Genomic DNA, 57,671 nt, shown 5'->3' on the forward strand with positions numbered 1-57,671 from the left:
GCAAATTACCGCAGGCGTCAATCGCGCATCCTCGAAACCGGAAGTTGACCGCCGCGACCGCGGCTCGGGGTTCGCCGACGCGGACGGTCCAAGCGACATGCGGAGCGGCGAACCACCGGTCGCCGGTACTTGACCTGCGACACCTACGTCTGCGTCAATTGATCGGCGCCCCGCAGCCCGGGGAACGGATCGTCGAGCGGTCAGCGAACAGCACAGTCGCTGTTGTGAGGAGATGGTATGGCGTCATGCGGCGCGACCGGCGAATCGGCGAACCGTTCGATTCGGCGAATCCTCCGCAGCCGATGACCGCCCGGACAGCCGAACCCGTCGCCGTCATCGGCATGGCCTGCCGGCTCCCCGGCGGAATCGATTCTCCGGAGCGGATGTGGGCAGCGTTGCTGCGAGGGGCGAATCTCGTCACGGAGGCCCCGGCCGACCGATGGGAGCACGACGCGCCGCGGTGGGGTGCGTTCCTTGACGACGTCGCCGGATTCGACGCGAAGTTCTTCGGTATCGATGATGACGAGGCCGCGGCGCTCGACCCGCATCACCGCCTGCTGCTCGAGTCGGCGTGGGAGGCCGTCGAACACGCCGGACTCGATCCGTCCGCGCTGACCGACTCGCTTGCCGGGGTGTTCGTCGGACTGACCGGCACCGTCTCCGGTTCGGCATCGGACCGCATCGCCGGGAGCATGGGATTGCGCGGACCGGCCTTGACCGTGGACACCGCGTGCTCGTCGGGGCTGACGGCCGTACACCTGGGCTGCCGGAGTCTGAGCGACGGCGAGAGCGACCTCGTGCTGGTCGGTGGGGCGTCGCTCGTGCTCGACCCGCGGACGTTCGTCGCCGAGCAGGGCGATCTCTCGCCGACGGGGCGGTGCTCCGCCTTCGACGCCGCCGCCGACGGCTGTACGCCGGGCGAGGCCGTCGCGGTGGTGGTGCTCAAGCGGCTCACCGACGCGCAGCGCGACGGCGACCGGATCCTCGGCGTCATCCGGGGCACCGCCGTCGGCCACGACAGCCGCGACGGGCAGGCCCACGCGACGCTGTACCGCGCCGCGCTCGACGCCGCAGGGGTCGATGCGGGCACGGTCGCGATGATCGAGGCGCACGGACCCGGAACCCCGGCGGCCGACGCCGCCGAGTACGCCGGACTGTGCGAGGTATACGGCGTCGACAGCTCCTGCGCGGTGGGCTCGGTGACGACGAACCTCGGGCACACCCGGTCGGCGTCCGGATTGCTCGGGTTGATCAAGACGGTCCTGGCGCTGCAGCACGGCGTCATCCCGGAGCACCTGCACTTCAGCCGCCTGCCCGACGCCGCGGCACGGATCGGCACGAACCTGTTCGTACCGCAGGAACTCGTCGGCTGGCCCGCGCAGGGCCGCCATCCCCGCCGGGCCGCGGTCTCATCGCACGGCGCGTCGGGAACCAATGTGCACGCCGTCCTCGAGCAGGCACCGGAGCCGGCCGCGGAGCCGGCGGCGACGACCGCAGGCCCCCTGCTGTTTCCGCTCTCGTCGACATCGCCGGAGGCGTTGCGCCGCAGTGCCGTTCGACTGGCCGAGTGGATACAGGACCGTGACGAGGTGGCATTGCCGGACGTCGCGTACACCCTGGCGCGCCGGCGGGCGCACCGGCCGGTCCGCACCGCGGTCCTCGCGGAGAGCGGGCCCGGCCTCGCCGAGGCGTTGCGGGAGCTCGCCGCGGGCGATACCGCCCATCCGGCGGCGGTCGGAGACGACGACCGCGGACCGGTGTGGGTGTTCTCCGGCCAGGCGACGCCGTGGGCCGGGATGGGCGCCGATCTCCTCGCCGCCGAACCGGCTTTCGCGGCGGCCGTCGAAGAGATCGAACCCCTCGTCCGCCACGAATCCGGGTTCTCGGTGACCGAGGCGATGTCCGGACCCGAAGCACCGACCGGTGTCGACCGCATCGAGCCGACGCTGTTCGCGATGCAGGTGGCCGCCGCCACCGCGTTGGCGGCCCGCGGGGCCCGTCCGGGCGCGGTGATCGGACGGTCGACCGGCGAGATCGCCGCCGCGGTGGTCGCGGGTGCGCTGTCCCTGGCGGACGGCGTGCGCGTAGTCTGCCGCAGTTCCCGGCTGATGGCCACTGTCGCGGACGGCGGGGCGATGGCCGAGGTGGATCTTCCTGCCAAACAGGTGCTTTCGGAGCTGACGCAGAACGCGGTCAAGGATGCGGCGATTGCGGTAGTGGCCGCACCGCAGACCACCGTGATCGCGGGCGCCGCAACGCGGGTGCACGACTTCGCCGCCACCTGGCGCCAACGGGACGTAGGGGTGCGGGAGATCGCCGTGGACGTGGCCGCCAACTCGCCCCAGCTCGACCCAATCCTGACCGAACTCGCGGCTGCGCTGGCCGACGTCGAACCGCTGCGACCCACGGTCCCCTACTACTCGGCGACCGGGTTCGACCCCCGCGAGGAACCGGTGTGCGACGGCAGGTACTGGGTGCAGGGACTGCGCCGCACCGTGCGGTTCTCCGCCGCGGTGCGGGCCGCGCTCGAAGACGGATACCGGATCTTCGCCGAACTGGGCCCGCATCCCGTGCTCGCCGAGCCGGTCGAACGGACCGCCCGCAGCCTGGATTTGCCCCTGGTCACGCTCGCGGCGCTGCAGCCCGGTGCGGACATGCCCTGCGGGCTGGCGGGTTTCGTCGCCGAGCTGCACACCGCCGGCGCCGCCGTCGACTTCTCCGTGCCGTATCCCACCGGCCGGCTCATCGACACCCCGCTGCCGTCGTGGACCCACCGCCGGTTCTCGCTCGCCGATCAGGCACCGGAAGCCACCACACCCGGCGGACGGACGGTGTCGGTGCATCCGCTGCTGGGCCCGCACGTGCAACTCCAGCAGCAACCCGAGCGGTACGTGTGGCGGGCCGAGGTGGGCACCGCCGCCCATCCGTGGTTGGCCGAGCTCGGCACGACCGCGCTGCCCGCCGCCGTGTACTGCGAGATGGCCATGGCCGCAGCAGGTGTGGTTCTCGGCGAGCGCACCGAGGTCCGCGACCTGCACTTCGGTCCGGGGTTGCCGTTCGACGGAGGCATCTCGCTCGGCGCCGCGGCCTCGCTGTCACCCCCGGCCGCAGCGGAGTTCGTCGTCGAGTCGAACGACGACGGCATGTGCCGGCGGCAGGTGACCGCAACCCTGGGTGTCGCCGCCGACGACGACGAACCCTCCCCGTACGACCTGCCCGCGCTGACGGCCGCATATGCGGAGTACGCGGACGGCGCAATGCTGCCCATTCTGGGTACCGTCCGCATCAGCGGCGACGCGGCCGGTTCGGTGCTTGCAGAGCTCGCCCTGCCGGACGAATTGCGCTCGCAGCAGAGCGCTTTCGGTGTTCATCCCATGCTGTTGGACGCCTGCCTGCGCGCGGTGGCGGCCAGTCCACGTCTCGACGCGCTCGACGGTCGGGCGCTGGGGGCCCCGGTCCGGATGCACCGACTGCGCGTCCACCGGTCGGTGCGAGGGGCCCGCTACTGCCACGTCCGGGTGACCCGCGCCGACGCGACCGGCGTCGACGCCGATCTCGACCTCCTCGACGAGCACGGCGCCGTCCTGCTCAGCGCGCAGGGGTGTGCGTTCGGCACCGAGACCGTCGACGACACCGACCGGGTTCTCGACGACCGGTTGCTTGCCGTCGACTGGCACCCCCGTCGCTCCCCGGAGCCGTCCCGCGACGAGGCCGGTTCGTGGCTGGTGCTCACAGCGGCCACCTCCGCGGGCACCTCGGCAGGCGAAGTGACCACGGCTCTGCGCGATCACGGCGCGCACTGCACCGCGATGTCGTGGTTTCCCCACGGCGATCACGTCGCGGCCGCTGCCGCTCTCGGCGCGCACCTCAGCGAGCGCCAGTACGCCGGCGTGGCGATCGTGACCGGACCCGGACCCGGCACCACACCGTCCGGCCCGCTGTCGGGCCTCGCATGCACCCGGCACCTGCTGCGCATCGCCCGGGAGATCACCGGGGTGCCTGGCCGGCTCCCCCACCTCGTGGTGGTGACCCGCGCCGCCCAGACCGTGCTGCGCACCGACGTGGCCGATCTGGACCAGGGCGGTGTCCGCGGCCTGCTGCGGGTCCTGGGCGCCGAGCTTCCCCACCTGCGCGTAACCCACATCGACGTCGACGAACGCACCGGTCCCGCCGTCCTGGCGGGGCAGCTCCTCAGCGACTCCGACGAGGACGAGACCGCGTGGCGGGACGGCGTCTGGCACACCGCGCGGTTGCGGCCCGCGCCGCTGCGCCCCGAGGACCGGCAGACCATCGTCGCCGACCACGAACACGATGGGTTCCGTTTGCAGATCCGCAACCCGGGTGACCTGGAGACGTTGGAGCCCGTCTCCTGCGCACGCGCGGAGCCGGGACCCGGTCAGATCGAAATCGCCGTCCACGCGTCCAGCCTCAACTTCGCCGACGTCCTGGTCGCCATGGGGCGGTATCCGTCCGACGGTGAGACCCCCGGTCTCGGAACAGATTTCGCCGGAGTGGTCACGCGTGTCGGGCCGGATGTCACCGACCACCGGGTGGGCGACCGCGTAGGTGGATTCTCCCCCGCCGGCTGCTGGGGGACGTTCCTCACCTGCGACACCCGGCTGGCCATCCCCCTTCCGCGCACACTGACCGACCAGGAAGCCGTCGCGGCGGCCACCGCGACCGTCACCGCGTGGTACGGGTTGTACGAACAGGCCAGGATCTCGTCGTCCGACCGGGTGCTCATCCACTCCGCGACCGGCGGTGTCGGCCAGGCGGCGATCGCGATCGCCCGCGCCGCGGGAGCGCAGATCTACGCCACCGCCGGGTCGGCGGAACGCCGGGAACTGTTGCGCAACATGGGTATCGAGCACGTCTACGATTCCCGCAGCACCGCCTTCGCCGACGAGATCCGCCACGACACCGCGGGCTACGGTGTCGACATCGTCCTCAATTCCCTCACCGGAGCGGCGCAACGCGCCGGACTCGAACTGCTCGCCGCCGGTGGCCGGTTCGTGGAGATCGGCAAACGCGACGTCTACGGCAACACCCAGCTCGGGCTGTACCCGTTCCGCCGGAACCTCACCTTCCACTACGTCGACCTGGCGCTCCTGGCGTCCAGCCACCCCCGCCGGGTGGCCGAACTGCTCCGCACGGTGTTCGGTCTCGTCGCCGACGGCGCCCTTCCGGCCCCGCGGCACACGACCTACCGGCTGGCCGACGCCGCCGACGCGATCCGCACGATGGCCGCCGCGCAGCACACCGGAAAACTCGTGCTCGAGGTACCGCGGCCCGCGCACAGCACCGTGGTGACACCGCCCGAGCAGGTGCGCGTCTTCCGTCCGGACGGCGCCTATGTCGTCACCGACGGGCTGAGCGACCTCGGACTGTTCCTCGCCGAGAAGATGGCCGACGGCGGCTGCGGGCGCATCGTGCTCACCTCCCCGGCCCAGCCCACACTCAAGGCCCTCGAGACGATCGAGCTGATCCGGGTGATGGGCGCCGACGTCGTCGTGCATTGCGGCGACATCGCCGACCCCGACACGGCGCAACGACTGGTGGCCACTGCGACGACCACCGGCCTGCCGGTGCGCGGCGTCGTGCACGCCGCGGCGGGCGGATCGGATGCGGCGCTGGCCGACGTCACCGACGACCTACTCGAAAAGCACTGGGCCGCCAAGGTGCACGGGGCCTGGAACCTGCACACCGCGACCGTCGATCAGCCGCTCGACTGGTTCTGTTCGTTCTCGTCGGCCGCCGCGCTGGTCGGGGCACCGGGTTGCGGCGCCTCCGCGACGGCGAACAGCTGGCTGGACTCCTTCAGCCGGTGGCGGCGGGCGCAGGGCCTGCCCGCCACGGCGATCGCCTGGGGCGCCTGGAGCCGGATCGGCAACGCCCCGGCCGCCGGGGCGGATGCCGGCGCGGAGACCGCCGCCATCGCCCCCGACGAGGGCGCCCGCGCGTTCGAGGCACTGCTGCGCCACGACCGCGCGCACACCGGCTACGCACCGATCGCCGGATCGACGTGGCTGACGACGTTCGCCCACCGCAGCCCGTTCGCGGAGGCCTTCCGCCGCTCCGAGGAGAACCATGCCGACACCGGCCGGCTGCGCCTCGTCCTCGAGGCGCTGCCGGCCGATGAACGGCCCGGCCGGTTGCGGCGGCTGATCTCCGACCAGATCAGCCTGGTGCTGCGGCGCAGCATCGACGCCGACCGGCCGCTGTCCGAGTACGGCGTGGATTCGCTGGGCGCATTGGAGTTGCGGACCCGTATCGAATCCGAGACGGGTATCCGGCTGGCGACCAGCGATCTGGCCGACCGGTCGGTGCGCGACCTCGCTGATCTGCTGTGCCTCAAACTCTCGTCCGACTCCACTGCCGGCTCAGGAGGATCGTGAAAGCCGTTCTGCGAGTATTCGTCTCCGGGCTCATCCAGGTGTGCTCGATCGCCGCGCTGATCTTTCTGCCCGCGGGGACGTTCTCCTACTGGCAGGCGTGGCTGTTCCTGGCCGTGTTCGCGCTGACGGCCTGGGTCCCCAGCGTCTATCTACAGATCACCAATCCCGCTGCGCTGCAACGGCGGATGCGGGGCGGTCCGACGGCCGAAGCGCGCCGGGCGCAGAAGATCGTGATGGCCGGGCTGTACCTCTCGCTGGCTGCGATGTGCGTGGTCGGCGGATTGGACCACCGGTTCGGCTGGTCGTCGGTGCCTGCGGCCGTCTGCGTACTCGGCGCCGCGCTGGTGGGCGCCGGCCTGACGGTCGTCGTGATGGTCACCACGCAGAACACCTACGCCTCGACGACCGTCCAGGTCGAGGCGGGCCAGAACGTGGTATCCACCGGGCTGTACGGGCTGGTGCGCCATCCGATGTACACCGGCAACGCGATCATGATGGTCGGCATCCCGCTGGCCCTCGGCTCCTACTGGGCGCTGCTCTTCGTCGCCACCGGTGTGATGGTGCTGGCCTCCCGGATCCGGGACGAGGAGACACTGCTCCGGGAGGAGCTCACCGGATACCGCGACTACACCACCCGGGTCCGCTACCGTCTGGTGCCCTGCGTCTGGTGAGTCTCAGCGGGCCGCCTCCACGGTCCGGCTCAGCTGCGCCACAGTCGGCGCATCGAACAGCGCGGTGACCGCAAGCTCGACGCCCAGCGCGGTACGAATGCCGGCGATCACCCGCATCGCCGACAGCGAGTCCCCGCCCAGGTCGAAGAACGAGTCGTCGACGCCGACGCGCTCTGCACCCAGCACGCCGGCGACGATGTCGACGAGTGCGGTCTCCACTTCGTCGGTCGGGGCGCGATAGCCGGCGACCGCTGCGGGAGTGGGCTCTCCGTCGCGGGATGCCCCGGGTGTGGGCAGCGGCTGCGTGGGATCGGTGATCATCGCCACCACCACCCGCTGGAACTGCTCGATCAGATCGCCGACGGCTGCATCGTCGAACACGTCGGTCCGGTACTGGAGGCGCAGATCGAGTTCGGCACCCGGAACCGCCTGGAGTGCAAGCGGATAGTGGTACAGATCGCGGTTGGCCAGCCCGGCGACCGCGAGCCCGTCGTCACCGGAGAGCTTGGCGGCGTCGGTCGGATAGTTCTCGTAGACGAACACGGTGTCGAACAGCTGCTGTCGATCCGCGATCCGGTGAATCTCGTAGAGCGGCATGTGTTCGTGTTCGAGGGTGCGGTTGCGGCCGTTGTGCAACTGGTCGAGCAGGTCGGCGGTGGTGGTCGTCGGGGTGACGGTGGCCCGGACCGGGACCGTGTTGATGAACAGGCCCACCATGGAGTCCGCGCCAACCACCTCGTCGGGTCGGCCCGACACCACGGCGCCGAAAGCGACGTCGCGCTGACCGGTCAGCCGGCATAGGACCTGCGCCCACGCTGCCTGCAGCACCGTGCTGACGGTGGTCTGGTGCGCGCGGGCCAGTTCGCCCAACGCCCGGGTGGTGGGTTCCGGAAGTTTGTGGGCGGCAACCGAACGCGGGCCCGGTGGCAGCAGCCGCGACGACGGACCGACGAGGGTGGGTTCGCCGAAGCCGGCGAGCACCTCGGTCCAGGCGGCGCGGGCGGCGGTGAGATCGCGACCGGTGAGCCAGCTGACGAACCGCCGGTACGGCACCGCAGCGGGTAACCACTGGCCGTAGTAGCTGGCGAAGATCTCGCCCAGCAGGATCGGCATCGACCAGCCGTCCAGCACGATGTGGTGATTGGTCAGCACGAACCGGTGCTCGTCGGGCGCGGTCCGGATCAGTGCGGCCCGGAACGGCGGCTGGCCGGCCAGATCGCAGACCGCTGCCCGCTCGTCGGCGCACAATCGCGCGACACCGGCCTCGACGTGCTGGCCGTGATCAGTGAGATCGGCGTAGCGCCATGGGATTTCGGGATCGCTCGGGATGATCTGGACCGGTTCGCCGAAGTCTGCACAGAACCGGGCCACGAGGTTCGGATGCCGCTGGACGGCCAGGTTCACGGCGTCGTGCAACCGGTGCCGGTCCAGTCGGCCGCAGAGGGTGACGTCCAATTGCACCGCGTAGACGTCGTCGCCGGCGCCGTGCGCGACGTCGGCGTGGAACAGCAGGCCGCGCTGCAGCGGGGTCAGCGGCAGGATGTCGGCGACCCGGTGCGTGACGCAGAGCTCGTCGATCTGCTCCTGACGCAGCGTGGCGGGCGCGATGTCGGATGGGGTCAATCCGCCGCCGCCGCCGCGGACGTGTTCGCAGATGCCGGCAAGGGCGTCGAACCACAGCTCGCTCAGCCGGTTGACCTGCGCGTGGTCCAGCGATGACAGCGCCCACGACCAGCCGGCGCGCAGTCGCGGGCCGGCGTCGGTGTCCACGGTTCCGGCGTTGAGTTCCACCGTGTGCATCAACGGCATGGGGATGGCCGCGGCCGCGCCGGTCACCGACCAGCCGTCCTGCCGGATCTCCCACATGTCACCGGACACGTCGCCGCTGCCGGCACCGAGCCGGCCCAGATAGTTGAACCCGATCGGGGGGTCGGTCCCGGCCAGGTCGACATCGTCGTTGAGATAGCGCAGCAGACCGTAGGTCACGCCGTCCGGCAGGTGCCGCAGCTGCTCCTTGGCATCTTTGACGGCCGCGCCCAGCGCCGCGTCGCCCGTCAGCACCCGATTCCAGGTGAGGCCGCCCCCGAGGTGAAGGGCCACAGGGTATTTGGTGGTGAACCAGCCCACGGTGCGCGACAGGTCGACGGATACCCGCTCGCTGCCCAGCCCCTCCTCGCCGCCCAGTTCCTCCTCGCGGCCGTGGCCTTCGGCGTCGATGACGATCGGAGCGGCGCCGGGGTCGCCGAGCACCCCGCAGAACTCCGCCAACGCCAGACCGAACGCGATCAGCAGGATGTCGTTGATCCCGGCGTGGAAGGCCGCAGGAACCTCGCCGAGCAGCTGCCGGGTGGTCTCGGTGTCCAGCTCCACCGACAGACTTCCCGCATTGGCGTAGGTGTCCACTGCGGGGTCGATGGCGGGCAGCGGCGCTGGCACGGCCGTGATCTCCTGCCACGCGAGGGCTTCGGCGACCACCCGCGGATGGTGGGCGTGTTCGGCCAGCAGGTCCGCCCATCGGGCGAACGACGTGCCCGGGGCGGGGAGTTCCACCGGCTGTCCGGTGCGGTGCAGCGTCCACGCGAGGTTGATGTCCTCGACCAGGATTCGCCACGACACCCCGTCGACCACCAGGTGGTGGGCGATGACCACCAGCTGTCCCGTCGCGGGCATCCACAGCGCGCTCATCATCCGGCCGTCCGCCGGGTTCAGCCGTGCTCGCGCCTGGATGACCACCTCGTCGGTCAGCGCATCGACGGTACGCAGGCACAGGTGCGCATCTACCGCGCCGGGTTCGGGGACCACCAGCGCCCAGTCGTCGTCGACGCGCAACCGCAACATCGCGTGCCGGTCGAGTACGGCCTGCAGCACCACCACGACGTCGGCTTCGGTCGCTCCGACCGGGGCCTGCACCACCACGGTCTGGTTGAACTCGTTCACCGGACCCTGCACCTGCCGCAGCCAGTGGATGATCGGGGTGGCCGACAGTGGGCCCACGCCCTCGTCGACTGTCTCGTCGGCGGCCGTCGTCATCCGGGCCACCCGGGCCAGGCGGGCCACGGTCTGCTCGACGAACACGTCGCGGGGGCGGCACAGCACCCCGGCCGCCCGCGCTCGGGCCACCACCTGCATGGACAGGATGCTGTCACCGCCGAGTTCGAAGAACGACTCGTCCACCCCGACCCGTCCGAGCCCCAGCACCTGGGCGTAGATCTCGGCCAGGATCGTCTCGACCGCGTCGGCGGGCGCCCGGTAGGAGTCGACGTCCTGATACTCGGGCGCGGGCAGCGCCCGCTTGTCGAGTTTGCCGTTGACCGTCAGCGGCATCGCGTCCACCACCACCACGGCGGCGGGAATCATGTACTCGGGCAACCGATCCGTCAGCGCAGTACGCAGCTGCGCGGCCTCCACAGCGCCGGTGACGTATCCGACCAGCCGTTTGTCGCCAGGGCGGTCCTCGCGGGCGATCACCTCGGCCTGGGTGACACCGTCCAGCGCGGCCAGCGCGGCCTGCACCTCGCCCAGCTCGATGCGGTAGCCGCGGATCTTGACCTGCTCGTCGGCGCGGCCGAGGTACCGCAGCTCCCCGTCGGCGCCCCAGCACATCAGGTCGCCAGTGCGATACATCCGGTCGCCCGGTGCCCCGAACGGACAGGCCACGAACCGGGTCGCCGACAGCCCGGCCCGGTTGACGTAGCCGTAGGCCAGGCCGGCGCCGGCGACGTAGAGCTCACCGACGACGCCCGGCGCCACGGGCTGCAGCGCGGTGTCGAGGACGAAGAAGCCGAGGTGCCCCAACGGCACCCCGATCGGGCTGACCGCGCTGCCGGCGTCGGACGGGAAGATCTCCCGGAACGACGCGTGCACGGTGGTCTCGGTGATGCCGTACATGTTGATCAGCCGGGGCGAATCCGGGTGCGCATCGAACCACGGCACCAGGCGCTGCGGTTCCAGCGCCTCCCCACCGAATACGACCGCCTCGAGTGCGAGCCGCCTGCCGACGTCGGGCTGCAGCGTGTCCGCGGCCTGCAACGCGTAGAACGCCGACGGGGTCTGGCTGAGCACCGTGACCTGTTCGTCGGCCAGCAGCGCGTGCAGCTCCTCCGGCGCCCGCACCACCGCGTCGGGCACCACCACGAGTCGGCCGCCGTAGAGCAGCGGACCCCAAATCTCCCACACCGAATAGTCGAAGGCCAGCGAATGGCACTGTGTCCACACCTGTTCTGCCAGGCCCATTTCCGCGTCGAGGGTGTCGAGCAGCCGGGTCACGTTCCGGTGCGGGACCGCCACCCCCTTCGGTGTTCCGGTGGTGCCCGAGGTGTAGATGACGTAGGCAACCTGATCGGGGTCCGGCGCGGGCAGCGCCGTTTCCAGTGCGCGTGCGGCGGCGGGATCGTCGATGTCGATGACCGGGATGCGGTGGCCGTCGAGCCGGTGCGCCAGCGCGGCCGTGGTGATCACGGCCACCGGTGCGGCGTCGCCGAGCACGAAGTCCAGCCGGGCCGCGGGCACCACCGGGTCGACGGGCACGTAGGCGGCGCCGGCTTTGACGACCGCCAGGATGGCGACGACGGCTTCGGCGGTGCGCGGCAGCAGCAGCGCGACCCGGTCGCCGGTGCGCACCCCGCGGTCGGCCAGCAGATGCGCGAAGCGGTTCGACGCGTCGTCGAGTTCCCGGTACGTCCACGAGCGCGGTCCGCACGAGATCGCGGTCGCGTCGGGGGCGCGCACGGCCTGCGCGGCGAACATCGCAGGAATCGACGACTGAGCGTCGGCCGGCGCGGCGAGTGCCCAGCGGTTGCCCCACCGGTCCAGGCGATCATGCTCGGCGTCGTCGAGCACGTCGATCGACGAGAGGTGGAGCGCCGGCTCACGGCGAGAGCTGATCGCCGCCAGTACCCGTCGCAGCCGGTCGACCAGCGCCAGGATGGTCGCCGCGTCGAACACGTCGGTGCGGAACTCGACGAAACCGCCGATGCCGGCGGGATCACCGCCGGCCGTGGTTCTTTCGGCCAGCGAGAACGACAGATCCACCCGGGCCGACGACGTGTTCACCGGGAGCCGGCTGACCTCCAGATCGCCCAGCGCCAGGCCGGCGGCCGACGGGTCCCCGGTGTCAGCGGGCAGGTTCTGCCAGGCCAGCATCACCTGGACCAGCGGGTGGTGGGTCAGCGACCGGGTCGGGTTGAGCCGGTCGACCACCACCTCGAACGGGACGTCCTGGTTCTCGTATGCGGCCAGGCTGCGCCGGCGCACCTGGTCGAGCACCTCGTCGACGCTCGGATCGCCGCTGAGGTCCAGCCGCAGCACCAGGGTGTTGACGAAGAACCCGACCAGTTCGTCGAGCCCGGGGTCCCTGCGGCCGGCGATCGGGAAACCCACCGCCACATCGGAACTGGCGCTGAGCTTGCCCAGCAGCACCGCCAGCGCGGTCTGCACCACCATGAAGCTGGTGGCGCCGTGCTCGCGCGCCACCCGGGCGACGTCGCGATGCAGGTCGTCCGGCCACTCCACCGCCACCGTCGCGCCCCGTTGATCGGCGACCTGCGGATAGGGCCGGTCGGTGGGCAGCACGAGTCGTTCTGGCAACCCGGCCAGCGCGTCCTGCCAGTAGTCCAGCTGGGCGGCGATGCGGCTGGTCCCGTCGGCCAGCTCGCCGAATTGCGCACGCTGCCAGAGCGTGTAGTCCACGTATTGAACCGGAAGAGCGGCCCAGGACGGGGCGTGACCTGCGCGCCGGGCCGTGTAGGCCACCCCGAGATCGGCGACCAGCGGGCCGATCGACCAGCCGTCCGCGGCGATGTGGTGCACGACGGCCACCCACACGTGGTCGTCGTCGCTGACGCGGTAGAGCCGGGACCGCAGCGGGATCTCGGAGGCGAGATCGAACGTCTGCAGCGCGGTCTGCTCCACCGCCTGCTCGAGCTGCGTGGCCGGCCAACCGGCGGCATCGACGACCTGCCACCCGAAGTCGGCGTGCGCAGGATCGACCACGATCTGCCGGGGCACCCCGTCGGGCGCGTCGAACACCGTGCGCAGGCTTTCGTGCCGGCCCACGACGTCGGTCAGGGCGGCGGCCAGCACGTCGCCGTCGAGGGGGCCCCGCAGCCGCAGCGCCACCGCGAGGTTGTACACCGGCGACGGGCCTTGCAGTTGATCGATGAACCACAGCCGGTTCTGCGCGAACGACAGCGGGATCACCGTGGGCCGTTCCTGGGCGGTCAGGGGTTGCAGGCCCGCGCCGTCGGTGTGGATGCGAGGCGCCAACTGGGCGATCGTGGGCGCCTCGAACACCGTCCGCACAGTGAGGTCGGCGCCCATTCCGGCGTTGACGGCGGCAATGAGCCGCATCGCCGACAGCGAGTCGCCGCCGAGGTCGAAGAAGGAGTCGTCCACGCCGACCCGCGGCACGCCCAGCACCTGGGCGAAGATGCCGGCAAGGATCTCCTCTGCGGGAGTGGTTGGGGCGCGGTAGTTCTCGGTGTCGGCGTAGTCGGGGGCGGGCAGCGCGCGCCGGTCGAGCTTGCCGCTCACGGTCAGCGGCAGTTCGTCGAGCACGAGTACCGCCGCGGGCACCATGTAGGCGGGCAGGCGTTCGGCGAGCGCGGCGCGGACGGTCCCCGGGCGCAGGGCCGGCGAACCGGTCACGTAGCCGACGAGCCGGGGGTCGCCGGGGCGGTCCTCACGGGCGATCACCACGGCGTGGTCGACTCCGTCGACGGCGGCCAGCGCGGCCTGCACCTCGCCGGGTTCGATGCGGTATCCGCGAATCTTGACCTGTTCGTCGGCGCGCCCGACGTACTGCAGTTGGCCGTCGGACCGCCACCGCACCAGATCCCCGGTGCGGTACATGCGCGCCCCGGCGATACCGAACGGGCAGGCCACGAACCGGGAGGCGGTCAGGGCGCTGCGGCCGATGTAGCCCATGCCCACCCCGCGGCCGGCGACGTACAGTTCGCCGACCACGCCTTCGGCCACCCGGTTGAGCCGCTCGTCGAGGACGAAGAGCGCGACGGTCGGCGGTGGCGCACCGATCGGCACTTCTTCTGATCCTGGGATTCCCGTCTGCAGCGGTGCGCTCATCGACGCGTACACCGTGATCTCGGTGGGACCGTAGGCGTTGATCACGGTCCGGCCCGGGGCCCACTGCGCCACCACGTCGGGTGGGCAGGCCTCGCCGCCGAGCAGCAGTGCCACCGAATCCAGGCCATGCGGGCGCAGCGCGGCGACCGCAGAGGGGGTCTGGGTCAGGACGTTGACGCCCTCGGCAATCAGCATGGCGTGGAAGTCCTCGGGCGAGCGGACTACCTCGTCGGGGACGACCACCAGCCGACCGCCGCCGAGCAGCGCGGCCCAGATCTCCCACACCGAGAAGTCGAACGCGTACGAGTGGCACTGCGTCCAGACCTGGTGTGCGGGCAGTCCGGCGGGGGCCGAGTCGGCCAGGTGCGCGAGGTTGCGGTGGGTGAGGGCGACACCCTTGGGTGTCCCGGTCGTGCCCGAGGTGTAGATGAGGTAGGCGACATCGTCGACCGCCGGGTCGGCACTCGGGCCCGGCGGGGGCCCGTCCGGCTGGGACCGGATCGCGGGATCGTCGGCGTCGATCACGGTCACCGGGTGCTGCCCCACGCGCGACCGCAGGTTGCCGGTGGTCACGACGGCTACCGGAGCGGCGTCGGCGAGTATGAACGCGATCCGGGTGTCCGGCAGCGCCGGATCGATCGCCAGGTACGCGGCGCCGGCCTTGAGCACCGCCAGCATGGTGACCACGGCCGAGGCGGAGCGTTCCTGCAGTAGTGCGACCCGGCTGCCGCGGGTGACGCCGCGCGCGATCAGCCAGTGCGCCAACCGATTCGCTGCGTCGTCGAGTTCCCGGTAGGTCAGGCCCCGGCCGCCGTCGCTGACGGCGACCGCGTCGGGATCGGCCGCCACCCGGCGCGCCAACAGCTGTGGGATGGTGGCGAGTTCGGATACCGGTGCGGTCAGCACCGCGCGGTTGCCGATCTCGTCGAGACGGTCGAGTTCGGCGGCGCCGAGCACGCTGACCGCCGACAGTCGCTGCGCCGGGTCGGCGGTCATCGCCACGACCACGCGCTGCAGTCTGTCGATCATCGCCTCGATGCTCGCCGGATCGAACACATCGGTGCGGAACTCCACCGCCCCGCCGATGCCGGCGGGTTCACCGGTGCGGGTCCAGCGTTCGTTGAGGGAGAACGCGAGATCCACCCGGGCGGTGTCGGTGTCGAGCCGGATCTGCTTGATCTGCAGATCGCCCAGCGCCAGCACGATCTCGTCGCTGGCCTCCGCGGGCAGGTTGCGCCAGTCCAGCATCACCTGGACCAGTGGGTGGTGGGTGAGCGAGCGGGTGGGGCTGAGGGTGTCCACGACCACCTCGAACGGCACGTCCTGATGTTCGTAGGCGGCCAGCGCCCGGCGGCGCACCTGGGCCAGCAGTTCGGCGACAGTCGGGTCGCCGGTGAGATCCACCCGCAGCACGAGGGTGTTGACGAAGAAGCCCACCAGCTCGTCGAGCGCCGGATCGCGTCGACCGCCGATCGGGAAGCCGACCGCCACTTCAGGATTCGCGCTGAGCTTGGACAGCAGCACCGCCAGCGCCGCCTGCATCAACATGAAGCTCGTGGCGTTGTGGTCGCGCGCCACCTCCGCGATGCGCTGCTGCACCTCGGCCGACCAGTGGAAGTTGGTGCTGGCGCCGCGCTGATCGGCCACCGGCGGATACGGCCGGTCGGTCGGCAGCTGCAGCCGTTCGGGCATACCGGCCAGTGCCTCCCGCCAGTACGCCAGCTGCCGGGCGATCAGACTGCCGTCGTCGTCGAGATCACCGAATTGCGCCCGCTGCCACAGCGTGTAGTCGACGTACTGCACGGGCAGGGGGGACCACATCGGCGCCAAACCGGCCAGGCGACAGAGATAGGCGACCCCCAGGTCGTGGACGAGTGGTCCGACTGACAGGCCGTCGGCGGCGATGTGGTGGGCGACGGCGACCACCACGTGATCGTCGTCGCTGATCCGGAACAGGCGCGCCTGCATGGGAATCTCAGCCGCCAGGTCAAACGCGTGGCGCGCGACGGCACCGACGGCCTCGTCGAGCTCGGCCTCCGACCATCCGGTGGCGTCGACGATCTCCCAACCGAAGTCGGCGTCCTCGGACGGCACCACCAGCTGCTGCGGGATCCCCCCGGGTGCGGCGAACCGGGTTCGCAGGCTCTCGTGGCGGCCGACCACGTCGGTCAGCGCCGCCCCGAGCACCTCAGCGTCGAGCCGACCCTGCAGCCGCAGCGCCACCGGCATGTTGTACGTCGGGGACGGCCCCTGCAACTGGTCGAGGAACCACAACCGGTTCTGGGAGAACGACAGCGGCACGACCGCGGGTCGCTGCTCGGCCGCGGTGAGCGGTGCCAGCCCGCCGGTGTCGCCGCCGATGCGCGGAGCCAGCTGCGCGACGGTCGGCGCCTCGAACAGGGTCCGCACCGAGAGGTTGGCGTTCAGCCCGGAGTTCACCGCGGCGATCAGGCGCATGGCCGACAGCGAGTCTCCGCCCCGGTCGAAGAACGAGTCGTCCATCCCGACACGCTCGAGGCCCAACACCTGCGCGTAGATGCCGGCGAGGATCTCCTCGACCGCGGTCACCGGCGCGCGGTAGTCGTCGCTGCTCTGGTAGTCCGGTGCCGGCAGCGCCCGCCGGTCGAGCTTGCCGTTGACGGTCAGCGGCAGCGTGTCGATCACCATGATCGCCGTCGGCACCATGTACTCGGGCAGGCGTTCTGCCACCGCGGCGCGCACGGCGGCTGGATCGAGGGTGGCGCCGCCGGTGACGTAACCGACCAACCGTTTGTCGCCGGGGCGGTCCTCGCGGGCGATCACCACCGCCTGTTCGACACCGCTCACGTCCGCCAGTACCGCAGCGACCTCGCCCATCTCGATGCGGTAGCCGCGGATCTTGACCTGTTCGTCGGCCCGTCCGACATACCGCAGCTGCCCGTCGGCACCCCACCACACCAGATCGCCGGTGCGGTACATCCGCGCCCCCGGCGCTCCGAACGGGCACGCCACGAACCGCGTCGCCGACAGCCCGGGCCGTCGCCAATAGCCCAGGCCCGCTTGCGGTCCCGCGACATACAGTTCGCCGACGACGCCGGCGGGCACCGGCCGCAACCACTGGTCGAGTACGAAGAACGCCAGTTCGGCCAGGGGTCCGCCGACCGGGCTGACGGCGGTGTCGCTGCTGGCGGCGATGTCGTCGTCGAGGATCTCCCGGAACGACGCGTGCACCGTCGTCTCCGTCGTGCCGTACAGGTTGAGCAGCCGGGGCAGCTCCGGGTGGTGGTCCCGCCAGGTGCGGAGCCGGTGCGGTTCGAGTGCCTCTCCGGCGAAGATCACCGCGCGCAGTGCGAGCCGGCGTGCGAGATCGGGTGCCACGGCGTCGGCGGTCTGCAAGGCGTAGAACCCGGATGGCGTCTGGCTGAGCACGGTGACCTGTTCGGCGGCCAGCAGAGCGTGGAACTCCTCCGGTGCGCGCGCCACGGACTCCGGCACCACGACCAGCCGACCGCCGTGCAGGAGCGCGCCCCACATCTCGCAGACAGAGACGTCGAAGGCCAGAGAATGCCACAGCGACCACACCTGGCCGGTCAGGTCGAGGTGGTCCTGCAACGCTGCCATCAGCCGGGTGACGTTGTCGTGGGTGATGGCCACCCCCTTGGGCACACCGGTGGTGCCCGAGGTGTAGATCAGGTACGCCACGTCCTCGGCGGATGGTGGCGATTGTGGTGGTGGCGTGGCCGACTGATCGGCACCGACGTGGATCTCCTGCGCGTCGATGATCCGCAGATCCCGGTCGGCCAGCCGGCCGGCCAACTCCGCGGTGGTGATCGCCGCGGTGGGGGCAGCGTCGTCGAGGACGAGCTGCATCCGGGCCTGCGGCGCCGCCGGATCTATCGGCACATAGGCGGCGCCCGTCTTGAGCACCGCAAGGATCGACACGATCGCCTCCGCCGAACGGGGCAGCAGCAGGGCGACGCGGTGTCCCGGCCCGATCCCGTTGTCGGCCAGCAGGTGTGCGAAGCGGTTGGACACCTCGTCCAGTTCGCGGTAGGTCCACGACCGCTCACCCCAGGTGAGGGCGGGCGCCTCCGGAACCCGGGCGGCTTGCACGGCGAACAACGCGGGGATCGACTGCGCGGTGGGCAACTCCCGGGTCAGCGCTGCGCGATTGCTCCACCGGTCCAGCAGTGCGAGTTCGTCGTCGTCGAGGATGTCGACGCAGGACAGCGGCCGTGCGGGGTCCGCGGCCATCGCCGAGAGCACCCGTTTCATCCGGTCCACGAGCGCTTCGATATCCGCCCAGTCGAAGACCTCGGTGTCGTACTCGACGCGCAGGGTCAGCCGGTCCCCGGGCAACGCCTGGATGGCCACCGGATAGTGGTTGTACTCCCGGTGGGCGAACGCGGTCACCGCCAGACCGTCGTCGCTGGGCAGCGATGCGGCGTCGACCGGATAGTTCTCGTAGACGAAAAACGTGTCGAAGAGGTGGTCCTGGCCGGTGGCCCGGTGAATCTCGTTGAGCGCCAGGTGTTGATGGTCGAGAGTGCGGGTGTAGGACGTCTGCATCTGGTCGAGCAGATCGGCGGTCGTGGTGGCAGCGGTCATCCGCGCGCGCACCGGGACGGTGTTGATCAGCAGGCCGACCATGGCGTCGGCGCCGAACACCTCGTCGGGCCGCCCCGACACGGTGGTGCCGAACGCGACGTCGTCATGACCGGTCAGCGACACCAGCACCCGGGCCCAGGCGCCCTGCAGGACGGTGCTGACGGTGGTGTGGCAGGACCGGGCGAGATCGTCGAGGGCCCGGGTGGACTGTTCGGACAGCGCAAAGGACGCCACCTCCCGGCGCCCCTCGCTACCGCGGGTCGCCGGTCCGAGCAGACACGGCGTGTCGAACCCGGCGAGCACGTCGGCCCATACGGTGCGGGCGGCGTCGAGGTCGCGACCGGCCAGCCAGTTGAGGTACCGGCGGTAAGGCACCGGCGGTGGCAGCCGGTGCCCGTAGTAGGCGGCGAAGAGCTCCCCCAGCAGGATCGGCAGGGACCAGCCGTCGAGGACGATGTGGTGGTTGGTCAGCACGAACCGGTGCTCGTCGTCGCCGGTCCGGATCAGCGTGGCGCGCAGCGGTGGGTGGTCGGCCAACTCGCAGACCGCGGCGCGTTCCTCTCGGCAGACGCCGTCGATCCGCTCCTCGACATCGGCATCCTCGGCGGTGAGATCGACATAGCGCCAGGGGATCCGGGGATCGGCGGGCACGATCTGCACCGGGTCGGCGAACTTCTGGGAGAACCGGGCCACCAGATGGGGATGCCGGGTCGCCACGGTCTGCACGGCCTCGCACAACCGGTCGCGGTCGACGGGTCCGGTAAGCGTGATGTAGAGCTGCACGGCGTAGACGTCGTCGTCGTCGTCGGCGGTGCCTGCGAGGAACAGCAGCCCCCGCTGCAACGGCGTCAGGGGCAGAACGTCAGCTATCTGCATACTGGCGCGCAAGCTCGTCGATCTGCTGCTGACTGAGACCGACCGCGATGTCGGAGGGGGTCAGCCCTCCGCCGCCGTCTCGCACATGCGCGCAGATTCCGGTCAGCGCGTCGAACCACAACCGGCTCAACCGCCTGATCTGTGCCTCGTTCAGCACCGAGGCCGCCCAGGTCCAGCCCGCACGCAGCCGCGGACCCGAGTCGGTGTCCATCGTCGCGGCGTTGAGTTCCACGGTGTGCGGCAAGGGCATCGGGATCTCCGCCGCGGCGGTGGTGGCCGCCCAACCGTCGGCCCGGATCTGCCAGGACTCCCCCGGCGCGTCGGCCGCCGTCGCACCCTGGCGGCCCAGGTAGTTGAACGCGATCGGCGGGTCGTCCCCGTCGAGGTCCACGTCGTCGTTGAGATAGCGCAGCACGCCGTAGTCCAGCCCGTCAGGCAGGGTGCGGAGCTGTTCCTTGACGGCCTTGACCGCCGCGCCCAGTCGCGCGTCACCCGCGACGACCTGGGACCACGTCAGGCCGCCGACCTCCAGGCACACCGGGTACTTCGCGGTGAACCATCCGACGGTGCGGGACAGGTCGACGTCCTCGCCGGTGACCTCGTCCTGGCCGGTGCCGAGTTCTTCGCGGCGGCCGTGACCTTCGACGTCGACCGACAGCGCGGTCGGGGTGACACCCAGCGCGCCCAGGAACTCCGCGTACGCGAATCCGAAGGCGATGAGCAGGATCTCGTCGATTCCGGCGTGGAAGGCCGCGGGTACCTCACCCAGGAGAAGCGCGGTGGTCTCGGTGTCGAGTTCCGACGACCAGGTGCCAGCGGTGGCGTAGGTGTCCAGGTGGGGCTGAGGTGCGGGCAGTTCGGCCGGGGTGTCGGCGATCTGTCGCCATTGCGCAGCGCGGTCGACGACTTCGGGGCGGTGCGCGTACTCGGTCAGCAGGGTGGCCCAGCGGGCGAACGAGGTGCCCGGCGCCGGCAGCGCCACCTGCTGTCCGCTGCGGTGCTGCTGTGCGGCGATGGTGAGGTCTTCGACCAGGATTCGCCAGGACACGCCGTCGACGGCGAGGTGGTGCGCGACGACCGCCAACCGCCCGGTCGTGGGCACCCACAGCGCGCTCACCATGATCCCGGCGGCGGGGTCGAGCCGGGACCGTGCGGCGGCGATCGTGTCGTCGGTGAGTTCCTCGACGGTGTGCACGCAGGACGCGGCGTCGACCGATCCGGGTTCGGGCACGGTCAGCGACCAGCCGCCGGTGTCGTCGTCGCGGACCTGAACGCGCAGCATGGCGTGCCGATCGAGCAGCGCCTGCAGCAACGCCAGGACCTCGTGTTCGGTTGTCCCCGTAGGGGCTTGGAGCACCACGGTCTGGTTGAACCGATTCACCGGGCCCGGCACCTGTTGCAGCCAGCCGACGATCGGGGTGACGGCCACCGGGCCGACACCGTCGTCGAGTGCGGTCCGACTGTCGGCGACCCGGGCCACGCGCGCCAGCCGGGCCACGGTCTGTTCGGCGAAGACGTCGCGGGGGCGGCACACCACACCGGCCGCACGCGCCCGGGCGACCACCTGCATCGACAGGATGCTGTCTCCACCGAGTTCGAAGAACGATTCGTCGACCCCGACCTGCGGCAGGCCCAGCACCTGGGCGTAGATGCCGGCCAGGATCTCCTCGACCGCGTCGGCGGGTGCCTGATAGCGCTCGACATCGCGGTACTCGGGTGCGGGCAGCGCCCGGGTGTCGAGTTTGCCGTTGACGGTCAGCGGCATCGCGTCGACCACCACGATCGCCGCGGGCACCATGTAGGCGGGCAGACGATCGGACAGCGCGGCACGCAGCTGGGCAGCATCCACAGCTCCGGTGACGTACCCGACCAGCCGCTTGTCGCCGGGGCGGTCCTCGCGGGCGACCACCTCGGCCTGCTCGACGCCGTCCAGGGCCGCCAGCGCGGCCTGCACTTCACCCAATTCGATGCGGTAGCCGCGGATCTTGACCTGCTCATCGGCGCGGCCCAGATACCGCAGTTCACCGTCGGCGGTCCAACACATCAGATCGCCGGTGCGGTACATGCGCTCACCCGGCGCTCCGAACGGACAGGCCACGAACCGCGTCGCCGACAGGCCGGTCCGGCCGACGTAGCCGTCGGCAACCCCGGCGCCCGCGACGTACAGCTCCCCGACCACGCCGGGCGGCACCGGTTTCAGCCACCCGTCGAGGATGAAGAACCCGAGGTGGTTCAGCGGCACGCCGATCGGGCTGGCCACGCCGTCGACGTCGGCGGCGACGATCTCGCGGAACGACGCGTGCACGGTCGTCTCGGTGATGCCGTACATGTTGAGCAGTCGTGGTGACTCCGGATGGGCCTGTAGCCACGAGGCGAGGCGGTGGGGTTCCAACGCCTCCCCGCCGAACACCACCGCGGTGAGCGAAAGTTTTTGGCCGAGTTCGGGAGCGAGCGCGTCCGCTGCCTGCAGCGCGTAGAACGCCGACGGGGTCTGACTCAGGACGCCGACCCGTTCGGCAACGAGCAGCGCGTGCAGCTCCTCCGGTGCGCGCACCACCGCGTCGGGCACCACGACCAGGCGGCCGCCGTAGAGCAGTGCCCCCCAGATCTCCCACACCGAGAAGTCGAACGCGAGCGAATGGCACTGGGACCAGACCTGTCCGGTCAGCGCCATCTGGGCGTCGAGCGTCTCCAGCAGGCGGACGACGTTGCGGTGCGGGATCGCCACGCCCTTGGGCGTGCCGGTGGTGCCCGAGGTGTAGATGACGTACGCGATGTCGTCGGCGTTCGCCGCCGGCAGCGCCGCGCCGGTCGGGCCGGCAGGATCGGCGTCCGCGATGTCTGCGATGTCGAGGACCAGCAGTCCGCGCCCGGTCAACTCGCCGGCCAACTCGGCGGTGGTGATCGCCGCGACCGGGGCGGCGTCGGCGAGCACGAAGTCCCGCCGCGAGGCGGGGACCGACGGATCGATCGGGACGTATGTCGCGCCGGTTTTCACGACCGCCACCATCGCCACCACGGCCTCGGCCGACCGAGGCATCAGCAACGCCACCCGCCGGCCCGGTCCGACACCGTGGCCGGCCAGGATTCTCGCCACCCGGCCTGCGGCCTCGTCGAGTTCGCCGTAGGTGAGGGTGTGGCCGTCGCAGGTCAGCGCCGACGCCTCCGGTGTGCGCGCGGCCTGTGCGGCGAACAGGTCGGCGATCGACTCGGTGGCGGCCGCCCGGGTCAGCGCCACGTCGTTGCCCCAGCGACGCAGCCGCGCGTGCTCGGCCTCGTCGAGGACGTCGATGGTCGACAGGCGGCGGCCGGGATCGGCGGCCATCGCGATCAGCACCCGCTCCAGCCGCCGCGCGAGATCCGCGACGTCGGAGTCGGCGAACAGCCGACCGGCGCCCAGCGTGCTGAGGAAGAGTTCGTCGCCGGTGCCGGAGAAGATCATTCCGAAGCCGCCGACGAAGCCGGAGTTCGTCATCGACGCCGTGGCTGCGACCCCGCCGAAGTCCAGCGAGAACGCGTGCGGCAAGAAGTCGAGAACCACCCGGCCGGCCCGCTGGTCCGCACCGCCGGCCTTGCGCTCCAGCGAGTGCACGGGAAACCGCTGATGCTGCAACGCTTCCCGGATCCGTTGATCCGTGTGCTCACAGAACGCAGCGACCGTGGATCGCGCCGAGACCGTCAACGCCAGCGGGGTGACCCCGGCGACCATCCCCGGCAGCGTCTTGGACTCCGGGCGCACGCGCCTGCTGACCGGGAAGTCGAGGACCACCTCGGACTCGGCGGCGGATCGTCCCGGCATCAGCAGTGCGCACGCCGCGGTGACGACCGAGGCGCGCGGCATGTTCCAGATGTGTGCAAGCTCGTCGATCCGGCGGATGATCGCCGGGTCCAGCTGCACCGGCGTCGACAGCTCGTTCGGACTGTGCTCATCGGCCGCCTGCGACGAATGCCTCGCGGCTTCGGCCACCGGAAGATTGCGCGACCAGTACTCCTCGTCGTCGCGATACTCCGTGGACGCCTCGTAGTCCGCCTCGCAGTCGACCAGATCCTGCAGCGAGCCGAAAAAAGCGACGGGAATGGGCTCGCCCGCCACGATCGCCGAATAGACCGCGGCGATCCGGTTGCCGATCAGTCCCAGACCAGCGCCGTCGGTGACGATGTGATGGAAGCAGCCGAACAGCAGATACGCGTCGAACCCCGTCTGGAACAACGCGAACCGGAACAGCGGTCCGGTGAACGGCATCGGCGTGCGCTGGATGGCCAGCGCCATCTCCTGTGCGGTGCGCACCGGGTCGGCGGCGGCACTCAGGTCGTGGAACTCGAGGTCGACGTCGGGGTGTTCGACGGCCCGCTGCACGACCCGGCCGTCCACCTCGGCGATCGCGACCCGGACCGGTTCGGCCTCGTCGATCACGCGGCGCAGCGCCCACTCCAGGGCGTCGAGTTCGATCGGGCCGTCGATCGTGACCAGAAGGCCGAACTGCCACTCCGCACCGAAATGGCCCATCTCCTGCTCGAGCCAGATATCCAGCTGCGCGCGCGTCAGCGGAAATGTGCGCTCATCAAGCTCCATCGAACTCTCCGACCCGACTGTTCTAGTTATCCGAAGCCCCGCCCGCCGGCAGCCGCTCACGCAGAGTCTTCGGCCGGATGTCGGTCCAGTGCTGTTCGACGTACTCCAGGCATTCCGCACGGGGCGCCTCGCCGTGGACGGCTCGCCACCCGGCGGGCACCTCCGCGAAGGTCGGCCACAGGCTGTGCTGTCCCTCGTCGTTGACCAGGACGAAGAAGCTGCCCGAGTCGTCGTCGAACGGATTGGTGCTCACAGGTCTCCCGAATCTAATTGACGTTGGGGTAACAGTTTGCCAAGTTTCCGCCTGCGTGTAATCACTTTCACCGTCTGTGATCGTTGTCACCTCAACGACCGAAGCGTCTGCGCTGGTCAGCTCACCCGTTGGGCTCGGACGAATTTCTCCAGCAGGTCGGCCGCCGAGGCCGAGCTCACGGCGGGTTCGGTGATCCGGGGCGCCAGCGCGCGGGCCCGCGCGACGCACTGCGGGTCGAGGATGCTGCGCAGGTCCGACACCAGGGACGCCTCGGTGGCGGTCGAGAAGCGCCGCGCCGTACCTACCCCCAGCCTCTTGACGGCGGCGCCGTAGATCGCGTGCACCATGTCCCAGTAGAGGATCAGCTGGGGCACGCCGGCGCGCATGCCGATCGGTGTGGTGCTCGAGCCGCCGTGGTGCACGAGCGCCCGGCACAGCGGGAATACGGCCGGATAGTTCAGCGCGCCGACCACCTTGACGTGCTCGCCGTGCGGCACTTTGCTGAAATCGGTTCCTGCGGCGCCGATGAGAGCCCGTTGCCCCAGCTGCGCGCAGGCGTTGCCGATCATCGCGATGGTGTCGGCCGGGGACTCGACGGGGATGCTGCCGAAGCCGAAGTAGATCGGGGGCGTGCCCGCTTCGATCCAGCGCGTCACCTCCGCGTCGGTCTCGGTCGCCAAGCCCAGGGTCAGCGTGCCGACGAACGGTCTGTTGAACTCGCGCGTACCGTCGCCCCCGGCCCATTCGTCGGCAAGACCGGGGAAGCATGCCTCGTCGTAGGCCTGCACCTCGAGGGAGCCGCGTTCGGTGATCCGCCGCGGCGCCGAACCCGTCGACTGCGGCAGACCGAGGTTCCGGCGCTGCTCGTCCTCGACCTTCTTGGTCACCCGCCACGACAGCCACCAGAAGGCTCGCACCAGCGCGTGGCCCACCGGCGCAGGAAGCGACGTGAGGATCTGGCCGTTGGGCCGCAGCGGGAAGTAGTGCAGGGTGGCCAGCGGAATGTCGTAGTGCTCAGCGACGTTGGCGGCGGCGTCCTCGAAGTTGATGCCGGTGAAGATGAGGTCGGCCCCGTCGGCCAGCGACATCAACGTCGCGCTCATCTCCTGCCACCCCTGGAGCAGCGGACCGGCGATCTGCACCCGCGACCGGATCATCTGCCGCAGGCGCCACGGGCTGCGAAAGAAGCACGTCCAGAAATCGCGGTGGGCATCGAGGATGCTCGCCGAATCGGGGCCGAAGCCCACGGAGGGGATTCCGGCTTTCTCGGTGAACCCCACCAGATCGGGCGGGACCGCGATGCACACGTCGTGTCCGCGCCGGGCGAGTTCGCGGGCGACGGCGGCCGAGGGTTCGATGTCGCCGCGACTCCCCCATGTGGCCAACACGATTTTCATCGGGACGCGCCGCCTATCGGGGAGACGATCCGGCGTTCGCCCCCAGGAATTCGTCGAGATACCGGGGGGACTTGAGGTTCAGCAGTCGCTTCCGGTCGGCTTTGAGATCGGCGTAGGTGAGTGCCTCGATCTGCGCCGGGGTGTAGGACAGCGTGGTCTCCGGCGTGCCCTTGCGGACGAAGCCGACGCCCTGATCGCACTTGAAGACGCCGACCAGGAGGTCGGGGCGGGTGCTGCGCAGGTGGACGATGGCCTTCCACACGTCGCCGTTCCAGATGCCGATGACCAGCGGGCCCTTCTGCCCGGCGATGAACTCGTCCCACGAGTTCGCCCGGCGCCCGGCCAGTTCGAACGGCGGGTTGCAGTCGTGCAGGAAGATGACGCCGTCATCGCACAGGTGGCGCACGGTGTATTCGACGTCGCGCACTACCTGTTCATAGGTGTGCAGACCGTCGATGAGCGCGACGTCGATGGGGTGCTCGTCGAGGAATGCGGCCTCGTTCTCGAAGAACGCGTCGCTGGTCGTCTCGAAGTAATGGGTGCTTCGGCCCTTGGCGTCGGCGAGTTCGCGGGTGCGCGGGGTGAGCCGGAAGGCGGGGTCGACGGCGATCTTCACGTCGGCGCTGATCCGTTGGAAGGCCTGACCGCGCGAGACGCCGATCTCGAGGTAGACCGGGTTCACCCGGCCCTCGAGCGCGCGCTGCACGGCCCTGATCCGGTTCATTCCGGGCCATGCGTCGGCCAGCTTCACGAGCCCGTCGTTGATATCCACGCGACGATCCTGCCCATAAACTGACGCACGCGTCCATAAAATGGGCCAACTCGCCGACGGCGTGTCGGCGACCACGACAGGGGTGCGGCAATGGCACGTTCGTTCACCGGCACGGCAGAGTCGACGGCGGCTGTCTCCGAGATCCACGCGGCCTTCGGTCACCGGGAGTACTGGTTGGATCGCCTGACCGGCAGCCCCGCCGAGACCACGCTCGATGCGCTGGACATCGGCGAGGACGGAACGGTGGCGGTGCACTACACCCAGTACCTCGGGCGGCAACTGATGCCGGGGGCGATCGCCCGCCTGGTGCCCGGTGACGTGACGATGCGCTACCGCGAGACGTGGCGGCCCGAGGAGCGCCGGATGCAGGGCGACATCGACGTCACGGTGTCCGGCGGGTTGGGGTCGTGCACCGGGAGGTCCTGGTTGGCCCCGACGGCCGCGGGCGCCCGGATGAGTTTCGAAGGCCGGGTGGAGGTCAGGCTTCCGCTGGTGGGCGGCAAACTCGAGAAGACGATCGGAGCCGATCTCGCGGCGAACATCCCTTCGGTGATGGCGTTCACCACCACCTGGATCGCCAACCGCGGCTGAGCTTTTCGTCAGCGGTTATCGAGTAGGCGCCCGAGACCGGTGATCTCGAGGCTGACCGACTTCCGCTGACCGGCGGCGCCGAGCATGAAGAGGATGTCGCCGATCGGTGCGCCGAGCCAGAACCGCCAGAAGCGCTTGTCGAAGAAGGCCCACACGTAACGGCCGTCGCCCAGCGACCAGTACCCGGCGATGAGAATGAGGTAGTACGCCAGGCGCTTCCAGCGCGAGGCGACCATCTCGATGTTCATCTCCCAGATCTCCAGACCCCAGGCCCGGTAGCGCCACTGGAGTCCGTACCTACGGCTGAACTCGTAGAACGCCCGCATCTCGCCGTTGGTCACGAGGTACTCGTCGAAGACGAGGATCGATCCCTCGACGAAGCGGTCCCTACAGGTCTCCAACGCGTGCAGACAACTCTCGTAGGTGTCGAGATCCATGTGGAACAACGCGATCGGGGCCCCGGGCCTGGCCGCGAGGAACGGTTCGAGCGTGTCGTAGGTACTGCCCTTGATGAACTCGACGCCGCGGCCCAGCGCAGGCGGGATCCCGTCACGCAGGCTGACGCCGGTGTCGGCGATGAACCGTTTGGCCAGGGGTTCGGTCAGCGAGAAGGTCCCGCGCTTGATGACCACTTGATCGTCGACCTGCCAGTCCTCGACCAGACCCTCGAACGTGTCGAAGCCGTAGACCCGGAAACCGCTCGCATCTGCGGTGAGCCGTGTCGACCATCCGATCCACACGCCCAGGTCGAGCACCAGCGCGTCGGCGCCGGCACCCGGCGGCGGAGCCAGTCGCGAGGCCTCGCGCAGGAGCGTGTGATCAGGAATCCTGCACTGCCGCAGATCCGCAAGCGTGTCGGTGATGAAGCTCCGGTAGTCGTCCTCGTAGACCCGGGTGTCCCGCGCGTACAGGTTCGGGATGTAGCGGTCCCGGCCGCGGTAGAGCAGGCGGGCGCATCCGAGGACCAGAACGAGTCCCGCGACGACGGCGAGCAGAACCGGCACGAAATAGCAGGCGGTGGCGAAGCCGAGGGCGATGAGCACGAGGATCGCCCGCCACACGCGGTGCAGGGTCGTCCGGTCGACCGGCTTCCTGCCGATCCGATCTGCGGTCTGCCCGTCGACGACGCTCACCGGTTCTCCTCCAGGGTCACGGCTAGCAGACTAGGCGTTCGCACCGGACATTTGGTCGAGTCGACGGCAAATACTGACGGATATGATAATTTTTCTTCCGACCGATCGGGGTTGTCCGTCCGAATTTGACATTGCGTCGAAGGGACAGCGCCGTGCGGGCTGGTGGTAGGCAGGACAAGGGCTCGCCGTCGTGGCGGTTCCGCGCGGATATCGAGGGGTTGCGCGCGGTCGCCGTGCAGGCCGTGGTGCTGTTCCATGCCGAGATGCCCGGACTCGGCGGCGGATTCGTCGGCACGTTGGTCAACCGCGAGCTTCGATCGGTTGGGTGAGGCCTTCGACTGCAGTCGCCGACGGGTCCCAGCACTCCGGCTTACGCCGGCTGACTGCGACTCCGCTGGAGCCCGCCCAGTCCGGTGATCTCGATACTGACCGACTTCCGCTGGCCGGCGGCACCCAACATGAAGATGATGTCGCCGATCGGCGCCCCGAGCCAGAAACGCCAGAACCGCTTGTCGAGCACCTGCCATACATAGCGCCCGTCGCCGCGCAGCCAATACCGCGAAATCCAGTCGACCGCGTACCACAGCCGTTTGACGGGAGAGGCGACCATGTGGACATTCATCTCCATGATCTCCAAACCCCATGCGCGGTACTTCCACTCCAGCCCGTACCGCTCCTGAAACTCGTAGAACGCGCGCATTTCGCCATTCGTGACCAGGTACTCGTCGAACACCAGGATCGATCCCTCGACGAAACGGTCCTTGCACGTCTCGAGCGCGTGCAAGCAACTCTCATAGGTATCCAGGTCCATGTGAAAGAGCCGGATGGCAGCGCCGGGCCGCTCAGTCAGAAACGGCTCCAACGTGTCGTACGTGCTCCCCTGGATGAATTCCACATCGCGACCGAGCGCGGTGGGGACGCCGCGATCGAGGCTGACACCGGTGTCCCGGATGAATTGTCGCGCAAAAGGTTCGGAGATCGAGAACGTGCCCTGCTTGATGAGGGTCTGATCGTCGATCTGCCAGTCCTCCACCAGGCCGGTGAACGTGTCGAACCCATAGACCTTCCGACCGGACGCCTCTGCAGCCAGTCTGGTTGACCATCCGATCCACACGCCCAGATCCAGAACTAGCTCGGGTGCGCCGTCAACAGTAGGGGCGGGAAGTCGCGAGGCCTCCCACAACAGCGTATGACCAGCGATCTTCTTAGTCCGCAGACTTGCAAGGCTCTGCCGGATGAAGGCGCCATAAGCTTTGTCGTACGAGCGCGTATCTCTGGCGTAGAGGTTCGGTATAAAGCGGTCGCCACCCCGGTAGACCATGCGGCCACACAGAAGCACCACGGCGAGAATGCCGACCGCGGCCATCAGGGCCGGAGCCATCACGACCACCGCAAGCCCGATGCCGATCGCGATCGCCTTCCAGAGCCGATGAAGATCGGTATGGTCCACCGTCTGCCTATCGATGGCAGCCACCGACACCCTCCTGTTCGCCGCCATCCGCGAGGTCGTAGAACACCGCGCGACGCGGATTTCGCTCCGCAAAGCCGTTATTAACGCTTACGGTATTATTACTCGGGATGTCGTTTCCCGATGGGAAACCGGAAGGGGCAGTTGATGTCGACATCCGTACTCATCAGTGGCGGTGCGGGCTTCATCGGGTCCGCGTTGGCTCGTCGCCTGACTGATGCTGGACACGAAGTTGCGGTGTTCGACGTCTTCCACCCGCAGGTGCATCCGGACGGGGTGCCGATCAGCTTGCCGCCGTCTGTGCGCCTGTTCACCGGAGACGTCACGCACGCGCCCGACTGGGACGCCGTCCTCCGATTGTTCTCACCCTCCCAGATCGTCCACCTGGCAGCGGAAACGGGGACGGCGCAGTCGCTGTCGGAGGCGACGCGGCACAGCTCCGTGAACGTCGTGGGCACCACGCAATTGCTGGATGCATTGAGCCGCAAAGGGCATGTGCCGGAACAGATCGTGCTCGCTTCGTCGAGAGCCGTGTACGGGGAGGGCGCGTGGCAGTCAGGCGAACAGGTCTTCTACCCGCGTCCCCGCAGCCACGCTCAGCTCGCGGCCGGCATCTGGGATCCCCAGAGCCCGTCCGGTGAACCTGCAGTCCCCCTGGCGAGCTGTGCCGGCCGGACAGAGCCGCGGCCCACCAATATCTACGCCGCGACGAAGCTTGCTCAAGAACATGTCATGGCCGCGTGGACTGCCGCGCATGATGCCAAGTTCAGCATTCTCCGTCTGCAGAACGTGTACGGCCCCGGTCAGTCGTTGTTCAACTCGTACACCGGGATCGTCGCCCTTTTCGCGCGATTGGCACGCGAGAAGCACGCGCTCGAAGTGTACGAGGACGGGAACATCTTGCGGGATTTCGTCTATGTCGACGATGTCGTCGAGGCGCTCTTCGCCACCGTGGCGGCGCCTGCTCAGCATGTGCGCTGCCTCGATATCGGTTCCGGCACGCCGGCCACCATCCGCGACATGGCCTCCACAGTGGCTCGACTCTGCGGAGCGCCCGATCCTGTCCTCGTGGCGAAGTTCAGGGACGGTGACGTCCGCGCGGCACGTTGCGATATCGAGCCCGCGACGAAGGAACTCAATTGGTACCCGAAGTGGCAACTCGAGGATGGTTTACCGGCCCTACTCGACTGGATCGCGTATCAAACGCGCTAAGCCGTAGGGGTAGCGAATCCAAGGCGCGCAACATCTTCCGATCTCGCTCGGGAAGATCCGAGGGACAACACGTCGCATGCCGAGTCAAATTATGAGATCCGCACACACAGACAACGTGCGGATCGTGAAGTGAGAGGACGCAATGGGTAGAAACTCCGACGTCACGCCGCCCGTTCTGGTGCGGAAGTTGGCCAACGCCATTCAGACGCAGTATCCGAACACGTTCTACCAACCGACGGGCTCTGAATCTGAGGAGTACCACAAGTGGTACTTCAATACCCTGGTGTGGCGGACCACCACCTGGATGGGCATCGAGACGTACAAGTCGGTCAGCGACATGTGGAACTATCAAGAGATCCTGCATGAGCTGAAGCCCTCGCTGGTCATTGAGTTCGGCACTTTCTGCGGCGGCTCAGCCCTGTTCTTCGCCAATGCGATGAGGCAGATCGGCCGACCGTTCAAACTCGTCTCGGTGGACATCGACCACGGACGGTTGGCCGCGGCAGCCCGACAGGACCCGGATGTCCTGTTCGTGAAATCATCTTCGGCGGACGCCTCTGTCGCCGAACTCATCACCAGCCTCAAGCGTGAGTACCCGGGGAAGGTCTTCGCCATCCTGGACAGTGATCACTCGATGAATCACGTACTCGCAGAGATGAAACTGCTTCGGCCGCTGCTCTCTTCCGGCGATTACCTCGTGGTGGAAGACTCACTTCTCAACGGACATCCGGTGCTTCCCGATTGGGGACCTGGACCGTACGAAGCCATCGAAGCGTACGAGCGCGAGTTCCCCAGCGACTACTCCCACGACCGAGCACGGGAGACGAAATTCGGATGGTCTTTCGCACCGAACGGTTTCCTGATCCGGAACTAGCCTATTGCTCCGTCAACCGGGATCAACCCACTAGCAGCGACAACGCCGCAGGACGTAGACGGATCAACCCCTCTGTCTAACCGCTGCAAATCTTTCCGCCAAATCAGCGGCGGCCGCGGCCCCATCTGCGGGCGCGGTCATTTGGGTCGCGAGTGCCCGGGCTCTGACGCCGTATTGCGGCTCGAGGATGGTTCTCAGGTCGGCCACAAGCGTCGCCTCGTCTGTCGCCGAGAAGCGCCGGCCGGTACCAACTTTCAAGCGTTTGATCTGCGCCCCCCACAGAGCTTGGTTGGCATCGGTCGACAACACCAGCGTCGGCATTCCCGCGCGCAACCCCAATGCTGTAGTGCCTGCGCCGCCGTGATGGACCACAGCGCGACACTGGGGAAAAACCGAGGCAAAGTTCACCACGCCCACGACCTTGACGTGTTCGAATCGGTCTGCGGCGCCGAAGTCATCCCACCCTGCGCAGACCAATGCCCGCTCCCCCAACCGCGCGCAGGCAGAGGCGATCATTGCCAGTGTCTCGGAGGGCGATTCGACGGGCATACTGCCAAATCCGAAGAAGATGGGCGGCTTCCCCGCTGAGATCCACGATGCGACCTCCTCATCCGCGTCGGTCTCCAATTCCAGCGTGAGCGCACCGACGAAGGGGCGCTGGCCGTTCCACCTCGCCCATTCATCGGCCAGGCCGGGAAAGCACACGTCGTCATACGCTTGCAACTCCAGTGGGCGCCGGTCGACCACCCGCTGCGGCCATGGTCCTCTGGCCTTTGGCAGACCCAGTTCGCGACGCTGTAGAGCTTCGACCTTTCTCGCCCAACCTCCGCGCGACAGCCAGTCGTAAGTCGCCATCGCTGAGCGAGCCACCGGCGCGGGGAGAAACGGCGCGAGTTGACCATTGGGACGCATCGGATACCAATGGAGCGTGGCCAACGGAATGTTGCGGTATTCCGCCACATTGGCGGCTTGCACCTCGAAGCCGACATTGCTCGTCAACAGCAGATCCGATCCGTCGGTGAGTGCCGTCAAGGTTCTGCTCATCTCACCCCAACTGCTGTTGAGGGGCTGCCACATCTCTTGCAGCAACGCGTTCATCTCGCGGATCCGCCAAGGGCTGCGGAAGAAGCCGGTCCAGAAGTCTCGGTACGCGTCCATCATCGCCTGCAGATCCGATCCGAATCCGACCGTTTGCGGCACAGCGGACGATGCGTAGCCGACCAGGTCGGGCGGAACCGCCATCCAGACATCGTGTCCTCGACGCACTAGCTCCCGACCTACCGCCGCGCATGGCTCGACTTCGCCGCGACTGCCCCAACTTGCCAGCACGAACTTCATAGATCGTCGCCCTTCCCCTGCTCGCGCGCCGGCATCCGCGCGTGATCGAGTTCGGTCACGGCGGGCACATCCGGGCGTGATTGACGTACTCCTCGATGAGGTCAGCTGCGACGACGGCGCTCTCGTGGGGCTTGGTCATCTGTGACGCGACCCGCTGGGCCGGACCGATGAACTCGGGAGACAGCAAACGGCGCAAGTCCTCGGCCAGGGATTTCTCGGTACAACTCGTGAATCGACGTGTGAGGCCGACGCCCAGCTTCTTGATCTGCGCGCCCCAGAGGGCCTGATTGAAGTCCGTCGACAGGATCAGAATGGGGACGCCGGCACGAAGGCTCGCCGCCGTGGTGCCCGCACCGCCGTGGTGGACCACGGCACGGCACACCGGGAATACCGCGGCGAAGTTGACCAGCCCGACGACCTTGACGTTCTCGAACTGGGGCACATCGCTGAAATCCGCTCCGGCCGTGCCGATCAGCGCTCGCTCACCCAAACGGGCGCACGTCGAAGCGATCATGGCAACCGTCGCGGACGGTGACTTCAGCGGCATGCTGCCGAAGCCGAAGAAGATCGGTGGCGGCCCGGCCGCGATCCAAGACAGGACGTCCTCGTCGGCGTCGGTGGTCAACTCCAACGCCAATGTGCCGATGAAGGGCCGCTTGGCGGGCCGCTGCGCATTCCATTGCGCCCATTCGCCGGCCAGCCCCGGAAAGCACACCTCGTCGTAGGCCTGGAGCTCCAGCGATCCCCGCCCGGCGATGCGGGTCTGCCACGGCCTGTTGACCTTCGGAAGCCCTAGCTCGCGACGTTGGGTGTCCTCCGTCCTCTTCGCGCCGCGCCACGACAGCCACTCGAGCACTGTCATCAGACGCCGGCCGAGAGGTGCCGGCAGCAAGGGTACGAGCTGCCCGTTGGCCCGCAGCGGGAACCAGTGCAGCGTGGCCAGTGGGACGTCGAGGCATTCCGCGACGTTGGCTGCGGTCTCCTCGAAGTTCATTCCGGTCAGCAGTAGGTCGGCATCCTGCAGCAGGGACGAGAGTGTCGCGCTGACCTGCGGCCGCGACCTCAGCAGCGGGTCGGACACCTCTCTCCACATCTGTCCGAGCTTCTGAATCCGCCACGGGTTACGGAAGAAAAAGGTCCAGTAATCGCGGTACGCATCGCTGAAGGGATGCCATTCGGGTCCGTACTCGACCACTTCCAGACCCGCCGACTCCGTGAAGCCGACCATGTCGGGCGGCACAGCCATCAGCACGTCATGCCCCCGGTGCGTCAGTTCTCGCCCGACGGCTGCCAGTGGCTCGACCTCGCCACGGCTCCCCCAGCTAGCCAGGACCACCTTCATCGCGAGGTCGCTTTATCCCCCGCCTCGCGTCCATAGACGCGGGCGCCGCGCGCGGCGTTCAGTTCTGGTCTCCGTCACCGCGTTCCTCGAGGTACCACGGGTTGTCGCGCGCCCAGTCGATCGTGCGGCGGATGCCCTCTTCGAGGTCGACCTGCAGCCGCCAGCCCAGCAGACGCTGCGCCTTCGTCGAATCGGGTACGCGACGCGGAATGTCCTCGTAGCGGGCGCCGTAGCGTTCCACGGTGTCGAAGGCCGCGGTGCTCGACACCGAATCCACCTTGGCCAGTTTGATGGCGAGGTCGACGGCGTCGCGCATCGTCGTCTCGGTCATGCTCCCGATGTTGAAGACCTCACCGATCGCCGCGTCGCTGTCGGCGGCGAGCAGCGTGCCGGCCACCGCGTCGTCGACGTAGGTGAAGCACCTCGTCTGCTCACCGGAGTCGTAGAGCAGCGGTTCTCTGCCGTTGAGAATCCGGTGGATGCTCTGCGAGATCACGAAGATCGGATTCTGCCGCGGCCCATACACATTGAAGAACCGCACGACCGTCACCGGCAGGCCATAGGCGTCGTGCATCCCGAAGACCATGTGCTCGGCCATCGCCTTGCTGGTGCTGTAGCTCCACCGCGCCGTTCTGGTCGACCCCAGCACGCGGTCGTCATCCTCCGCCCACGGCGTGCTCGGGTTCTTCCCGTACACCTCGGAGGTGCTGGTGAATACCACGCGCGCCCCGCACTGGCGACTGACCTCCAACACATTGCGCGTGCCGATCACGCTGACATCCACGACGCGCAGCGGGTCTTCGACGTACTTGTTCACCCCGACGACCGAGGCGAGGTGGAACACCGTGTCGACGTCGGGGGTCACCGCAGCCTGCAGTGAGCTCAGATCGGTGACATCGCCCTGGACGAAGCGGAATCCGGGGTGGCGGTCGAAGTCGATGCTGGTGTCGCGGGTGTTACGGGCATAGTCGAAGACCGTGACCGAATCGCCACGGTTCAACAACGCGGTGACCAGGTGGGATCCGACGAAGCCGTAGCCACCTGTCACGACGACATGGGACATCGTTGCTCTTTTCTCGTTCCAGGAAGGGGCCGGTCAGCGCCCGACGCCCTTGTAGACGAAACCGGCGGCACGCACTGCCGCCGGGTCGAAGCTGTTGCGGCCGTCGAGGAACACGCATCCGGCTGCGGTCAGATCGGCCAGCCGCGTCAACGGGATCTGATGGAATTCACGGTGGCCCGCGAGCACAACCACGGCGTCGGCGTCCTTGACCGCGGACTCGATGTCGGGGGTCAGCGGGATCGTTGTCACCGAGAGGGCTTCCTCGTCGATCACCCACGGATCGTGGATCGACAGCTGGCAGTTGGACTCTTCGAGCAGCGACACGATGTATTTTGTCGGCGTGAGCCGGCAGTCGCCGGTGTTGTTCTTGAACGCGATGCCCAGTACCGCGATCTTGCTGTCCGCGACGGTTTTTCCCTGATCGGCGAGCAGCTGTTCGAGCAGGCCGTAGGTGTAGCCGGGCATGGTGTCGTTGACGGTCCGCGACGTGCGCGGGATGTGCAGCTCCAGCCCCAGCGACTGTCCCAGATGGTTGACGAACCACGGATCCTTGGTCAGGCAGTAGCCGCCGACCCCCATGCTCGGGCGCAGGATGTTGACGGGGTGACCGCCCTTGGGCATCGTGTTGGCCGCTTCGATGACCTGCAGCGCATCCATCCCGAGCCGGTCGCACACCTTGGCCAGCTCATTGGCCAGCGCGACGTTGAGGTCGACCCACACATTGTCCGCGAGCTTGACCATCTCGGCGGTTCTGGGGTCTTCGACGATCACCGACTCCACGCCCAGCGCATGTCGCCACAGCGCCGAGCAGGCCCTCGCACTGGACTCGTCGACCGCGCCGACCACCACCGGGATCGACGTGAGTTCACGGATGGCCTGCCCCTCGGCGAGCCGCTCCGGACAGAAGGCCAGACCGAAGTCGACTCCGGCGCGCAGACCCGACGCCTTTTCGAGGATGGGCCGGACGAGCGTCTCCGTGGTATCGGGCGGCACGGTGCTCTTGAGGATCACCACGTGGCCGGGTAGCAGGTGTTCCCCGACCGCACGCGCCGCGGCCTCGATGTCGTCGACGATGGGCTCGTAATCGGGGCCCAGCGGCGTGCCGACGTTCACGATGACGAAGTCGTTGTCGGCGACGGCGCTGAAATCGGTTGTCGCACGGAGTTTCCCGACACGGACAGCGTCGGCCACCATTTCGCTGAGGCCCGGCTCGGCGATGGCGGTCCTGCCCATGTTGATGTCGTCGACAACACTCTGGCGGACATCGATGCCGGTCACCGGCCAACCGCGGTCGGCCAGCACGGCGCCGATCACCGTGCCGATGTATCCGAAGCCGACGACCGCGATCCCCGAGCGCATGCCGCGGACGAGAAGATCGATCTCGGCGTCGCTGCGTCCGAACGCGCCCCTAGCCATGCGGTACCAAGCCTTTCAGTCCCCCTCGCGGAGTTCGGCGACGTCACAGTGAGGACCCTCTAGCCCCCGGCTACGGCGGGAGTCTAACTAACGCATCCGTCAATCATGCGTGTATTGCGATTTTTGGCGAAGCCGCGACGGCAGTAGTCGGCTGCCCGTGCGGCGCGGCCCGCCGACGTGTAGGTCCGCTCCGACGGAGTTCGTCCAGACGCCCGCCCGGCACTACTTCTGCTGCTACTCTGCGGCCGTGCAAAGGCGTCAGAGAACCGAAGAACAAAATCCAGGGCGCACGAACCTGGCCCTGCGGCGCGAAGGTCCCGTGTACGCGCCGGGTGAAATGGACATCAAAGCTGTGGGGCGAATCGCCGTGAATACGGCGAAGTCACTGCGGCGAGTGGTGAACTCTGCGGCGTCGATCTTCTTCTATCAGCCCACCGGTACGGAGGGCGAGGAATACCACAAGTGGTACTACAACACCTTCGTCTGGAACAAGACCACGTGGCTGGGTGTCGAGTGCTGGAAATCAGTCGCCGACATGTGGAATTACCAGGAGATCCTTTTCGATGTGAAACCGTCGTTGATCATCGAATTCGGCTCCAACCGCGGCGGGTCGGCGTTGTTCTTTGCGCACATCATGCAGCGTGTTGGCGTCCCGTTCAAGGTGCTGTCGGTCGACATCAGCCACCAGCGCCTCGATCCCGCGGCGACGGCGGATCCGGACATTCTGTTCATCGAATCCTCTTCGATCGAGCCGGCCATCACCGACCGTATCGAACAGCTGAAGAAGGAATATCCCGGCCGAATTTTCGCCATTCTCGACAGCGATCACTCCAAGGATCATGTGCTGGCTGAAATGAAACTTCTGCGGCCGCTGCTTTCCGCCGGCGACTATCTTCTGGTCGAGGATTCCTGCGTGAACGGACACCCGGTATTGCCGGGATGGGGCCCCGGGCCGTATGAAGCGATCGAGGCCTACAAAGCCGAGTTCCCGGACGACTACACGCATGACACCGAACGCGAGGACAAGTTCGGCTTCACATTCGCGCCGAACGGGTTTCTGATCCGCAACTAGCGCCGCCCGGCGCACCGCGCGCCGGGCTCGTTGGCAAACTGGCGGTGTCACACCGCGGTGGTCAGACCTGCGAACTCTTCGATGTGGTCGGCTGCCGCCGCAGCACTCTGGGCCGGGGTACTCATCCGCGGCGCGATCTCGCGCGCGCGGACCGCATATTCCGGGTTGAGGATGCGGCGCAGATCGCCGGTCAGCGTCTTCTCGGTGGTCGTGGAGAACCGCCGGCCCGCTCCCACCTTGAGGCGCTTGAGCGCAGCGGCGAAGAACGGCTGATCGGGCAGCGTCCACAGGATCAGCTGCGGGACGCCCGCCCGCAGACAGGCGGCGAGGGTGCCCGATCCCCCGTGGTGCACCACGGCGCGACAGGTCGGGAACACCGTCGCGTAGTTCACCTGCCCGACGACCTTGACGTGCTCGAACTGGGGTACGTCACCGAAATCTGTTCCGCCGGCGCCGATGACGGCACGATGTCCCAGCTCGGTACAGGCCGCTGCGACCATGGCGACCATATCGGCCGGGGATGCGATCGGCACGCTGCCGAAGCCGAAGAAGATCGGTGGGGTGCCCGCCGATATCCACGCCGCGACCTGCTCGTCCGCGTCGGTCGGTGACGCCATCGCCAGGGCGCCGACGAACGGTCGGCGCGGTGGCCGCCTGCTGTTCCACGTCGCCCATTCCGTCGCCAACCGCGGAAAGCACACCTCGTCGTAGGCCTGGATCTCCAGGGCGTCTCGCTGGGCGATTCGCCGCGGCGCCGGTGCGGTGGCGTCGGTAAGCCCGATCCCCCGGCGTTGGATGTTCTCGGCGGCGCGCGTCCCCCGCCACGCCGCCCAGTCATTGCCATGCATCGCCAGGCGGCTCAGCGGCGGCGGCAGGAACGGCAGCAGCTGACCGTGCGCCCGGCACGGGAAATACTGCAACGTCACCAACGGGATATCGCGGGACTCGGCGACATTGGCAGCGGGTTGCTCGAAGATCAGCCCGGTCAGGAGCAGATCGGCGTTGTCGGTCAGCGCATGCAGTGTGGTGGTCATCTCCGCCCAGCACTCGGCGGCGAACCGCTCGGTCTCGCGAGCCATCCCGTTGATCTCCTTGAGCTTCCACGGGGTACGCGAATAGCACGTGAAGTACCTGCGCTGCAGTTCCAGGATCGGGGCCGAATCCAAACCATATGCGGCAGCGTGCAGTCCGGCGGATTCGGCGAATCCCACCAGATTCGGCGGGACGGCGATCGTCACCTGATGGCCTCGGAGTTGCAATTCGCGCCCGACGACGACCGCGGGTTCGACGTCGCCGCGACCGCCGTAGCTCGACAGCACCAACTTCATGTGTGGATCTGGGCCTCTCCGGTCGACGGGCCCGCACGATGTCGGGTCCGGCCATTATGGCGGTTTTTTGACGCATGAGTAAGCGTTCTGCGGTCGGCGGTGACCGACGGTTGATACGATCCCGAATCGCCCAGATACTCACCTCTTTTGGGCCTCACCGCGCAGGAGTGGGATTTGACTGACGGCGTGTTGGACGCCCGCGACGCCGAACGCATGCCGTGGGACGTGATCGTCGTCGGCGCCGGTATGGGTGGCGGGACGCTGGGCCACCGGCTGGCCCGCTCGGGTCGCAGGGTGCTCTTCGTGGAGAAGGGGCGTTCGACACTTCCGGGGACGCCGGGCACGATCCGCGCTGCGGTGCCGGAACTGGCGGCGCCCGAGGGGACCCGTTCGGCCGAGACGTACTACGAGACGCTCGCCCGCGCCGGACGGTCGACCGACGAGGTCGAGGACATCAGCGGCCGCTTCCCGAAGCGCTTCGTCCCGTTCATCGGCAGCGGCACCGGCGGGTCCTCGGCGCTCTACGGCATGGTGTGCGAGCGGTTCTTCGCCGAGGACTTCACGCCCCGGCAGAACTTCGCCGATCCGGGCGATTCGACGGTGCCGGAAGCCTGGCCGGTCAGCTACGACGAGATGGCTCAGTGGTATTCCGAAGCCGAACGCCTCCTCGGCGTGCGCGGACAGCCCGATCCACTCCGACCCCGGGCCGCGTGCCTGCCTGCCGCACCGCCGTTCTCGGCGGACAACCGTCCGCTGGTCGATCACCTGCTCGGCCAGGGACTGCACCCCTATCACCTGCCGATGGCATGCGACTACACCCCCGGATGCACCACGTGTCAGACGTATCTGTGTGACCGGCCGTGCAAGAACGACGCCGCTCGCAACTGCGTCCTGCCCGCGGTCACCGAATACGGCGCCGCGCTACTGGCGGACGCCCGGGTCGTGCGCCTGGACGCCGATCGCACCCGGGTCCGGCGTGTGATCTGTGAGCAGGCGGGCCGGACGTTCGCGCTGACCGCTGACGTGGTCGTACTGGCCGCCGGCGCGCTGGCCACGCCGGTGCTGTTGCTCGGTTCCCGCTCCGGCGACTGGCCGCGCGGGCTCGCCAACGGCTCGGACTGGGTCGGGCGCAACCTGATGCGCCACCTGCTCGATCCGATCGAGGTCTGGCTCGACCGCGACTCGTCGATCACGGCCGCCAACAAGGAGATCGGTCTCAACGACTTCTACATCTGGGAGGGACAGAAGTACGGCACCGTCCAGTCCTTCGGCGCGATACCTCCGATGGAGTGGGTGATCAACCGACCCGGCGCCCGGGGTAAGGCCATGCGGATGATGGCTCCCGCCGTTCGCCAGGTCTACGAGCGGTTCTTCACCGGCGGTCTGGTTCTGGCTGCGATGATGGAGGATCTGCCCTACCTGGACAACCGCGTCCTGCTCAGCGACAGCAGCACCGCAGACGGTCGGCAGCGGATGCGGATCCAGTACCGGCTGCACCCGGGCGAGACCGCGCGGCACGCGGCGTTCCTCCAGCTCTTCAAGGCGACACTGGCACCGTTCCGCACCCGCGCCCTGGGCAGCGGTAGGAACAACGCCAATCTCGGGCACGTCTGCGGCACATGCCGTTTCGGCACCGATCCCCGGACCAGCGTGCTCGATCCGCACAACCGGGCGCACGAGGTCGAGAACCTCTACGTCGTCGATACGTCGTTCTTCCCGTCGAGCGCCGGACTGAATCCCAGTCTGACGGTCGCCGCCAATGCCCTGCGGGTCGCTTCACACATCGACCAGGCGCACTTCGCGAACTGACCTACCGGCTCGCAAGCCGAAGGTGTTCAGCTCGGTTCGCGGACCGGCAGGCCGGCGCACCGATAGACCTCGTCGATCAAACTCATGTTCTCGACGGCGTCTTCGGGAGTCGTTCGCACCGGCGCGCCGTGCAGCACCGCCGCCGCGAACGTGTCGAGCTGATAGGCGTAGGTGGCCCGCCGGGGGAAGCGCTCGACCCGCTTGCGTCCGCCGGATCTAATCGACAACCGGGGGAACAGATGCGGCGCCGCCGGGCTGAGTATCCGCAGCTCGCCGCGTTCGCCCACCACCCTGGCGCTGGCCCGGAACAGATTCCCCGACCACAGCGCGCAGCGGATGCGCCCGGTGTGCCCCTCCGGGTAGTGCAGTTCTGCCGTCATGGCGCGGTCCACGCGGGGGTCGCGCAACTTCGCCTGTGCGGACACGACTTTCGGGGTCGATCCACCGAAGGTCCGGGCCATGTTGGCCACGTAGCTGCCGGCGTCCATCATCGCGCCGCCGGCCAGAGAGTAGTTGTAGCAGTTGGCCGTGAACGGTCTCAGCATGACGCACAGCGTGATGTCGACCAGCTCGAGTCGGCCCAGCTCCCCCGAGCCGATGATCTCCTGGACCCGCAGCGTCAGCGGATGGTGCCGGAACTGGATCGCCTCCATCACCACCCGGTCGGTCTTGGCCGCCAGCTCCGAGATCTCGAGCGCTTCGGCGCCGTTGGCGGTGAAGGGTTTCTCGACCAGCACGTGCTTACCGGCGGCCAGGGCCGCCTTGGTCCATTTGCCGTGCATGCTGGTCGGCACCAGGACATAGACCGCGTCGAGGTCCGGATCGTCGATCAGCGCTTCGTAGCTCCCGTGTGCCCGGGCGATGCCGTACTTGGCGGCGAACGCGGTAGCGCTGTCGTCGTCACGGGCCCCGACCGCTGCGACGACGACGTCCGCGTTGTCGCGAGCGGGGTTGATCATGGTGGTCGGGGCGAAGGTCGAAGCGCCGAGAATGCCGATGCGCACCGGCGCCACGCTGTCTGCCATGAAATTGACGCTAGCAGTAGTTTCACCCGCTGTGAGCTGCTTTGCCGTCACCGGAGTGGGACGCAGATCACGTGGCGGACAACGACGTAGCATCCGGACATGGATCTGTTCGTACGCGAATCGGGTCCGATGCCAGCTCCCGCCATCGTCTTCCTGCACGGCGGGCGCACCAGCGGCTGGTCTTGGGAGCCTGTCGTGGGACAGCTGCCGGGATACCGATGCCTCGCGCCGGATCTGCCCGGTTTCGGCGCGAGTGCACGACACGGCCCGTTCGGGATCGGGCGCGCCGCCGACGCCGTGGCCGAACTCATCCGATCGCGCGTCGAATCCGAAAGGGCATCCGTGGTGGGCTTTTCCCTCGGCGCCCAGGTGGCCGTCCACCTCCTGGCGGCCGAACCGGATCTCGTCGACCGGGCGGTTTTGTGCGGGACATTCGTCAACCCACTGGCGTACCCACGGTTGACGCTTCACGCCGCCGGACTGCTGGCGCGTCTGGCCGCCGGAGAGCAACTCGACCGGATCGTCTCGGAGTCCGCCGGATTCGGGGTTCCGACCGGCCTCGCGGCGTCGCCGGTACCCGCACTGTTCGTGACCGGATCGAAGGAGCCGATGCCGGTGCGCCGCTCGGGCGCTGTTCTGGCGCGGTCGATGCCGCGCGGCACCGAGGCCGTCGCGCTCGGTCTGCGCCACGACTGGCCGATGCGCCGTCCGGAGTTGTGTGCGCGCACCGTGGCGGGTTGGGTCTCCGGTGCGTCGCTGCCGGACGAGATCGTGGTGCGATGACGGATCACGCGGGTCGACGCAGCGGAAGCCCGGCGGCCGTGTAGATCTCGTCGATGACGGCCATGTTCTCGACGGCGTCCTCGGGTGTGGTCCGCACCGGTTCGCCGTGCAGTACCGCGGCTGCGAACGCGTCGAGCTGATGGGCGTACGAGGTGCGCCCCGGGAAGCGTTCCGTCCGCCTGCCGTCGGGTGAGCGTACGGAGAGCCGGTGGTAGAGGTGCGGGAGCACGGGGTTGATCACCTTCAGCGCGCCGCGGTCACCGATCACGCGGGCCGTGATATTCAGCAGATCCCTCGACCACATCGAACACCGCAGCCGTCCGGTGTGCCCCTCGGCGAAGCGAAGCGTCGCGGTCATCGCCCGGTCGATATCGGGACCACGCGTCTTCGCCGACGCCTGCACCACTTTCGGCGTCGAGCCACCGAACGTGCGCAGCATGTGGACCGCGTAACAGCCCGCGTCCATGGTCGCGCCGCCGGCCAGCGCATAGTCGTAGCGGATATCGGAGAACTTGGGCAGCGGAAAGCAGAAGGCGGCCTCCACGCGGCGCAGTGTGCCCAGTTCCCCGGAGGCGATGATCTCTTCGGCGCGCAGCGTCAGTGGGTGGTAGCGGTAATGGAACGCCTCCATCACGACGCGGTCCGAGGCGGCCGCGACTGCGGCCAGTTCGCAGGCTTCGGCGGCGTTGGCGGTGAACGGCTTCTCACACAGGACGTGTTTGCCCGCGTCGATGGCGGCCCGGGTCCACCTGCCGTGCCATCCGTTCGGCAGCGGGTTGTACACGGCGTCCACGTCGGGATCGGCGAGCAGCGCCGCATAGGTGTCATGCACACGGGGGATGCCGTGTCGTGCGGCAAAGGCTTCGGCGCGGGACACGTCTCGCGCGGCAACCGCCGTGACCTCGACGTCGGGATGGTCGCGGGCCGGATTGATCAGTGCCAGGGGTGCGATGGTGGCGGCGCCCAGGACGCCGATGCGAACCCTGCCCCGCCCGTCAGGCAAGGCCGTGGCGACCGGCGCCCGTGCGGCCCGTCACCTGCGCCAAAACACGCCCGTCCCATCGATATCCACGATGGGCGCGGTGATTCCGTGCTTGTTGCGGTAATCGGTCACCGCCAGCTCGCACGCCTTCACGGCCCGGTAGTCGTCGACGATGCAGAAGCCGCCGGGCGACAGCCGCGGATACAGTGCGTCGAGCGCCTGGATCGTCGACTCGTACAGGTCACCGTCGAGTCTCAGCACCGAGATTCGTTCGATGGGCGCATCCTGCAGCGTGTCCTTGAACCAGCCCGGCAGGAACCGCACCTGATCGTCGAGCAGCTTGTAGCGCTCGAAGTTAGCTCGGACCTCGGCTTCGGACACCCCGAGGATCCCTGCCGCGAAGTCGGCCCGAATCCCCTTGTCGGCCTTGTAATTGTCCGGGTCCGATTTGGGCACTCCCTGGAACGAGTCCGCGAGCCAGACGGTCCGGGTCTCGTCACCGTAGGCCGCCAGGACTGCGCGCATCAGGATGCAGGCGCCCCCGCGCCAGACGCCGCACTCGATCAGATCGCCGGGGACGTCGTCGGCCAACACCGTCTCGACGCACTCCTGCAGGCTCGTCAGGCGCTTCATCCCGATCATGGTCTCGGCCTCGGCCGGCCAGTCCAACCCCAGATCGCGCTTGTTCTCCGAGAACGGGCTCATCCCCAGGCGCAGCGGACTGATCGCGTTGACCGCGCTGAACAGGACCCGGCGCCGCAGCGGCCATTCCGACGGGATGCGCTCGTGCATGCCGGACCGCGTGAGATTGCGACGGAGCAGATCGAGATACAGCGATCGGACGTCAAGGTCGGTCACGGTCAAGAGCTGCCCCTGTTCTCGTACTCAAACATTCCGGGGCAGAGTCTAAACACGGCGCCTCGGCTTTCGACGGCGAATTGACGGACTCGTCAGTGAGTGGTGTCGCGGCGTGCTCATGGCCCCGACTCCGCGGCGGCACGGTACCCCCGGACAGCCAGCGGCAGGATCACCGCTGCCAGTGCGACCGCCCACGCACATCCCAGCACGAGGGGCCACAGCGCAGAATCGCCCTGGGCCAGGGAGCGCATCGCGCCGATCGCGGTCGCCATCGGCTGGTAGCGAACCAGCGGCTGCACCGCGCCCGGCAGCAGCTCCACCGGCGGCGACCCCGAGCTGGCAAAGGCAGCGGTGATGGCCGGGACGGCCAGCCACATCAGCACCGAACTGTTCGTCGTCCGCACGGCGATCGCGATGAGCGCTGCCGCGAAGATCACCCCGACGACCACGGGCACCATCAGGAACAGCAGCAGGTCGAACCAGCCGCCCTCGAATCGAAGTCCGAGTCCGATGCCGACTGCCGTGATCACCGCCGACGCCACCAGGGTGCGTACCGCCTCGGCGAGCAGCCTGCCGGTGAGCGCGCTGGACCGATGCACGGGCAGCGTCCACATCCGGCTGAGTAGACCGCCCTCCCGTTCGAACCGGATGCTCAAGCTGGCCGCCAGCGCCCCGAACATCGCACCGGCCACCGCGCAGGTGGGCACGAGGCCGTACAGGCTGTCGGCGCCGGTGACGGTCATCACCGACTCGCCGACGAGGAGGTAGTAGGTGACCAGCAGGAATGTTGGAAAGAACACCGCCTGGATCGGCACCACGGGTTGCCGGCGCCAGTGGGTGAAGAGCCTGCGGGCGAACACCAGGCTTTCGCCCGGTAGGGAGCTGCGCGGCTCGTTGTCCACCGTCATACAGCTCGCCTCTGTATCCGCACCGCCAGCGCCCCGAACAGCACCAGCAGACCGCCACACCACAGCAGGGTCCCCTCCAGGTTCGGGCCGTTGACGTGACCGGTCGCCAGCCCCCGCAGGGTTTCGGTCACCTGGGAGACCGGTTGGTAGCGCACGAACGGGTGCAGCCAGTCGGGGAACGACTCGACCGGCGCCATCCCGCTGGACAGCATGATCAGCAGCAACTGCGGCACGAGCAGCACCTGACTGGAGGTGCCACTTCTGGCGATCTCCGAGCCGGCGATGCCGGCGCCCGCTGCGTCGGCGCCCAGCGACAGCGCGAGCGTGAACACCAGAACGAGGACGACGAACGCGATCGCGTAGCCGAACCCGCCGACGATCCGGAAGCCGAAGAGATATCCGATCGCGACGGCGGTCATCAGCGCGATCGAGCCGCGCAGCAGGCAGTACAGCATCCGCGCGATCAGCGGCGTCGCGGCGGAGATGGGAAGCGTGCGCAGCCGCACCCCGATCTCGGACTGCTGGTTCACCGCGGCGCGGTCGACGGTCGCCAGGGCGCCGAGCAACGTCACCTGCACGATGATGACCGGCAGGAGGTACTGCGCGTAACTGGTCTCGCCCGTGTCGATCACGTTGCGCAGGGCGAAGTGGAACACGATGAAGAAGCCGGCCGGCGCCAGGATCGCGAACGGCACATCGTCGCGGAGTTGTCCGAGCACCTCCCGCTCGGTCAGCGCGGCGAGGGCGGTCACGCGATGGCGCTGTCGTTCGGGACGGGACCGTTGTCGTGCATCGTGTGATCGGTCAAATGCAGGAACGCCTCGTCCAGCGACGGCTTGCGCAGAGAGATGTCGGCGAGATCGAACCCGAGCCGGTCGACCCGGCGAACCACTTCGCTCAGGGTCCCGACCCCGTTCGGGGCGAGCACCGACACGGCGTTCGCGTCGACGTCGATCTCCGCTCCGTCGAGATCTGCGACCGCGTCGTAGATCGCGCTCAGGTCGTGGGGGTCGACCGGGCTCACCGTGCAGTAGGTGTACCCGACGCGGTGCTTGAGGTCCTCGGCCGTGCCCGAGGCGATGACGCGACCATGGTCGATGACGACGACGGAGTCGCTGAGCAGGTCGGCCTCCTCGAGATACTGGGTGGTCAGCAGCACCGTGACGCCCTGGATCTTCAGGGCGGAGACCAGATCCCACACCGCCCGACGGCTGCGGGGGTCCAGTCCCGTGGTGGGCTCGTCGAGGTAGAGCACTTTCGGGGGGACCACGAGCGCGGCGGCGATGTCGATCCGGCGTTGCATACCGACGGAGTAGTTGAGCACCCGCCGATCAGCGGCGTGTGCCATGTCGAACTGGTCGATCAGTACGTCGGCGCGCAACTGCGCACTCTTGCGCCGCAACCCTCGTAGCCGGCCGAACAGGACGAGGTTCTCCCGTCCGGTCAGCTGCCAGTCCAGCGCCGCGAGTTGGCCGGTGGTGCCGATGCTCGCGCGGACCTTGGCGGGTTGACGGACCACGTCGTAGCCGGCCACCAGGGCCCGGCCCGAGGTCGGCTGCAGCAAGGTCGACAGAATCTTGATCGTGGTCGTCTTACCGGCCCCGTTGTGGCCGAGCACCGCGCAGACCGTCCCCGTCGGCACCGCGAAGCTGACGTCCCGGAGCGCGTGGACTGAACCACCGAACGTCTTCGCTATGCCGTCAACCTCGATCACGACTGCAGATGATAGGCGCGTGGCACCGACCCCGAACGGGAAATTGACGCAAGCGACACCATTGGATCCGCTTGCCGTCCGGGCGCATCACCTCCGCTGACGGACATATGTCTCGACCAGGTCGGCCGCGGCCGCGGCACTCTGTGCGGGCGGAGTCATCTGCGCGGCGACCGCACGGGCCCGCACCTGACATCCCGGATCGAGGACAGCGCGCAGATCGGCGATCAGCGTCTTCTTGGTCGTGCTCGAAAAGCGCCGCGCCGTACCGACTTTCAGTCGCTTGACCGCGGTCCCCCACACCACCTGGACGTCCGTCATCCACAGGATCAGCGTCGGGACACCGGCGCGCAGGCTCGCGGCGGTGGTGCCCGCGCCACCGTGGTGGACCACGGCGCGGCAGGAGGGGAATATGGTCGCGAAGTTGACCGTGCCGACCACCTTCACGTGCGGTGGCACCGCGGCGGCGTCGAAGTCGCTCCAGCCCGCGCCCACCAGCGCGCGGTGGCCGAGCTGTGCGCAGGCCGCGACGATCATCGCGATCGTGTCCGCCGGTGACTCGACCGGAATGCTGCCGAATCCGAAGAAGATCGGCGGCGTCCCGGACGCGATCCAGTCCATGACGTCGTCATCGGATTCGGTAGGCGCCTCCAGCGTCAGGGTGCCGACGAATGGCCGCTCGGGCGGTGTGCGACGGTTCCAATGCGCCCACTCGGCGGCCAGCCCCGGGAAGCAGATGTCGTCATAGGCCTGGATCTCGAGGCCGCGGCGGGCGGCGATCCGGGCCGGCGCGGAACCCGTCGCTTCGGGCAGTCCCAGTTCGCGGCGTTGCGCGTCCTCGCTGGTTTTGACCCCGCGCCACACGAGCCAGTCGTACGCCGTCATCGCCGCCCGCACGATCGGCGCAGGGATGCCCGGCAACAGCCGGCCGTTGACCCGGATCGGGAACCAGAGCAGGGTCGCCAGCGGAATCCTCTGGTACTCAGCAACGTTGGAGGCGAGCTCCTGATAGCTCATCCCGCTCACGAGCAAATCGGCCCCGCGGGTGACGGAAACCAGCGAGGTGCTCATCTGCCCCCAGGCCCGCAGGCCCGGCTCGCGGGATTCCCGCAGCAGGTCCTTGAGCTGGTTGATCCGCCAGAAGGTGCGGAAGAAGCGGGCCCAGAAGTTGCGGGTCGATTCGAGCCAGGTCTGGTTGTCCGGTCCGTAGGCGACCGCAGCCAGTCCGGCCGCCTCGGCGAATGCGACGAGGTCAGGCGGAACAGCCAAACAGACGTCATGTCCCCTCGCCGCGAGCTCGCGGCCGAGCGCGATCCCGGGTTCGACGTCACCACGCGTCCCGTAGAACGCCAACACCACCTTCATCGACTTCTGCTGACCCTCCACGTGACCCTCCACGGCGGCCGGCCTCAGGCCCAGGTGCCCCGGCGCCGGTGCACCAGCGCGAGAGTCTCCAACCCGACCTTGACCAGCGGCGGCAGCAGGAGCCGGTTCAGATTGCGGTAGCGCTGCGAATCCTCGACGGCGGTCCGGAAACCCCGCTCGCCGGCCTGGTATTGGTCGAAGACCCGATCCAGCACGGTCCGGTCCCACGGGTCGTCCCTTGCAGCGCGGCCCAGTTCGTCGTAGACCGTTTTCACCCAGTCGGTGCCGAAGGGTTCGGCGACCGGGCCGCTGTGGCGGTGGTGCCGCAAACCCGGGGAGAGGAACTCTTCGATGGCGATGTCGTTGCGGTTGTCCAGATCGACCTGGAGGCCGGTGCCGATCCGCTTGACCTCCCGACGCCAGTCCTCGAGGAGATTCTCGAACTCGACGATCACGCGTGGTACGTCGCGGGTGTCGCGCTCGGCCAGCAGGGTGTACTTGAGCCACCAGGCGCTGCCGAGCTCCGGCGAGGACCGCACGTAGTTCTGTTTGCTGGCGCGCTTCTCGATCGACGCCGAGGCCTCCGCCGGGTGCCGCATCGCCACCACGGCGGCGACGTCGAACCCCGCGCGGCGCGCCCCTTCGAACCACAGACCGATCAACGCGGTGATCTTGGGTTCTTTGACGATCACGAGGGGGGCGGGCGGCAGCGCCGCGAAATACTTCTGGATCCTGTTGATCCACACCGCATCCTGCTCGGGCGAGGTCGCCCCGTCCGGCGGTCGCATGGCCAGGTCGTATGCCGAGCTGCGTCGGCTGCGCAGGATCGCCTCGTTCAGGTGGATGGCCGCGCGCGGCTCCCAGAAGCCGCGGGGGTTGTCGGCGGTGGCACCCAGCAGTCGCGGGGGCAGCTTCGCACCGCACAACGAGAGCACCCGCGCCAGGGCCGACGTCCCGGACCTGCCGAACCCGAGAACGAAGAGGACCACCGGCCGGGGCGTCGTCGACGGTGCTGCAGGGGATTCACGCATCGGCTAGCTACGCGCTTCGTGGACGCGAAGCACCGGCAAGGGGATGACCCGCCCGCCCATGACGTTCGTGTCCGCCGTAGCGACGGGCTCCGCGACATTGCGTTGGGTCCTGTGCACGGCGACAGGATAGGGATACCGAAACTGCTTCCGCAAGGAAACAGTCGAACCCGCCGACCCAGCGGTAATGCCGTTAGGAGCCAGTCGATTGACGTTCTTGCAAATTTTTGCGGAGACCACCCGCAACGGTCGGCTACTCTCACCATGACGAACGGCGCGATCCGCCTGAAGCGCGGCGCGGCGTCGGTCTCCGTGGACGCCGGATGCTTCGCCGCGCGCCCGCGGGAAATTGCTCATGCTCATCGGAGGCTAGCTAGTGGCAGTCCGGATTCACTCCGCGCGTTCACCTGTCGACGACCACGCATCGGTCGGTGAGGCACCGCCGGACAACCGCCTCGCCCTCCTGGACCAGGCCTTCTATGAGGGGCACCGAGCTGCCGGACAACGCGAAGTCATGCAGGTCGGCTGGGTGTACGAGCGCCCCGTGGATTTCGATCAGCTCGAAGACTTCTCGCAGAATCTCGGCCGCGGACTCCTCGGGCGGCTCATCGAGCGCTCACCGCTCCCGTTCGGCCGGCATCGCTGGGTCGCGGCGCCGCCGCCGCGCCGCATCACCGTCGCCGAGGGGGCGCGTCCCCGCGCCGAGGTCGGCGACTGGTTCGACGAATGCACCCAGCTGCCAGTCGATCCGGAGTCCGGACCGGGGTGGCGCATCGACGTCACCCCTCTGTCGGACGGATCGACCGCGATCAGCCTGGTGCTGTCCCACTACGTGATCGACGGTATCGGCGGGGCCCTCGCGGTCACCGAGGCGATCCTGAAGCTGCCCCGGCATCTCGGCTATCCACCGCCCCGATCCAGGACCCCCCTCCAGGCGTTGATCCAGGACACCCGTGAGACGGCGCAGGAGCTGCCGTCGGTCGCCCGCGCCGTGGTGGCGGCGGCCAGAGAAGCCCGGCGCCGACGCGACGAAGGCGACCGCGCCACACCGGCACGACCCATTGCGGCAACCGGCACCGACGAACCCGTCGTCGCGCCCAGCGTTTGGATCCGCTTCGCCCAGGACGAATGGAACGCGAGGGCCGGGGATCTCGGCGGCACCCACAGCACCCTGGCCGCAGCGTTCACCGCACGGCTGGACGAGCGGATGGGGCGCGAGCACGGAGGCGTCGACGGCGTACCGGTGTTGCTCACCCTCAACGACCGCACGACAGCCGATGACGCGCGGGCGATCGCGGTCAAGTTCGTCCGCGCCCGCATCGGCACCGCCGACATCACCACGAATCTCACAGGAGCACGCGCAGCCATCAAGGCCGCGCTCGCAACGGCGCAGGAGACCCAGGATGAGGCCGAGGAGCTCGTTCCCCTCACACCGTTCACTCCGCAGCGGGCCTGGCGTCAGCTCGCCGACTATGCGATCGACGATCCCGAGCAGCCCGCGGTGTGTTCCAACCTCGGGGACACCGGTCCCGCGGCGATTCGCCCCGACGGCACGCTGTGCGACGCCGCATTCGCCCGGGGTGCGAGCCAACACCTGACCCGGCGCCGGCTCGCGCGCATCGGCAGTCAGGCGCACGTCTACTACGGCACCGCGACAGAGATGAACATGGTCACGATCTACGTCTGCGCGTTCCGCCCCGGTGCGGTGAGCACCAGGGCCGAGTTGCGCGACCTCGTGGCTCAGGTGGCGGCCGACTTCGGTTTGTCGGGCCGGATCGAGTAACGACCCTAATCCCCGATCTCGTCCGCCGCGTCGTCGAGGATCTGCTGCGCTTGCCGCGCGTGTGCCACCTGCGCTGCGGTGTAGCGGATGAACAGCGCGACGCCGGCGAGCAGCAGGGCGACCGCGCCCAGGCACAGCACCCCGTGGGTGTAGCCGCTGTCGAGTGCGTCCAGTTGCCCGTCGGTCATCGCCGCCGCCGGGCCGGTGGTTCCGCCCAACTGCAGGGTGCGAGACGTGACGGCGGCCTGGATGCCCACCAGCACGGCGGGCCCGCCGACGCTCTGGAGCATCACGATGATCGCCGCCGTCGGGCCGATGCGGTCGGGACCGACGCTGGCGACCAGCGACAAGCCGAGCGGAACGTTGATCAGGCCGATGCCGAAGGCGCCGATGCACATGGGCACCAACAGGTTCGGGAAGTAGGCCATCGTAGGACTCAGCGTCGATCCGCCCACGACCATGGCGCCGATCACCAGTGTGCAGCCGGTGAGCACGACGGCTCGCGGTGACCACGCCATGACCAGCCGGGAGGACACCCCTGTTCCCACCGCCATCGCGACGGCGATCGGAATGAAGCCCACACCGGCCTCGGCCGGGCTGCGGCCCATGATGGTCTGGACGTAGAACGCGACCAGCACGGTCAGCGTGAAACTGATTCCGGTACTGAGGAATACGGCCACGAAGCAGGCCAGCCGGTCGCGGTCGCGGAAGAGGCTGAACGGCACGATCGGGTTCTCGGCCGTACGCTCCACGAGCACGAATGCGACGAAACCCACCAGCGTCGCGATACCGAGCACCACTGTGGCCGGCGACAGCCATCCCTTCTCCGGGCCCATGGACAGACCGAAGACGGCCGCGATGATGGTGGCGGTGGCCAGCACCGCTCCGGCGACATCCAGCCTCATCCGCTCCCGCTGCGACTCCTGCAACATGCGGCGCGCCACGAGGATGACCAGGACGCCGATCGGGACGTTGATCAGGAACGCCAACCGCCAGGACACCTCGGTGAGGATGCCGCCCAGAGCCAGACCCAGGATCGCGCCGAGACTCGCCAACGTGCCGAACACCGCGATCGCGGCGTTGCGAGCCGGCCCCTTCGGGAACGTGGTCGCCAGCAGCGCGGTACAGGTCGGGGTCACGATCGCCGCGGCCACCCCGTGGAGGAGCCGGGCGAACACGAGTGATTCACCGTTCCAGGCGACACCGCACAGAATCGAGGCGAAGGTGAACAGCGCCACGCCGGCGATGAACACCCGTTTGCGCCCGAAGGCGTCGCCGAGACGCCCACCCAGCAGGATCAGGCCCCCGAAGGTCAACAGGTAGGCGGTGATCACCCATGCCTTCGTCGCGTCCGACAGGCCCAGCTCGTTCTGGATCTTGGGAAGCGCGAACACCGCGATGGGGCCGTCCATCGCGGCGACCAGTTGCACGCCGCCGATCGCGATGACCGGGCCCAGGAAGTGCCGGGAGCGCAGCCACGCCGGCGATCGCCGTCGCGATTCCTGCAGTGCAGTCGGTTCAGCCCGCATGAATTGAGTGCCCCACTCTGCGTCGTGTACCGCCGCTGGACGGCCCGACTGTAGCAGTCCGCAGCCCTCCCACGGGGCAAAAAATGACGTCATCGACATTTACATCCGGTCGCCGGTATGTCGCACCGCAGGCCGTCGTGCCCGTGTCCGCGCGGGCCTGAGCAAACATTGCCAGCAGCGTTCGGCGACCGCGTTACCCGCGGCCGTTCCGCCGCTTGGAGTGGCCCGCCCGCTGTCGACCCACCAGTGGCGATCAGCGGCGAACCCACGACGATCTGACAGCAAAATGCCAGGTTGAACGGCTCACCTGGTCGCGAACGACGCCGATGTCGGGCGCCGGCGCCGACCCCGTCGGCATCGGAACCGTCTGCCACGCCGAGACACCTGCGCGTTTGCGAAAAACCGCCTTACGGTGCCTGTCGGCGTGATTGACTCTGGCGTCAAATGCTTGCGTTCGCCACGACGCGCTCTCGACGGGTGCGACTCGGCGGCGCGAATGTCCGGCAGTCCGTCGTACACATGCGGTCACCCGGCAGGGCGCGGGGTGTTCAGACCTTGGGAAAGGTGGAAGGTGGGTTCGGTGGTCGACGGCAGCTCGCCCGACGTGGTGCCAGCACCGCCCGATACGGCTCAGGTCGACGACGACACCGGCCCGATTGCCGCCGCGCCTCCGCCTCCACCCACGCCTGTCCCCCGGAAGCGGCGGCGGGGACTCGGATCCATTCTCTTCCTGCTCCTGCGCAGGCTGTGGATTCCCCTCGTCGTGGTCATCGTGGTCGCCGCCGGTGGGTTCACCGTGTCGCGGTTGCACGGGGTCTTCGGATCCGACACCTCGCTCGCCTACGGCGACACCGCCACCGAGGACACCAGGCCGGTCAACCCGAAGATCCTGCGCTACGAGATCTTCGGACCGCCGGGGACCGTCGCGCAGATCAGCTTCTTCAACGGCAACGGCGACCCGGAGTTCCTCCAGGAAGTGGCGCTGCCCTGGTCGCTGGAATTCCCGATCACCGGCGCCGCCGGTGTCGGCAGCGTTGCGGCACAGGGTGACAGCGAAAGCCTGGGCTGCCGCATCCTCGTCGATGGCGAGATCAAAGACGAGAAGATCGCGACGCACGAAGTGAGCACCTTCACCTCGTGCATGCTGAGGGCCGCATGAGCAACCATCACCTCCGCGATGGTCGCTCGTTCGTGGCCCGCACGATCCACCGTTTCGCCGTGCTCATCGTGCTGGCCTGGCTGGCGATCATCGCCGCACTGAGCGTCGCGGTGCCCTCCCTGGAGCAGGTCGAGCAACAGCATTCGGTCGATCTCAATCCGGTTGACGCACCGTCACTCAAGGCCGCCGAGCGGCTGAACGAGGCCTTCGAGGCACCGGACTCCGGCGGCGTCGTGATGATCGTGCTCGAGGGTCAGGAACAACTGGCCGAGGACGCCCACCGGTACTACGACGAACTGGTGCGGCAGCTGCGCGCCGACACCGCACATGTGCAGGACGTCCAAGACTTCTGGGGCGATCCGCTCACCAGGGGCGCGGCCGAGAGCGCCGACGGCAAGGCCGCATACGTACAGGTCAACCTGTCCGGCGGAGAACATGCCTCGATCAACGCGTCGGTCCAGGCGGTCCGCGACATCGTCGATCAGGCGGCGCCCCCGCCCGGGGTGCAGGCGTACGTCACCGGACCCGCCGCGATCGCCGCAGACGTCGCGCAGAGCGGCAACCGCACCGTCATCCTGGTCACGCTCGCGAGCATCATCGTGATCTTCGTGATGCTGCTGTTCGTCTACCGGTCGATCGTGACGGTGATCGTGCTGCTGCTGGTCGTCGGTATGCAGCTGCAGGCGGCGCGCGGAATCGTCGCGCTGATGGGCGATCACGGCCTGCTCGGGCTCACGACGTTCGGGGTGAACCTGCTGGTGGCGTTGTGTATCGCCGCGGGCACCGACTACGGCATCTTCTTCCTCGGCCGATATCAGGAGGCACGTCAGGCCGGCGAGGACAGGCTGACGGCCTACTTCACCACCTACCAGGGCGTCGCCAAGGTGGTGCTGGCATCCGGACTGACGATCGCCGGCGCGCTCTACTGTCTGAGCTTCACCCGACTGCCGTTCTTCAGCGCGCTGGCACTACCCACGGCGATCGGCATCCTGGTCGCGGTTGCCGTGTCGCTCACCCTGTTTCCCGCGGTGCTCGCGATCGGTGGCCGGTTCGGACTGTTCGACCCCAAGCGCGATCTGGCCGTGCGCGGATGGCGGCGCCTCGGCACGGCGATCGTGCGTTGGCCCGCACCGATTCTCGTCGCAACAATGGCCATCACCCTGCTCGGACTGCTGGCGCTGCCCGGGTTCAAGCCGAGCTACAACGACCAGCAGTATCTGCCCACCGACATCCCCGCGAACGAGGGCATGGCCGCCGCGGAGCGCCACTTCCCCCCGTCGGCGATGATGACGCCCGAGATGCTGATGGTCGAGACCGACCGCGATCTGCGCAACCCGGCGGACTTCCTGATCCTGAACAAGTTGGCCAAAGCCGTTCTCGCCGTACCGGGAATCGAGAACGTCCAGGCGGTGACCCGCCCCGAGGGCATTCCGATCGCGCGGGCGACGATCCCTTACATGCTGAGCATGCAGCAGGCCGGCCAGCAGCAGTACATGCAATTCCAGCAGTCGCGGATGGACGATCTGCTCACACAGGCCGAGATGCTCACCGAGATGATCGGGATCATGCAGCGCATGAACTCGCTGATGGAGCAGATGGTCACGACGACGCAGAACATGGTCGCCAAGACCCACGAGATGCAGGAGATCACCACCGAACTGCGCGACAACATCGCGAATTTCGAAGACATGTGGCGACCCATCCGCAACTACCTGTACTGGGAACCGCACTGCTTCAACATCCCGCTGTGCTGGTCGGTGCGCAGCGTCTTCGACGTGATCGACGGAGTCGATCAGGTGACCGAGAAACTCGACGGACTTGTCGTGCAACTCGACCAGCTGAACCTGCTGCTCCCCCAGATCGTCGCCCAGTTCCCGGAGATGATCGCGATCATGCAGAGCATGCGGACCATGATGCTGACGATGCACAGCACCATGTCCGGCGTGATCGGTCAGATGGACGGTACCGGCGAGAATCCCACCGCCATGGGCAAGGCGTTCGACGCCGCGCAGAACGACGATACGTTCTTCATCCCGCCGGAGGTCTTCGAGAACGAGGACTTCAAACGGGTCATGGACATCTTCCTGTCGCCGGACGGCAAAGCGGTCCGCCTCCTGGTGCTGCAGAAGGGCGATCCGGCCTCACCCGAGGGCATTTCGCGGGTCGACGACATCAGGAATGCCGCCGAGGAGGCGCTCAAGGGCACCCCGCTGGAGGGCTCGAAGATCTATCTGACCGGCACCGCGGCGATCACCAAGGACATGATCGTGGGGTCCGAGTACGACCTGATGATCGCCGTCGTCGCCGCGATCTGCCTCATCTTCATCGTCATGCTGATGATGACGAGGAGTCTCATCGCCGCGATGGTCATCGTCGGCACCGTGGTGATGTCGCTGGGTGCGGCGTTCGGGGTTGCGGTCTTCGTGTGGCAGTACGTGCTCGGCGTGCAGATCCATTGGGCGGTCCTGGTGATGACCGTGATCACGCTGTTGGCAGTGGGTTCGGACTACAACCTACTGCTGGTGGCACGCATCAAGGACGAGCTCGGCGCCGGCATCAACACCGCGATCATCCGGGCGATGGGCGGCACCGGCAAGGTCGTCACCACCGCGGGTCTGGTCTTCGCCGCGACGATGGGCTCCATGGTCGTCAGTGATCTGCGCAGCATCGGGCAGGTGGGCACGACGATCGCGCTGGGCCTGCTGTTCGACACGCTGGTCGTACGCGCGTTCATGACACCGTCGATCGCGGCGCTGCTGGGCCGGTGGTTCTGGTGGCCGCAGCAGGTCCGTTCCCGTCCCGCCGGCGCGCCGGCCCGCCCGACCGGTCCCCGCCCGCTGATGCGCGCCCTACTGCAGAATCAGCAGTAGTGTTCTGCGGCAACCGAAATGATCTCGTCCGCCCTGGCTGTCCACGCAGACCCGCGGAGCCGGGCGCATGAGTGATCACCAACTCCCGAACCACCGGCCGTTGCTCCCGCGGATCATCCGGACCCTTGCCGTGCCCATCATCCTGGGCTGGGTCGCGCTCACGCTGCTGTTGACGTTCGCCGTGCCCTCGCTCGAGCAGGTGGGCCGGGAGCAGTCGGTGCCGATGAGTCCGAAAGACGCACCGTCGGTTCAGGCCATGGCGCGGATGGGTCAGCTCTTCGAGGAGTCCAACTCGGACAGCACGGCGATGATCGTCCTCGAGGGCGAACAGGCTCTCGGCGAGGAAGCCCAGGAGTACTACGCCGACCTGGTCCGTGAGCTCAACAGCGACCCGCAGCACATCGAACACGTGCAGGATCT

General features: G+C 68.3%; 34 protein-coding genes (1 of these 34 running past the window's edge). 13 read left to right on the forward strand and 21 right to left on the reverse strand.

Annotated elements, in window-relative coordinates; genetic code table 11:
- Positions 1-302 precede the first annotated feature (302 nt).
- Complete coding sequence (locus A5757_RS22435; RefSeq protein ID WP_082929631.1) at positions 303-6,395, forward strand: type I polyketide synthase; 6,093 nt, start codon at positions 303-305, stop codon at positions 6,393-6,395.
- Positions 6,392-7,066 (forward strand): isoprenylcysteine carboxylmethyltransferase family protein, encoded by a 675-nt coding sequence (locus A5757_RS22440; protein WP_066839103.1) that lies wholly within the window; start codon positions 6,392-6,394, stop codon positions 7,064-7,066. Before A5757_RS22435 ends, A5757_RS22440 begins: the two co-directional genes overlap by 4 nt.
- A gap of 3 nt (positions 7,067-7,069) precedes the next feature.
- Here A5757_RS22440 and A5757_RS22445 read toward each other — a convergent pair whose 3' ends face one another.
- The 5 genes from A5757_RS22445 to A5757_RS22465 all read right to left on the reverse strand — a co-directional run bounded on the left by A5757_RS22445 (position 7,070) and on the right by A5757_RS22465 (position 26,556).
- Positions 7,070-19,609, reverse strand: a complete 12,540-nt coding sequence (locus A5757_RS22445; RefSeq protein WP_066839104.1) for a non-ribosomal peptide synthetase — start codon at positions 19,607-19,609, stop codon at positions 7,070-7,072.
- Positions 19,596-24,182 (reverse strand): non-ribosomal peptide synthetase, encoded by a 4,587-nt coding sequence (locus A5757_RS23855; RefSeq protein ID WP_066839106.1) that lies wholly within the window; start codon positions 24,180-24,182, stop codon positions 19,596-19,598. Before A5757_RS23855 ends, A5757_RS22445 begins: the two co-directional genes overlap by 14 nt.
- 22 nt (positions 24,183-24,204) lie before the next feature.
- Positions 24,205-24,435: an MbtH family protein gene (locus A5757_RS22455; RefSeq protein WP_066839109.1), complete on the reverse strand. Its 231-nt coding sequence runs from the start codon at positions 24,433-24,435 to the stop codon at positions 24,205-24,207.
- A 116-nt stretch (positions 24,436-24,551) separates the two neighbouring features.
- Positions 24,552-25,832 carry a glycosyltransferase gene (locus A5757_RS22460; protein WP_066839112.1) on the reverse strand — a complete coding sequence of 427 codons (1,281 nt, stop codon included), beginning with the start codon at positions 25,830-25,832 and terminating at the stop codon, positions 24,552-24,554.
- A 13-nt stretch (positions 25,833-25,845) separates the two neighbouring features.
- The gene (locus tag A5757_RS22465; RefSeq protein ID WP_066839196.1) at positions 25,846-26,556 is read right to left on the reverse strand and encodes a class I SAM-dependent methyltransferase; all 711 of its coding nucleotides are present in this window, start codon (positions 26,554-26,556) and stop codon (positions 25,846-25,848) included.
- A 138-nt stretch (positions 26,557-26,694) separates the two neighbouring features.
- Here A5757_RS22465 and A5757_RS22470 point away from each other — a divergent pair, with 138 nt between their 5' ends.
- A complete protein-coding gene (locus A5757_RS22470; protein WP_066839115.1) occupies positions 26,695-27,195 on the forward strand; it encodes a DUF2505 domain-containing protein in 501 nt (166 codons plus the stop codon).
- An 8-nt stretch (positions 27,196-27,203) separates the two neighbouring features.
- On the opposite strand, the gene A5757_RS22475 is transcribed toward A5757_RS22470, so the two are convergent.
- Positions 27,204-28,328: a class I SAM-dependent methyltransferase gene (locus tag A5757_RS22475; protein WP_066839117.1), complete on the reverse strand. Its 1,125-nt coding sequence runs from the start codon at positions 28,326-28,328 to the stop codon at positions 27,204-27,206.
- Positions 28,329-28,480: 152 nt separating this feature from the next.
- On the opposite strand from A5757_RS22475, the gene A5757_RS23355 reads away from it, so the two are divergent.
- Entirely contained in the window at positions 28,481-28,657 is a 177-nt protein-coding gene (locus A5757_RS23355; protein WP_156618658.1) for a hypothetical protein, read from the forward strand.
- Between the two features lie 41 nt (positions 28,658-28,698).
- Here A5757_RS23355 and A5757_RS22480 read toward each other — a convergent pair whose 3' ends face one another.
- A complete protein-coding gene (locus A5757_RS22480; RefSeq protein ID WP_066839199.1) occupies positions 28,699-29,802 on the reverse strand; it encodes a class I SAM-dependent methyltransferase in 1,104 nt (367 codons plus the stop codon).
- 141 nt (positions 29,803-29,943) lie between these two features.
- Here A5757_RS22480 and A5757_RS22485 point away from each other — a divergent pair, with 141 nt between their 5' ends.
- A complete protein-coding gene (locus A5757_RS22485; protein ID WP_066839202.1) occupies positions 29,944-31,008 on the forward strand; it encodes an NAD(P)-dependent oxidoreductase in 1,065 nt (354 codons plus the stop codon).
- A gap of 187 nt (positions 31,009-31,195) precedes the next feature.
- Entirely contained in the window at positions 31,196-31,882 is a 687-nt protein-coding gene (locus A5757_RS22490; protein ID WP_066839205.1) for a rhamnosyl O-methyltransferase, read from the forward strand.
- A gap of 63 nt (positions 31,883-31,945) precedes the next feature.
- On the opposite strand, the gene A5757_RS22495 is transcribed toward A5757_RS22490, so the two are convergent.
- From A5757_RS22495 to A5757_RS22510, 4 genes are read right to left on the reverse strand one after another with little or no spacing between them, the layout of a single operon-like run.
- Complete coding sequence (locus A5757_RS22495) at positions 31,946-33,220, reverse strand: glycosyltransferase (RefSeq protein WP_066839118.1); 1,275 nt, start codon at positions 33,218-33,220, stop codon at positions 31,946-31,948.
- Between the two features lie 55 nt (positions 33,221-33,275).
- On the reverse strand, positions 33,276-34,562 hold the full coding sequence (locus tag A5757_RS22500) for a glycosyltransferase (RefSeq protein WP_066839120.1): 1,287 nt from the start codon (positions 34,560-34,562) through the stop codon (positions 33,276-33,278).
- Between the two features lie 58 nt (positions 34,563-34,620).
- Positions 34,621-35,625, reverse strand: a complete 1,005-nt coding sequence (locus tag A5757_RS22505; RefSeq protein ID WP_066839122.1) for an NAD(P)-dependent oxidoreductase — start codon at positions 35,623-35,625, stop codon at positions 34,621-34,623.
- 33 nt (positions 35,626-35,658) lie between these two features.
- Entirely contained in the window at positions 35,659-37,041 is a 1,383-nt protein-coding gene (locus tag A5757_RS22510; protein ID WP_082929625.1) for a nucleotide sugar dehydrogenase, read from the reverse strand.
- 337 nt (positions 37,042-37,378) lie between these two features.
- Between A5757_RS22510 and A5757_RS22515 the strand changes: the two genes are divergently transcribed.
- The gene (locus A5757_RS22515) at positions 37,379-38,113 is read left to right on the forward strand and encodes a rhamnosyl O-methyltransferase (RefSeq protein WP_156618670.1); all 735 of its coding nucleotides are present in this window, start codon (positions 37,379-37,381) and stop codon (positions 38,111-38,113) included.
- Between the two features lie 47 nt (positions 38,114-38,160).
- Here A5757_RS22515 and A5757_RS22520 read toward each other — a convergent pair whose 3' ends face one another.
- Positions 38,161-39,441, reverse strand: coding sequence for a glycosyltransferase (locus A5757_RS22520; RefSeq protein WP_066839124.1), 1,281 nt, complete (start codon positions 39,439-39,441; stop codon positions 38,161-38,163).
- 174 nt (positions 39,442-39,615) lie between these two features.
- On the opposite strand from A5757_RS22520, the gene A5757_RS22525 reads away from it, so the two are divergent.
- Positions 39,616-41,250, forward strand: a complete 1,635-nt coding sequence (locus A5757_RS22525) for a GMC oxidoreductase (RefSeq protein ID WP_066839213.1) — start codon at positions 39,616-39,618, stop codon at positions 41,248-41,250.
- 26 nt (positions 41,251-41,276) lie between these two features.
- Here A5757_RS22525 and A5757_RS22530 read toward each other — a convergent pair whose 3' ends face one another.
- On the reverse strand, positions 41,277-42,275 hold the full coding sequence (locus A5757_RS22530; RefSeq protein WP_066839127.1) for a Gfo/Idh/MocA family protein: 999 nt from the start codon (positions 42,273-42,275) through the stop codon (positions 41,277-41,279).
- A gap of 99 nt (positions 42,276-42,374) precedes the next feature.
- Here A5757_RS22530 and A5757_RS22535 point away from each other — a divergent pair, with 99 nt between their 5' ends.
- On the forward strand, positions 42,375-43,058 hold the full coding sequence (locus A5757_RS22535) for an alpha/beta fold hydrolase (RefSeq protein WP_066839130.1): 684 nt from the start codon (positions 42,375-42,377) through the stop codon (positions 43,056-43,058).
- A 4-nt stretch (positions 43,059-43,062) separates the two neighbouring features.
- Here A5757_RS22535 and A5757_RS22540 read toward each other — a convergent pair whose 3' ends face one another.
- The 7 genes from A5757_RS22540 to A5757_RS22570 form a co-directional block, all read right to left on the reverse strand.
- A complete protein-coding gene (locus A5757_RS22540) occupies positions 43,063-44,061 on the reverse strand; it encodes a Gfo/Idh/MocA family protein (protein ID WP_066839134.1) in 999 nt (332 codons plus the stop codon).
- Between the two features lie 30 nt (positions 44,062-44,091).
- On the reverse strand, positions 44,092-44,904 hold the full coding sequence (locus A5757_RS22545) for a TylF/MycF family methyltransferase (protein WP_066839137.1): 813 nt from the start codon (positions 44,902-44,904) through the stop codon (positions 44,092-44,094).
- Between the two features lie 110 nt (positions 44,905-45,014).
- Complete coding sequence (locus A5757_RS23510; RefSeq protein WP_066839139.1) at positions 45,015-45,806, reverse strand: ABC transporter permease; 792 nt, start codon at positions 45,804-45,806, stop codon at positions 45,015-45,017.
- Positions 45,803-46,558 carry an ABC transporter permease gene (locus tag A5757_RS23515; RefSeq protein ID WP_066839142.1) on the reverse strand — a complete coding sequence of 252 codons (756 nt, stop codon included), beginning with the start codon at positions 46,556-46,558 and terminating at the stop codon, positions 45,803-45,805. The genes A5757_RS23510 and A5757_RS23515 overlap by 4 nt, the downstream gene beginning before the upstream one ends.
- The gene (locus A5757_RS22560) at positions 46,555-47,520 is read right to left on the reverse strand and encodes a daunorubicin/doxorubicin resistance ABC transporter ATP-binding protein DrrA (RefSeq protein WP_066839146.1); all 966 of its coding nucleotides are present in this window, start codon (positions 47,518-47,520) and stop codon (positions 46,555-46,557) included. Before A5757_RS22560 ends, A5757_RS23515 begins: the two co-directional genes overlap by 4 nt.
- Before the next feature lie 87 nt (positions 47,521-47,607).
- Positions 47,608-48,882 carry a glycosyltransferase gene (locus tag A5757_RS22565; RefSeq protein ID WP_066839216.1) on the reverse strand — a complete coding sequence of 425 codons (1,275 nt, stop codon included), beginning with the start codon at positions 48,880-48,882 and terminating at the stop codon, positions 47,608-47,610.
- A 44-nt stretch (positions 48,883-48,926) separates the two neighbouring features.
- Complete coding sequence (locus A5757_RS22570) at positions 48,927-49,913, reverse strand: sulfotransferase family protein (protein ID WP_082929626.1); 987 nt, start codon at positions 49,911-49,913, stop codon at positions 48,927-48,929.
- Positions 49,914-50,454: 541 nt separating this feature from the next.
- On the opposite strand from A5757_RS22570, the gene A5757_RS22575 reads away from it, so the two are divergent.
- The gene (locus tag A5757_RS22575) at positions 50,455-51,693 is read left to right on the forward strand and encodes a hypothetical protein (protein WP_156618660.1); all 1,239 of its coding nucleotides are present in this window, start codon (positions 50,455-50,457) and stop codon (positions 51,691-51,693) included.
- A gap of 5 nt (positions 51,694-51,698) precedes the next feature.
- Here the strand turns inward: A5757_RS22575 and A5757_RS22580 are convergent, their stop codons facing one another.
- On the reverse strand, positions 51,699-53,222 hold the full coding sequence (locus A5757_RS22580; protein ID WP_066839149.1) for an MFS transporter: 1,524 nt from the start codon (positions 53,220-53,222) through the stop codon (positions 51,699-51,701).
- A gap of 736 nt (positions 53,223-53,958) precedes the next feature.
- Between A5757_RS22580 and A5757_RS23520 the strand changes: the two genes are divergently transcribed.
- The 3 genes from A5757_RS23520 to A5757_RS22595 form a co-directional block, all read left to right on the forward strand.
- Positions 53,959-54,381: an MmpS family transport accessory protein gene (locus A5757_RS23520; protein WP_066839221.1), complete on the forward strand. Its 423-nt coding sequence runs from the start codon at positions 53,959-53,961 to the stop codon at positions 54,379-54,381.
- Entirely contained in the window at positions 54,378-57,251 is a 2,874-nt protein-coding gene (locus A5757_RS22590; RefSeq protein ID WP_066839151.1) for an RND family transporter, read from the forward strand. Before A5757_RS23520 ends, A5757_RS22590 begins: the two co-directional genes overlap by 4 nt.
- Before the next feature lie 67 nt (positions 57,252-57,318).
- Positions 57,319-57,671: the start of an RND family transporter gene (locus A5757_RS22595; RefSeq protein WP_066839153.1), read on the forward strand. The gene runs 2,479 nt beyond the window's last position; 353 of the gene's 2,832 nt are visible here — the first part of the coding sequence; the start codon lies at positions 57,319-57,321; the stop codon falls past the right edge of the window.

Origin of the sequence: Mycobacterium sp. 852013-51886_SCH5428379 (genome assembly GCF_001665575.1) — a bacterium.
GTDB lineage: Bacteria > Actinomycetota > Actinomycetes > Mycobacteriales > Mycobacteriaceae > Mycobacterium.

What these genes read in the sequence shown, in the direction of transcription:
- A5757_RS22435 (WP_082929631.1), top strand. Translation starts at nt 303, where the DNA reads ATGACCGCCCGGACAGCCGAACCCGTCGCCGTCATCGGCATGGCCTGC.
- A5757_RS22445 (WP_066839104.1), bottom strand. Translation starts at nt 19,609, where the DNA reads ATGCAGATAGCTGACGTTCTGCCCCTGACGCCGTTGCAGCGGGGGCTG.
- A5757_RS23855 (WP_066839106.1), bottom strand. Translation starts at nt 24,182, where the DNA reads ATGGAGCTTGATGAGCGCACATTTCCGCTGACGCGCGCGCAGCTGGAT.
- A5757_RS22460 (WP_066839112.1), bottom strand. Translation starts at nt 25,832, where the DNA reads ATGAAAATCGTGTTGGCCACATGGGGGAGTCGCGGCGACATCGAACCC.
- A5757_RS22465 (WP_066839196.1), bottom strand. Translation starts at nt 26,556, where the DNA reads ATGAACCGGATCAGGGCCGTGCAGCGCGCGCTCGAGGGCCGGGTGAAC.
- A5757_RS22470 (WP_066839115.1), top strand. Translation starts at nt 26,695, where the DNA reads ATGGCACGTTCGTTCACCGGCACGGCAGAGTCGACGGCGGCTGTCTCC.
- A5757_RS22485 (WP_066839202.1), top strand. Translation starts at nt 29,944, where the DNA reads ATGTCGACATCCGTACTCATCAGTGGCGGTGCGGGCTTCATCGGGTCC.
- A5757_RS22495 (WP_066839118.1), bottom strand. Translation starts at nt 33,220, where the DNA reads ATGAAGTTCGTGCTGGCAAGTTGGGGCAGTCGCGGCGAAGTCGAGCCA.
- A5757_RS22500 (WP_066839120.1), bottom strand. Translation starts at nt 34,562, where the DNA reads ATGAAGGTGGTCCTGGCTAGCTGGGGGAGCCGTGGCGAGGTCGAGCCA.
- A5757_RS22505 (WP_066839122.1), bottom strand. Translation starts at nt 35,625, where the DNA reads ATGTCCCATGTCGTCGTGACAGGTGGCTACGGCTTCGTCGGATCCCAC.
- A5757_RS22510 (WP_082929625.1), bottom strand. Translation starts at nt 37,041, where the DNA reads ATGGCTAGGGGCGCGTTCGGACGCAGCGACGCCGAGATCGATCTTCTC.
- A5757_RS22515 (WP_156618670.1), top strand. Translation starts at nt 37,379, where the DNA reads ATGGACATCAAAGCTGTGGGGCGAATCGCCGTGAATACGGCGAAGTCA.
- A5757_RS22520 (WP_066839124.1), bottom strand. Translation starts at nt 39,441, where the DNA reads ATGAAGTTGGTGCTGTCGAGCTACGGCGGTCGCGGCGACGTCGAACCC.
- A5757_RS22530 (WP_066839127.1), bottom strand. Translation starts at nt 42,275, where the DNA reads ATGGCAGACAGCGTGGCGCCGGTGCGCATCGGCATTCTCGGCGCTTCG.
- A5757_RS22535 (WP_066839130.1), top strand. Translation starts at nt 42,375, where the DNA reads ATGGATCTGTTCGTACGCGAATCGGGTCCGATGCCAGCTCCCGCCATC.
- A5757_RS23510 (WP_066839139.1), bottom strand. Translation starts at nt 45,806, where the DNA reads ATGACGGTGGACAACGAGCCGCGCAGCTCCCTACCGGGCGAAAGCCTG.
- A5757_RS22565 (WP_066839216.1), bottom strand. Translation starts at nt 48,882, where the DNA reads ATGAAGGTGGTGTTGGCGTTCTACGGGACGCGTGGTGACGTCGAACCC.
- A5757_RS22570 (WP_082929626.1), bottom strand. Translation starts at nt 49,913, where the DNA reads ATGCGTGAATCCCCTGCAGCACCGTCGACGACGCCCCGGCCGGTGGTC.
- A5757_RS22580 (WP_066839149.1), bottom strand. Translation starts at nt 53,222, where the DNA reads ATGCGGGCTGAACCGACTGCACTGCAGGAATCGCGACGGCGATCGCCG.
- A5757_RS22590 (WP_066839151.1), top strand. Translation starts at nt 54,378, where the DNA reads ATGAGCAACCATCACCTCCGCGATGGTCGCTCGTTCGTGGCCCGCACG.